The following is a 49,621-nucleotide window of genomic DNA, read 5'->3' as shown; positions in this document are numbered from 1 at the left end:
CCACCTTTATCACCAGTTCAATTGTTTGGGGTGTTATTTACCCCATGATAATCTAGACTCCAATAATTGGAGACCACACGTTATTCTAGATTACCGTATTTTTTTGCTCCTAATTGAAATAATTCAAAACGACGCTGAGTGATTTTATCATCTTCTTCAAGCCAAACTTTAAAGATAATATCTTTCTTTTCATACATTATTCGACATAATGCAAGCGCAGTGTATTGTTCTTTTAAATCCAAATGCAAATAATCTATTAGTCTTTGATCCAATCTCTTGTTATAGTCGTCTTTTTTTATATTTCCTAATGTTTTTGGCAATCCGTTATCACAGATTCCATTGATACATTGAACACAGGGCTGACATATATCATCAGCATCGATTGTTAGAGAAAGTTTAACTTGATGATTTTTAATAATCTCATTGGCTATTTTATAGAAATCATGTTGCATTTTTTCATCAGGAACAAACACTTCTATTCCTGAACCATAAAGCTTAATAATATCCATAAAATGATGTGGCTTTATAATAATCATTAGTTTCTTAATCCTTCTGTTGTTATTCTTTCTTTAATTTTCTGTAAACGTTCAATACTTTCTCTTGTGAATATTTCTTCAGGATCAGCTGATCCTTCCTCAGCTAACATCACAAGAGAAATCCATAATAGAACATTATATATATTAATTGTCTGATTATCCTTATAGTTTTCTACACGTTCCCTTGAAATCCATTCAATTTCTTTCATATGATTTTCTACAAAATCATCTAACTCATTAATATAAGTATAACCCATATAATGAAATCTTTGAATAAGTCTAGATTGAGATATTAATTCTGAGTCTCTTTCAAACTTAAATTGAAATTCACTATGCAATTTTTCTAGTACACCATTAATGCGTGGAGATGTATTGACATATTGAATCAATGAATTCACATTGATATCTGTTTTTAAAACTTTTTCAATATGCACAATTCCTTTATTATATTCATCCACTTCTTTAGCAATTTGAACAAATTCTTCATCTAATAATTCAAGTGACGCTGAAAGTCTTGTCAAACGACGACGAATATCTTTAGGAATTTCATATTGTGACTTATATCCTAACCCATGTTCAATTTCAGCCCATGAATGTTGTAAAGTTGTTCGAATTTGTAATTCAAAAATAATATCTTTATAAGCAGAATATTCAATTAATTGACATCTCTCATCATTAAACTTAATCAATAAATGTAAAGAATTATACCCAAAATCAATACGATCATCATAATTCTTTTTTCTTTTATCATTATACTCAATAATATCAAAATTTTGTTTCACACATTCATAAATACGATCAACATCATTCTCAAACAAAGTAATAATACGACAGGCAACGACATCAGTTATTTCTTTAATATCTTGATACTTATTCTTGTAAGTAATCTTTTTCATCAAAGCATCTTCACTCTTGATGCGAATAGCCATATTAGAAATACGAAAATGATTTGTTTCAATAATACGTGTAAAAATATCATCAATATCATGCTTTAGTGAACGATACATTTCTTGATTATCATGATATTGTTTGATAATTCTTTTTGCAGAATTATGCATGTTATCACCTCATAAAATAATTATAGCGAACTTATATGAAATATTCGTGAACAATTTATATTTATATAAAGCAAAAGAGTAGATTTCTCTACTCTACTTGAAATTCATCAACTCTTTGACCTTTTTGGTGTACATAGATAATTCCAATGACTCCTACAATTAAAAAGACAATTGAGATAAGTTGAGCCATACGAATAGGGCCAAACATCAAACTATCAGTTCTTAATCCTTCAACAAAGAATCTTACAATACCATAAAACACAAAATAACTAAAGAATTGAACCCCAATATGTTTTTGAAGCTTTTTAATGACAAAGATAATCAGTAAAAAAGCAATCACATTCCCAATAGATTCATATAAGAATGTCGGATGATGATATGCTCCATCAATAAACATATTATTGATGATAAAATTAGGTAAATGTAACGATTGTAAAAATTCAAGACTTACATTTCCACCAAATGCTTCATGATTAAAGAAATTACCCCATCTTCCACAAGCTTGAGCAATTAATACCCCCGGCATAATCGCATCACCTGCTACAAGGAAAGGAATATTGTGTTTCTTAAAGAAATAATAGCTATAAATCAAACCAGTAAAAATACCACCTTGAATGGCCAAACCACCATGCCATACAGCAAATATTTCCATTGGATTAGCTGCATACATCTCTTGAAAAGTAAAGATGACATACCAAATTCTTGCCCCTATAATCCCAACAAATAACAACATAAAGAAATAATCAGATAATATTTCTTTATCATAACCAAGCTGTTTAAATCGATACTGTCCTAAAAAATATGCAAAACATGCACCACATAGAATCACAATCGCATACCATTGAATATGGAAAGGTCCTATTGATACAAAGGTTGAAAAATCTTCAAAAAATATCATTTCGTTTTACTCTTGATATTGTCTAATATTCTATTGACAAACTCTTTACTAGAATCAAATCCTGAATCTTTCAATTGCATATTCATAACAGCTGCTTCAATGATTGCAGACATACTTCTACCACCAGTTACTGGCACGACAATTTTTGGTATTTGGACAGTTAAAATTTCTTCTGTAACATCATCTTCTTCTACACCAATACGTGTATATTCACGAGATGGCAACCATCGTTCTAATTGAATAATTAAATCAACATTATCTTTTGGTAAAATAGAAGCAACCCCAAACATCTTAGAAACATCAATAACCCCAATTCCTCTAATTTCTAATAAGTTCTTTAATACCTCTGGTGCTCTCCCAACAATTCCTTGACCAATATGATATAACTCAATCGCATCATCAGCAATCAACAAATGACCTCTTTTAATTAATTCCAAGGCAATTTCTGATTTCCCAATTCCACTATCTCCTCTAATCACAACACCTTTTCCATAGATATTTAAAAAGACTCCATGAATCAATGTTTCAGCAGCAAGTGCTTCATCTAAAGTTCCAGTTAATTCAATTGATACACGACCAGTTGCCTGTTTGGTTTCAAAAATAGGGAAATTACGTTTTATCGCAATATTTTTTAATATTTCAGGACATTCATATCCCTTCGCAATAATAATACAAGGTGTTTCATCATTTGCTAATTTAGAAAAACAAGCAAGTTGTGATTCTTTACTCATTTCCTTAACAAAGGCAATCTCCTTTTCACCAAATAAAATAATTCTTCTAAAATCTGTATGCTTGAAAAAACCTGCTAATTCAAAACCAGGTCGATTCATTTCAGCTACAAAGATTTCTCTTTCCAATGATTCCTCATCACCAGAGACCTGCTTATACGTCGAAGATTTTAATAAATCCTTTAATTTTACTGATTTACCCATATAGTTCCTCCTACTCTAACACTTTCTTAAGAAAACGTCCTGTATGACTTTCTTCACACTTAGCGACTTTTTCAGGTGTTCCTGATACTACAATTGTACCACCATTATCGCCACCTTCCAATCCTAAATCGATAATATGATCAGCAACTTTAATTACATCTAAATTATGTTCAATCACAATAACAGTATCACCTTGATCAACAATACGATTTAAAACCTCAATTAAGCGTGCTACGTCATGACTATGTAAACCAGTTGTTGGTTCATCTAAAATATAAACTGTCTTACCAGTTGCTTTCTTTTGTAATTCGCTAGCTAACTTCACACGTTGAGCTTCACCACCAGATAAAGTTGTCGCACTTTGTCCTAGTTTTACATATCCTAAACCAACATCAGCAATTGTTTGTAGTTTTGATCGAATACGTGGTAAATTATCAAAGAAATCTAATGAATCTTCAATTGTCATTTCTAACACATCATAAATTGTCTTATCTTTATATGTAACTTGTAAAGTTTCTTCATTATAACGTTTACCTCCACATTCTTCACATGGCACATAAACATCAGGTAAGAAATGCATACTAATACGTTTCACTCCATCACCTTGACAAGCTTCACAACGCCCACCTTTCACATTAAATGAGAAACGTCCTTTATCATACCCTCTCATCTTTGCTTCAGGAGTTTTCGCAAATAAATCACGAATATCATCAAAAACCCCAGTATAAGTCACTGGATTAGAACGTGGTGTTCTTCCAATTGGATCTTGCGAAACTTCAATGACCTTATCAACATTATCCAAGCCTAAAATATCTTTATGCTTTCCAGGTTTTTCTTTAGAATGATAAAGTTTAGCACGAACTGCTTTACATAAAATTTCATTCACCAATGTAGATTTACCACTTCCAGAAACTCCCGTTACACAAACAAACTTTCCAAGTGGAAACTTCACATTAATATTTTTTAAGTTATTCTCTTGTGCTCCTTTAATTTCAATAAAGAGTCCATTTCCTTTTCTTCTTTTCTTTGGCACAGGAATCTTATACTCACCAGAAAGATACTTTCCAGTTATAGAATTTGGATTGTGCATAATTTCTTCAGGTGTTCCCGCAGCAACAACTTCTCCACCGTGTACACCAGCACCAGGCCCAATATCAATGATATAATCAGAAGCACGCATTGTATCTTCATCATGTTCAACAACAATGACACTATTTCCTAAATCACGCATATTGCATAATGTTTTTATTAATTTCTCATTATCTCTTTGATGTAATCCAATTGAAGGTTCATCTAATACATAAAGAACACCAGTTAGACGTGAACCAATTTGAGTAGCCAAACGAATACGTTGTGCCTCTCCACCTGATAATCCTCCAGCCCTTCTTGACAAAGTTAAATAACCTAACCCAACATCATTCAAGAATGTTAAACGATCTCTGATTTCTTTAATAATCAATCTTGCAATATTTGTTTCTGTTTCACTTAATTGTAATTGATTGATAAACTCTAAGGCTTTTTCAATCGACATATCAGTAAACTCACTAATATTGATTCCACCAACTTGAACACTTAAAACTTGTTCATTTAAACGTCTACCTTGACAAGTTGGACAAGTATGTTCGGCCATAAATGAAGCATACCATTCCTTAGACCATGCTGAAGTCGTTTCTTCATAACGTCTTTCAATAAGTGTTTTTACACCTTCAATATATTTTGTTGTTTTAGAAACATTTCCTGAACTTGACTCAATAGTATAACTAATAGGACGATCAGATCCTCTTAAGATAACCTTTAATTCTTTCTTTGTAAAATCCTTTAAAGGCTTATCTAAATCAATGTTATACTCACGACATAAAACCAAAAATCTTTGCCATTCAATACGATCTGTACCTACTGATGTCTTAAAATAACGAATTCCACCTTGATTAATACTCAATGACCAATCAGGAATCAATAAATCATCATCAACCTCATTTTTAACACCAATTCCCTTGCAATCAGGACAGGCCCCTAATGGATTATTAAAAGAAAATAACCTTGGTTCTAATTTAGGTACACTAAATCCACAATGAGGACAAGCTAAATGTTGTGAAAAAAGCTTTTCAGTATGAGTATTTAAATTCTCAACAATGGCTTCTCCTCCAGTTAATTTTAAGGCTGTCTCTAAAGAATCAGCCAAACGTGAACGATATCCTTCTTTTTTGACAATTCTATCTACCACAACATCAATATTATGTTTTTTATTCTTATCTAAAACAATATCTTCCTCTAATAGTCTTATTTCACCATCGACCTTTACTCTAACAAATCCCTCTTTCATCAAATCTTCAAACAATTCTTTATGTGTTCCTTTTTGATTTTTACACATTCTCGCAAGAACTTGAAGCTTTGTACGATCTTCATATGTATCAATCGTATCAACCATTTGTTTAATTGTTTGAGATTCTATTAAAACATGATGTTCAGGACAATAAGCATGACCAACACGTGCATATAACAATCTTAAATAATCAAAAATTTCTGTTACTGTTCCAACGGTAGAACGTGGATTGTTAGATGTTGTTTTTTGATCAATCGCGATAGATGGTGACAATCCTTCAATACTATCAACATCAGGTTTTTCAACACCACCTAAAAACTGTCTTGCATAAGCACTTAAAGATTCAACATAACGTCTTTGCCCTTCAGCATAGATCGTATCAAAAGCCAAAGATGTTTTACCACTTCCTGATAAACCTGTCATAATAACAAGCTTATCACGTGGAATCTCAACATCAATATTTTTTAAATTATTGACCCTAGCTCCTTTAATAATAATCTTATCCTTTATCATACTTTTTCTTTAAACTCCTTAATATTCTCTCTCTATCTATTCCTTGAAGCTGTAAATCATAAGCCTCTGCTAAAACCTTCTTCAATTGCTTATCAGCCTTAAATCCAGCTTCCAATAAATCGTTTCCATTAATCATTGGAGGTTTTGCTCGATCACCCAAACGCGCCTTTTTATCAGCAATAAACTCTAAAAAAGCATCATACTGTTCTCTTGCAACTTTCCCCCTACCTAACTTATCACAACAACTTATACAAATCAAATCATTCAATGAAACTTTTCCATCTATCTTCTTTAACAACCTCAAATAAGATAAATCCCTACTATGATTTCTGGCCATATTCATCAAATGCATATGATACATAATCATTGTAGAAATATATTCTCGTTCTTTTTTAGCTGTAATTATATCCACTTGTTTAAAAACCTCAACCCCTGCTTCATTATGCCCATGAGCATGACCTTCTTTTGTAGTTACAACAGGTTTTCCAATATCATGCAATAAACAAGACCACATAAACCATAATGGGTGATCTGTTTTATGTTTCGTTAAAGCAGCCACATCAATCACTAACATCGTATGATTGAAAACATGTCCCTCAGGATGATAATCTAAACGTTGATGAGTAGTTTCTAAAGCTTTAAGATAAGGCGGTAAAGCATCTATCGTTCTTAAAAACTCAAATCCTAATGATGGTTTTTCTGCCATTAAGATTTTTGAATATTCACTATAGACTCTTTCAATTGATAAATGGTCTAACATATGTTGTTTAACCATTTCTTTACACAATTGTAATGTCCTTTTTTCCACCAACATATCAAAACGAGCAACAAATTGAGCAATTCTTAAAACCCTTAAAGGATCTTCAGCAAAGGTTTTCACATTTACACAACGAATCACGCGATTTTTAATATCATCAATACCACCACATAAATCAATAATCTTACCTTGCTGATAATCATACATTAAAGCATTCATGGTTAAATCACGACGCTGAATAGCTTTATCTAAAGATAATTCAGGATCAATCATCACTTGAAAGTCCTGATGTTTCTCACCTGTTTTCTTTTCTTTACGTGGCAAGGCAAAATCATAATGAGGTAAACAATCAAGCTGCATAATAGCAAACGATTGTCCAAAAGTATTCACATGTCCATGACGAGCTAAAACATCATATAATTGTTGATACGTCAAATGATAGACTTCTACATCTATATCATTTTCACCTTGGATTCCCATAACTTCATCACGAACACATCCACCAACAATATAAACATACCCACCTGAATGTAAAATATCTTCAAAGACATCCTCTGCAAGTTTTTTAAACTGCATTATTTTTCACCTTTCAATTCCATAATAATATCACGAAGTTCCATCGCACGTTCAAAATCCAATACCTTCGCAGCTTGTTTCATTTCTTTTTCTAAATCCTCAATTAATTTCTTCTTAGCCTTCTTATCAGCTTTCTTACCTTTTTGAACAAGAGCTGTTGCTTCATCAACTGTCTCTTTACCTTGAATCAAATCTCTAATTTCCTTATGAATTGTTTGTGGAGTAATATGATGTTCTTGATTATAAGCTTCTTGAATTTCACGACGACGTGCTGTTTCATCAAGGGCTTTTCTCATTGAATCAGTGATACGATCACCATACATAATGACTTTTCCATTAGCATTTCTGGCAGCACGACCAATTGTTTGAATCAAAGAACGTTCACTTCTTAAGAACCCTTCTTTATCCGCATCTAAAATACAAACAAGTGAAACTTCTGGTAAGTCAAGACCCTCTCTCAATAAGTTAATACCAACTAAAACATCATACTTCCCAAGTCTTAAATCTCTTAGAATTTCAGTTCTTTCTAAAGTCTTTGTATCAGAATGTAAATATGCAACTTTCAATCCAACTTCTTTTAAATAAGCACTTAAATCCTCAGCCATACGTTTTGTCAAAGTTGTAATCAAAACTCTTTCATTCTTCTCAATACGTTCATTAATCTCACTAATAATATCATCAATTTGATTCTTAGTTGGACGAACTTCTATAATCGGATCCAACAATCCTGTAGGACGAATAATTTGTTCAGCATATTCACCATGTGTTTTTTCTAATTCATAATCACCTGGTGTAGCTGAAACATAAATAACTTGATTAATAATCTTTTCAAATTCTTCAAAACGTAAAGGACGATTATCTAAAGCACTTGGTAATCTAAATCCATATTCAACAAGTGTCTCTTTACGACTTCTATCACCATTAAACATTCCTCTCACTTGTGGTAACATAACATGACTTTCATCTACAATCATTAAGAAATCTTTAGGGAAATAATCAATTAATGTATAAGGACGTTGTCCGGCTTGTCTTCCATCAATATGGCGAGAATAGTTTTCAATTCCTGGACACATTCCTACTTCTCTTAACATTTCCACATCATGACGAGTACGTTGATCAAGACGCTCATACTCTAAAGGTTTCATATTATCTTCAAAATATTTCAAACGATCTTTTAATTCAGCAGATATCGTTTCACATGCCTTTAACATCTGTTCACGTTTCGTTACATATCCATAAGCAGGATAAATCGTATAAGTATGATAACTTCCCAAAACCTTTCCTGTTAAAGGATCAACTTCACTAATACGTTCAACCTCATCACCAAAAAGCTCAATACGGATTAACCAGCTTTCAGTATGACCTGGCACAATTTCAATCACATCACCACGAACTCTAAATGTTCCTTTTGATTGTTCAATATCGTTTCTTTGATATTGACGATCAACCAAATAAGTCAATAATTCTTTACGATCAATCTCTTGACCAACACGTAAAGAAAAAATCATTTCTTTATATTGTTCAGGATTTCCCAATCCATAAATTGAAGCAACAGATGCTACTACAATTGTATCATTTCTTTCTAACAAAGAGTTCATTGCTGCTGAACGCAGCATTTCTATCTCATAATTTGTCTGTGCATTTTTATCAATATAAGTATCACTCTTAGGAATATAGGCTTCTGGTTGATAAAAATCGAAGTTAGAAACAAAATATTCTACTCTATTTTCAGGAAAAAACTCTTTTAATTCTGAATAAAGCTGCCCCGCTAAAGTTTTATTATGTGCTAAAACCAAGGTTGGCTTATTCACTTGAGCTATAACATTAGAAACAGTAAAAGTCTTTCCTGTTCCTGTTCCACCTAATAAAACCTGTTCCTTTTTCCCAGCTTTAATTCCATCTACCAATTGTTGAATAGCTGTTGGCTGATCACCCATTGGAGAATATTCAGAGACAAGCTTAAACTTTTCCATTTCTACCACTCCTTACTTTATTAATTCTTCTACTTTTTGATATCCTTGATCAATTGTTTTTTGATAAATATGATAAGATAAAGCACTCAATAAAATCATTGAATCATTCTTATCATAAATTCCATCTACTTTCAAATGATAATCCTTTTCAAATGTTTCTAAAGCGGTTTTTGTTTTTTGTGAAAAATAGCCATCTTCACGATCGACTGGATATCCTAATTCCTTTAACTTTTCTTGCATAAACAAAACATTATCATCAACTTGATCAAAATGATAAGATTTTTTCATTTCTCCCACATGAAAATCACCAATACTTTTCATCTTCACTTCATAATCAGGTTTAATTCCTTTACCATTTACCCAATCACCTTTTGGCGTTAACCACTTAGCATTCGTATATTTTAACACTGATGAATCAGCAAAAACCTTTTGTGTTTGAGCGGTTCCCTTTCCATATGTTTTTTCACCAACAACTTTATAACCTAAGACTTCTTTTAATGCTGCAGTAACAACCTCAGAAGCACTTGCACTATCACCATTAACTAAAATATAACCATCATCAAATGTATATTTTTCCCTATTTGTTGCCTTATAAACTTGTTCTTTCCCTTGTTTTGGTTCAACTCTAAAAAGCACTTCTCCATCTTTAATAAGCAAATCTAAAATATTATGAGCAGCATCTAAATAGCCACCACTATTATCTCTTAAATCAATAACCAAATGTTTAACATTCTCCTTTTGAAATGATTTTAAGACTCCTTCAACCAAATCACTCGTTCTTTCACCAAAAGTTGTAATTGTTAAATAACCAACCTTTTCTTTTCCAACGGTTTTTATTTGACTAGCCACAGAAGTTTCTACACTCTCTCTTTTTACTTTTAAATCCAATTCTTTTCCATCTCTTAAGATATGCAAACTTACTTCACTACCACTTTCACCTTGAATCGTATTTTTAATCTTTTCAGAAGTATATCCAGCAATTGAAGTTCCTTCTACCTTTGTAATCATATCTCCTGCCAATACTCCCGCTTTAGCAGCAGGTGTATTTTGATACACTTTTAAAATAAGTCCACCCTCATCAACAGTAGTAAAGGTCACACCTATTCCTTGAAAAGACCCATTAACACTTGTTGTAAAAGCAGCTGATTGTTCCTGTGACAAATAAGATGTATGAGGATCTCCTAAACCATAGACCATCCCATTTAATATTCTTTCTTTTAAAGACATTTGACTATCAGTAGTATCTAAAAAATCATTTTCTAATGTTTGACGTATTTCATCATATATATTTGTTTCTTTTGATGTCGCAACTGATGTTTGTGAGCCACGTAAAAAATAACCTGCTCCCATCCCAATAACCAGGCACAAAAGACAACCAATCACATAAAGTGGTCCCTTTTTTAATTTCTTTTTTTTCTTTTGTTCATATTCAAAATTATAATTATCCATATTCACACCTCGTTTTCTTATTTTACCATATATTTCCTCAAAATATAACTAACTAAACTCAATTATTACAAAATCACATCATTTTTATAAAGTTGATTTTCTAATCAATGACAAAGGAAATATATCCATAATATTATGCAACGAAATATTTTATTTTCTACATTATATCACATCTAATTGCATAATTATACACTTTTATGCAACTTTTATAATAAAGAAAAGCAATCCTTAAGACTGCTTCTTTAAAAATTGACGAATACATTGATAACTTTCTTCACTGATAATATGTTCTAAACGACAAGCATCATCCTCAGCTTGTTTTTGACTTACCCCTAAAGTAACTAAAAAATCTGTTAAAGTTGTATGACGATTATAAACCTTTTCAGCAATTTGACGACCCTTATCAGTAAAATCAATATAACCTTTTTGATCAACCGTAATCAATTGTGACTCTTTAAGGATTTTAATAGCACGTGATACACTTGGCTTAGAGAAATTCATCTCATGAGCAATATCAATCGAACGGACATATTCATTTTTATTTTTTAACATGAGAATCGTTTCAAGATACATCTCACCAGATTCATGTAAATCCATTCTTTCATCCTCCCTCATTTTCATCTATTATATCATACTTTTTTATATTCATCATCCTAAAGCAACATCTAAAATCATCATCACTACAAAGCCAATCGCAAAACCAATAGTTGCTATGTTGCTATGATCTCCAGAAGAAGCTTCAGGAACTAATTCTTCTACAACAACATACATCATAGCTCCAGCTGCGAAGGCTAATAAATAAGGTAAAATTGGAATCACAATACGAGATAATAAAATGGTAATAATTGCACCAATTGGTTCAACAATCCCTGATAACATACCATAACCAAAAGCTTTTTTCTTTGAAGCACCTTCACTTCTTAAAGGCATTGAAATAATGGCACCCTCAGGAAAGTTTTGAATCGCAATCCCAATAGCCAATGCCATAGCTCCCATCAAAGACACATCATTATTACCTAATATAACACCTGCAAACACAACACCAACTGCCATACCCTCAGGAATATTATGTAAAGTTACAGCTAAAACCAACATAGTTGTTTTCTTTAACTGAGCTTTTTTCCCTTCTTCTTGATAATCTAAATGCATATGCGGAATTGTTTTATCTAACATCAATAAAAAACCTATTCCCAATAAAAATCCAATCGCAGCTGGCATAAAAGCAAATTTACCTAAATCTTCTGACATATCTATCGCGGGAATCAACAATGACCAGACTGAAGCAGCAACCATGACTCCAGAAGCAAATCCTAATAAAATTTTCTCTACTAAACGATTCATGCTTTGACGCATAAAGAAAACACAGCCTGCACCTAATGTTGTTCCTAAAAAAGGAATCAGTAATCCAATAATAACTGACGAATCCATCTTCCTTCCTCCTTTCTTTTGACATAATCATACTATAAAGGACAATTTTACGCAAAAGATGTGCAAAAAAAAGAACCCGTCAGGGTTCTCTTTCGGCATTATTTAGTTAATTCAGCGAAATATTTAATAGTTCTAACCATGTTAGAAGTATAAGAATTTTCGTTGTCATACCAAGCAACTGTTTGAACTTCAGTAGTTCCGTTGTCTAATGGTTTAACCATAGTTTGAGTTGCATCGAATAATGATCCATAAGAAATTCCGATAATATCAGAAGATACTAATGGTTCTTCAGTATATCCGAATGATGGAGTAGTTGCTGCTTTCATTGCTGCGTTAACTTCTTCAACTGTAACTTCACCTTCAACAACTGAAGTTAAGATAGTTGTAGATCCTGTAGGTACAGGTACACGTTGAGCAGAACCAATTAATTTTCCATTTAATTCAGGAATTACTAATCCGATAGCTTTTGCAGCACCAGTTGAGTTAGGTACGATATTAACTGCAGCAGCACGTGCTCTTCTTAAATCACCTTTTCTATGAGGTCCATCTAATACCATTTGGTCACCAGTGTAAGCATGAACTGTTAACATGATACCAGATTTGATTGGTGCTAAATTGTTTAATGCATTAGCCATAGGTGCTAAGCAGTTAGTTGTACAAGATGCAGCTGAGATGATTGTGTCATCAGCAGTTAAGATGTTTTCATTAACACCGAATACTACTGTTGGTAAATCATTTCCTGCAGGTGCAGAAATTACAACTTTTTTAGCTCCAGCATCGATATGTGCTTGAGATTTAGCTTTAGAAGTATAGAAACCAGTACATTCTAATACTACGTCTACTCCTAATTCTCCCCAAGGTAATTTAGAAGCATCTGCTTCTTTGTAGATTTCGATTTCTTTTCCGTCTACAACAATTGAAGATTCTTTAGCTTCAACTTTATCAGCTAAAGCATAAGTACCTTGTGCTGAATCATATTTTAATAAATGTGCTAACATTTTAGGATCTGTTAAATCGTTGATTGCTACAACTTCATATCCTTCAGCACCAAACATTTGTCTAAATGCTAGACGTCCAATACGTCCGAAACCGTTAATTGCTACTTTTACTGCCATTTCTTTGACATCCTCCTTGATTTATTTTATGACTCTATTATAGTCTACAAACTAAAATAAATCAATAAAAGTTGTAAGTAATATATAAAAAAATTCACAAGTTTCCTAATGTAAACACTTCCAAGCAAGAAAAGACTTTTTCTTACATAACAATTGACGAATTAAACAACTTTTTCCATTTTTAAATCATGAATTTCCATTATTTGAATAAATCAAACATAACATTCTTCAACCTTTATCATTTTATGAATAATCAAGCTAAATCACTCTATAATGAACTATGGAGGTCAAAACTTATGCATTTTATACCAACAGTTATTTTAAAAAAACAATCGAAAGAATATGCTTATGATATTTTCTCTAGATTATTAGAAGATCGTATTATTATGTTATGTGGTGAAATCAATGATGAACTTGCCAGTTCTATTGTAAGTCAGCTCCTTTACTTGGAATCATTGGATAATCAAGCTGATATTTATATGTATATCAACTCACCAGGTGGTAGCGTTTCAGCTGGACTGGCAATATTTGATACAATGAACTTTGTAAAATGTGATGTTTCAACAATTAGTATGGGTTTATCTGCCAGTATGGGAGCCTTTTTACTAGCTGCTGGAGCAAAAGGCAAACGTTGTGCATTAGAAAATACAGAAATCATGATTCATCAGCCCCTCGGTGGGACAAATGGTCAAGCCAGTGATATTGAAATTACAACTAAACACATTTTAAAGCAAAAAGATAAATTAAATCATCTTCTAGCTAAAATGACCAATCAGCCACTTCGAAAGATTAAAAAAGATACTGATCGTGATTATTTTATGAATGCTTATGATGCATTGGAATATGGTTTGATTGATGAAGTTTTAAAGAATAATCAATAAAGTCATGGATAATCGCCATGACTTTATTTTATTCAAGCATGATTGCTTTAATTGAAAGGCTCTTTATTTTTTGTGAATAAACATACATAACAATCTCATAAATCACAATAAAGCTAAACAAAGAAATAAACATTGCTACAAAATCAAAATGATATTGAGGAATCCCTGCAACATCTTTAAATACCACCAATAACATCATCTGAATCAATCCATATTGATAGATTGTTCCTAAAACAAACCCCAAATAAGCCATCGGACGATAACCTCCAAGCAATGCCTTAGCACATTCCTTTTGAGAATAACCAGTCAATCGCATCATAGATATCGTTTTTAAATGACCATTAATCACAGTTGTTATGGCTAGAAAAAGAGTTGTACTAGCAAGAATAATACCTATAACCATCATCATAACTCCCATCATTTCACTTGCTAGTTCATTCATTTTCATTGCCATTTGAGTCATAGAAGAAAAACAAAAAGCTGCAAAAATAACAAAGAATGCTAGTGTCTTTTTACTTTTTACTGTTGATTGACGTAATTCTGTTAAAAAAGGAATATCCTTATTATTGTTATATTTTTTTGATTGAGCTTTTGTAATAGGGGCTTCTTTCAACAATGTTAAAGATGAACCTCTCAGTTTATAATAACTATAAACGATTGCTAGTAAAGAAAATAAGACAGTTGGTAAAACAACCAAAAATATAAATAACAAGAAATGAAAATGAATAGTCATATCTGGTAAAATCTTATCTTGATTTTGTGTTGCATAAAAAGTTGGCATCAACCAAAACGAACCCCCATAACCAAGCAAACACCCAATCAAGACACTAAAACCAAAACGCCAAAAATGACTAGCAATTTTTAAACGTGAATACCCTAAAGCTTTTAATATACCTAATTCTTTTCTATGTATATCAATATAATGCTTAATATAGAAAAACAACATAATAACTGACGTTAATATTAAACATCCCCCACTAATAAAGCTAATCAGCTTCGCAGTTGATAATTGAGCTTCATAAAAAATCATCATTCCACCCATTAAAATATCATCTTTTAAAACAATCAAATCCATATAATAATTTAAAAACAAATGACAAACAAAAACTGCACAAAAAGAAATAATCATTATTCCAACTAATTTCATGACATCTTTCATTCCAACCATAAACTCACCAACCAATCTCAAATGCTGTTTTCATCATAGCATTCGTTGAGATATGTGAAATCTGTCCACTATTGATTTTGATAATGGTATGAGCCATTTGAGCAATATTTTCATTATGTGTCACCATAATAATCGTAAAACCATATTGCTTTTGTAATTTAGAAATATAATCAAGAACTTGTCTCCCAGTTTGTTCATCCAATGCACCTGTAGGTTCATCTAAAAATAAGACTCTTGGTTTTTTCGCTAGTGCTCTTGCTATTGAAACTCTTTGTTGTTCTCCACCGGAAAGTTCACTTGGATAAAGATTCATCTTAGCTTTTAAACCAATTGCTTCAATCATCTTTCGATAATCTTGATTACCAACTAAATCAGCTCCCATTTTTACATTTTTATCCACATTCATATGAGGTAATAAATAATATTGTTGAAATACAAAACCAATATTCTCTTTTCTAAATTGAGTTAATTCACGATCAGAAAATAAAGCAATATTACTTTCATCATAATAAATCTCACCACTATCTGGAACCTCTATTCCAGATACAACATGAAGAAGTGTTGACTTTCCTGAACCTGATGCCCCTAAAATAACAACAAAATCACCTTCATCAATTGTAAAACTTATACCCTTTAGGATTTCATTCATAGCTCCATAAGATTTTTTTACATTTTTAACATTAATCATTAACATTTCCTACTTTCATTTGTTTAATCAGACTCATAAATAATTCAGAAATCATCTGATTGATGTCCTCACTTGTAAAACGACACATCTTCGTTGCACATAAAGTTGCAATTCCATGAGTATATATCCATAAATGTTGATAAAGTTTAATCGATAACACTTCATCAAGATGATAGCTTTCTTGAATGGATTGGACAATTCTTTGATAACTTTCATCAATCATTGGTAAAACTCCTTGAATATCAGGAATATTAACTTGTTCATGCATAAACAATAATTGAAATAACTTTGGTTCCTGCATAGAAAAAGATATGTATTGCTTTCCAACCCCTTTAAAAGGTATGGCTTCTGATAGCCCCTTATCAATATATTCCTTATAAACAGATTTAGCTGCTGCTATAACAGCTTGCTGAACTTCTTCCATATTCTCAAATATCGTAAAAATAGGTCTTGGAGAACTCCCTAATTGCTCTCCTAACGCTCTGGCGGTCAATGCACTAAAGCCTTGACTTCTCACAATTTGTAAGGCCGCTTGAATAATTTCTTCCCTTGTAAACTTTGCTTTTGGTGGCATGATAATCTCTCCTTTTTATTTAAAACATCTGTTTTAAAACATCTGTTTTTATTATATGATGAATACTACAAAAACACAAGAAAAAAAACCAAGATATTTTTCTTGGTCATCTTATCATTCTTTTAATTGTACATACAAATGCTCATCTTCAATAATCAGTTCATCAATTGGTAAATCACAACGATAATAAAGTGCATTTTCTTTAAACATAACATGATCATCATGAATCAATTGTCTTAAAACACTCATCATATTCAGTTGTAAAAAAAGATATTCAATTTTCCCATTAATATTCTCAAATGCTAATTGATGATTTCTATAATCAATTGTAAATGAGGTTGACATATCTAAGATCCGATCTTGATATGTGATAACAGCACTCATATAAATCTTTTCATTTATTTTTAATTGTGATTCTTTAATTTGAATTGAATATTTATTTAACAATGGCTTTAAACCATATTCTAAACATGTTTGTACTTCTTTTTCATTTAAAATCATCTTATCACCCATATATTATATGTATCTTTCTATAATATATGAATATCTTTTATCACTGGATATTTTTCAAAGAGATGATAATATTCAAAATATTGATTTTCTAAAGGAATCCAACGTTCTTGAAATTGTTTGATTTGCTTGAAATTACGTTTTGATAGTCTTTCAATCTGTAATTGTGAATCTATTTTTAAAACTACAACATGACTATAATAAGGTAATAACTGAGGATGTAAAGCATATGTTCCTTCAACAATATTACGACTATGGTAAAGTCTATCAATAACTGGTTGATAAGCCATTTGATGACAATCGAAACGTTGATAATGGACTGTTTGATGTTTTGATAATGGTTTTAAAACTGTTTCTAAAAAACGTTCATAATGAACATTTCCACCAGGCTCAATAAAACGTTCAGGTGTCCTTAACTCAGCCGGTAAAAAGAAATCATCCATATGAAAGACCTGAGCATCTAACTGCTCCTGTAAATAACTTGCTAGCGTTGATTTTCCTGCTGCACACATCCCATCAATCGCCAGGATAAAACTTGACTCCTGTTTTAATAAAGTAATAAACTCATCTATACTCATGTTGTTTCACCTTGTGATTTAACCAAAATAAATGTTGAAAGTAAAACCAAGATACATCCAATAATTTTCATTCCAGTTAAACTTTCACCTAAAAATAAAATGCCGACAAACACACTTGTAATTGGTTCTAAAGTCGAAAGAATCGCAGTTAAAGAAGCCCCTAAACAACAAATTCCTTTTTGAAATAAAACCACTCCAATCAAGGAAGTCAACACTGCCACAATCATAGATAAAAAATATCCTTTCAAAGGCATCAAGACAATACTCTTGGTTATCATTCCTAATAAGAAAATAACAACTGAATTCATCATAACCAAATAGAAATTAAAAACATAAGGACTCATATAACGAATTGAAGAATGATCCATTCCTATCATATAATAAGCAAAGAAAATTCCTGAAGCAACAGCCAAAAAAGCCCCAAACATTGAAGCAGAAGTGCGTTCAATAAAACAAAATACACCCCCAATTGCAAGCATTAAACATAATAACTGTTTCTTACTTAAAGCTTGTTTATAAAACAAGAAATTAATAATACAAACAAATAAAGGATAAAGAAAGTGCAAAACTGTAGCACTTCCAACATCAATATAACTATAAGACGAATAAAGCAAAACAATTGTTAAGGTATTTCCAATCAGACCAACTTTTAAAACATCTTTGATTTGTTGAAAAGTTAACTTTAATGATTGTCCCTGATATAAAACGATAAATAAAAACAAAGGAACAACAAATAAATGTCTTAAAAAAGCCAATTGAATCCCATTACTCCCCATTGAATAAGTTAATTTACCTACTGCTGGAGTAATCCCAAAAATAATTGTCGCAATAACAGTAAATAAAATTCCTTGTTGTTTAGTATTCATTAAAAATCTTCCTTATTTCTTCTTTATCATTTGTTTGTGTCATTGCCAACATTAATAAAACTCTTGCTTTTTGTGGGGTTAAAGTATTCCCCGGAATACAACAATGATGTGGATCAAAGATTTCATCTTCAAAAACAATTCCTTGGGCAACACGTGAACAACGTACAAAAACAATTCCTTGTTTTGTTAAATCCTCAATCGCTGATAACCACTCTTGACTATAATTTCCACTTCCTGAACCTGTCAAGATAATCCCACGATGATTTTTGGCTAAGTCATAAAGTAATTGATTGGAAGCTCCCGCATAAAAATAAGCAATCCCAACAGAAGCTAAATCATCCAATTTTGCTTGTGAAAATCTTGAAGCCAAAGTATGAATCTTAAATGTTCTTGAAAAGAAATAAACTTCATGATCTTGCATATAACCTAGACATCCAAACGCCTTTTGATCAAAAGCATCAATCTTAAAATTATTCACCTTTTGAATATCTCTCCCAGAATAAATGGTATTAGAAAATAATCCCATAACTCCTTGATGACGTGCTTCATCATGAGTAGCTAAACAAACAGCTTGATATAAATTATAAGGTCCATCAGCACTCGTTGCGGTAGCTGGACGCATTGCTCCTGTAATGACAACAGGTTTTTCTGTATTTAAGGTTAAAGTTAAAAAATAAGCTGTTTCATCTAAGGTGTCTGTTCCATGTGTTACAACAACTCCATCAATTTTTTCATCTTGAACAATCTCATTAATCGTATTACTTAATTCAATCCATCTTTGTGGACTCATTTCATTACTATCAATATTCATTAATTGATATTCTTTAATATGTGCAATATTTTTAATCATTGGAATAGATTGAATAATTTCATCAACATCCATTTCACCAGCACGATAAGCAACAGTTTTTCCTTGTTGACCAGTACCAGCAATAGTTCCACCAGTTGCAACAATTGCAATCGTTTTCATTATCTCACCCTTTCATTCCTAGATATTCTATCATTTTGTCCATTTGACTACAACAATAAAAGAACACTTTTTACTTTTCATAATAAAGTGTTCCTTTCATCGATATCTCATTTCCATCTTTCCCCCTATTCCATTTCTTGGATGAGATAGTCTTTCTCTAGGATAGGTTTAAATGTATTACATACCTGATCACTTGTTTCACGCGTAATTTCAAATAATAAGATAGGTTCGTATTCATCATTTAAAACTGGATATGGATTATTTTTAATAATATGAAGTATAATTTTCAAATCTCCATCCGCAATAACAATATCATGACTCTTACAAATACGACGTAAAACTTTTAAAGATAAGTTCTGTATTCGATGATTCATGTGATATAAATTCAACATATGACATCCTCCTTTCGACATATTTTTTATAAAATATGTACCCTTTCTTTTCTACTTGTATTATAATAAATCTAATAAATAATCACAATATGCAATATGTAAGCGTTTATCTAAATTTAGACACTTTCATGAAAATTGTATAGTATTGGAGGTGGCTATTAATGAAAAATGAATATCGCAATGCAGCCCGATCTAAAGCTTTAATCAAGACTGCTTTTATTGAACTCTTAAAAGAAAAACCTGCCAGCAAGATTACTGTAACTGATATTATTCAAAGAGCTAATGTTAGTCGGGGAACTTTTTATGCTCATTATTTAGATGCTCGTGATTTATTAGAAAGTTTTGAAAGAGATTTTATTGATCAGCTGATTCGTTTTACAAGAAAACATAGAGAACCTTTATTAGTTGATAAGATTGAACTTTTATTATATAAAGCTTTGGATATTTTAAAAGAAGATTATGAAACCTACTGCTCCTTAGCCAATCAGGATTTTGATTTTTCTTTTTTTAAGAATGTAAAAGATACTATTATTCATGAATTAGTCATTGAATATTCGGCTGATGAAGAAATTGAACGTAGTTTAAATATTTATATTGGTGGCTATATTATGTTACTGAGAGAATGGCTGGAGAATCCCAATTTTGAATCAATGGAAGAATATGTACGTACGCTTGTACGTTTAGTTCATCAAGGAATCATCATATAAAAAGATGGTTCTTTTTTTGAACCATCTAATCCAATTCTTCACCATTACTTTCAATAACTTTCTTATACCAATCATAAGATTTTTTCTTATATCTCTTTAATGTTCCATGACCATCATTATCTTTATCCACATAAATAAAACCATAACGTTTTTTCATTTCTCCAGTACCAGCACTGACAATATCAATTGGTCCCCAATACGTATAACCAATCAGATTCACACCATCAGCGACTGCTTCTTTCATCGCTTGAATATGTTCACGTAAATAATCAATACGATAATCATCATTTACTGTCTCATTTTCTAAAACATCAACATTTCCCATTCCATTTTCAACAACAAATAATGGCTTCTGATAACGATCATATAACTCATTTAAAACATATCTAAAACCAACTGGATCAATTTGCCAACCCCAAGGAGTTTCTTTTAAATAAGGATTCTTTTCACCAACAATACCACCTGTATGTCCTAAGATAGGCATTCCATCTTTATAAGTCGTAGTACGATAATAAGAGAATCCTAAATAATCACTTGGATATTCTTTAATGATTTCTAAATCACCAGGTTGAATATCTAAATGCACATCATATTCTTCAAACCAGCGTTCCACATAACTTGGATAATATCCACGCATCATCACATCACTAAAAAACAAAGAACGCCTTCTTAATTGATAAGCCCCTAATACATCTTCTGGTTTACATGTATTAGGATAAACACCGCTAAGCGATAACATACATCCAATATGTGCTTCCGGAATCATTTCATGACAAAGCTTATTGACTTTACTACTTGCGACAAACATATTATGAGCAGCTTGGAATTTACATTGCATTGGATGATCAGTTTTATCAGGTTTAATTGCTGCAGCAGCAAAAGGAATCGTATGCACATTATTAATTTCATTAAATGTCATCCAATATTTCACTTGATCTTTGTATCTGGCAAAAATAACTTCACAATATCTCACAAAGAAATCAATTAACTTACGATTTTCCCATCCTCCATATTCATCATATAAATGAAGGGGTGTTTCATAGTGTGAAATAGTAACAACTGGTTCCATCCCTAACTCTAACATTTCATTAAATAAATCATCATAAAATTTTAATCCTGCTTCATTTGGTTCACTTTCATCTCCATTAGGAAAAATTCTTGCCCAGGAAATACTCGTTCTAAAACAATTAAAACCCATTCCACTCATTAATTTCAAATCATCTTTATAAGTATGATAAAAATCAATGGCCTCATGTGATGGATAATATCTCCCTTCAATAACATGATCATCAGCTTCATACATCAAACCTCTTGAAACATCAGTTACATTGACACCTTTTCCATCTTCTAGGTAAGCTCCTTCAGCTTGATTAGCTGCAATCGCTCCACCCCATAAAAAATCTTTTCTTAGTTTCTTCATAATGTCTCTCACCTCAATACAAGTATACTTCACATTTTTTTAGTGAACTTTCTTTTTTCATTTTGTGAAATCCATTTTCAAATTCAGAAACTTTAAAATTCAAGTTATAAGAAAAGACTGTATATACAGCCTTACTTATTTTGATTGGTATTGACATATAACGTAATAAAATCATCTTCCATCAATGGTCTTGAAAAATAATATCCTTGAATAATATAAGCTTGAATTTCATTTAAGAAGTCAACTTCTTGTTTTGTTTCTACTCCCTCAACAACAACCGATAAATCTAAGGAATGAGTTAAATCAATAATAGCCTTCACTATCGCTTTACTTCGATTTGTCTCATTATGTGAATCAAGGAAGTCCATATCTAATTTAATAATATCAACTGGTGCATCTTTCAACATATTGAGTGAAGAATACCCACTTCCAAAATCATCCATTAAAATTGTAAATCCATGCTTTTGTAATTCCTTAATAATAGAATAAATAAATTCTTTATCATCACAATAAACAGTTTCTGTAATTTCTAATTGTAAATTTTTAGGTTCTATTTTATATTTACGAACTAAACCAATAAACAATTCAACCAGATGAGGACGATAGAAATTTAAACGAGAGACATTAACAGAGATATTGATATCAATTCCCATTGTTTTCATCTTTTGAATAAATTGACAAGCTAAATCCCAAACATAATAATCCAATTGAATAATATACCCATTATTTTCAATAATTGGAATGAATTCATTAGGTGGAATAAATCCTTTTTCTGGATGTTCCCATCTGACCAGTGCTTCTCCACCAACAATCAAATGATTTTGAATATCATATTTTGGTTGAATCATAATAAACAATTGATGTTCAAGTATAGCCTGTTGAATATCATCAAAAATTTCTTGTTCATGTAAGATTTCCAAACGTTTTTGATCATCGTAAATTCCCACTTTTCGAAAATAATTATTCTTAACATCCTGTGAAGCCAATACAGCACGATCACACATCAAATTAATTGGCATAGAATAATCACTCATATTAAAAACACCATATCTTATAGAAATTCCCATTTCTAAATTATTATCTTCTAACAAATCAATTTCTAATAATTCTTTCACATATTCTTTAGGCGTAAAGACAAAGAACTTGTCGGCACTTAAATGACAACTTATCACATTAGTATATTGTTGACTAATCTTTTGTAATTGTTCTCCTATATAAATTAATAATTGATTACCAATTTCCATTCCATATAATTCATTAACAATCTTAAAACGATTGACATCAATATAAATCATACAAAAATCAGCTTGTTGACTATCTAAAACTTGTCTTATTTTATCAAAGAAAGTTTCATAATTATAGAGTCCTGTCAAATCATCTATTTCAACTTTTTTTCTTAAAATATCTGCTTCTTTTTTATCAATAAGATGTTGTGTATGACGTTTATTTAATATGATTATAAAAATACTTACTAAAGTAAAAACAATACCAGCAAATAAAATAAAGTAACGATACATATAAACATTATCTAAGAATGAATATTCATAACGATAACCAATTGTATAACCATACACAATTTTATCTAATTCTGCATCATTAAAACTATTAATTGCTTTATTTAAAATAGAAACCAACTGATTATCTATTTGTTTATTTGTAAATAAATATAATGAATAAGGTTCTAAAGCAATACTATGAGCCGTTAAATCATCTACATATTCTGGTTTTTGAATCATATAATTCATCGTATAAGCATTATTTATTGTTAAATCAGCTACTTTATCATGAACAGCATCTAAACATTCTTCAACCGTTGTATAATATTGAATATGCGCATGAGGATACTTCTTTAGAAAGTCTTTACCAATGGATTCAAAACCAAAATTCAATGCCACTACAGCATCATCAAAGGTATCAAAAACACTTTCATTTCTTGTAACAACAACTTGATCAACATTTAATAAAGAATGTGATATCCAATATTTATCATCCGAGATATCATCTAAATTCTTTAAGGCTCCACAATAAATATGATAATCTTCATCTAAAAAGGTTTTCATTTCTTTACGAGAATTCACTGGAACATATTCAAATTTAATATTTGTTTTTTTAGATACTTTTTCTAATATATCAGGTAAAATACCAACTATATTTGTATTTATATTTTCATAAGAAAATGGTAATAAATCATTATTAAAACCAATTTGAACAACCCCAAGTTTTCGGATATATTCAATTTCCTGGCGGGTTAATAAGGGCTGAGTTGAATAAGCACTATCACTATAATATTTATTATAAATGCTCATTTCAAAATAAGGAGCATTCTTTTTGATTTCTGTTAAAGCATCACTAATTTTATCCAGTAAAACCTGATTTCCTTCTTTAACTGTAATATAAAAAGGTTGTGGATCAAACTTAGCAACAACTTTAACCTGACTATGAATTGGTAAACTTCCTACAGCAATCATATCAACTTCATGATTCATTAAAGCTTGATTGATTTCTTCTTCACTACTATAATACTTTTTTTGATAATCAAAGTTATTTTTCATTGCATATTGTTTTAAACTTTGATTTTGATAACTATTTTTTAATAAACCAATGGTTTTATGATTCATCGCTTGATAATCATTAAAATAAATGGGTTCATCTAAACGTGTATAAACAATTGTATATTCATTACCAATAGGATATTTTGAAAAATCAAAATCTTGATCACGTTCTTTAGTATATTGTGCACTACATAAAATATCAATTTCACCTTTTTTTAATTTTTCTAAACATTTTTCCCAGCTATCAAATACATAATGATATTCCCATTGTGTATATTTAGAAATTTCATTTAAATAATCAACTGCATAACCACTATAAGCTCCTGAAGAATCTCTTTCAATAAAGCCTTTATAATCAATAAACCCTACATTAATCGTATCAACAGCCTTAACTGAAACCGGAAAAATCAAAAAAGAAAAAAGCGAAAGAATGATAACCACGGTGACTTTTATATGTTTTTTCATCTTCATCCCCACCTTGCTTATTTCTAATTATAACATTTCACTAATTTCCAAACAAGTCAAGTTGCTCTTAAAGCATCATTTTTTATCATAAAATAATCACAGATATTATCTCCTTTAGAACTATACTCATTTGTAAAAATACAAAAGACTATCCTTTTGATAGTCTTTCATTCATCCATTAATCACTTAAATCTTCACCATTGCTGGCAATAACTTTCTTATACCAATCAAATGATTTTTTCTTACTTCTAGAAAAATCACCTTCATGATTATTATTATAATTAACATAAATAAATCCATAACGTTTATCATATTCACCAGTTGAAGCTGAAACAATATCAATTGGTGACCACATTGTATAACCTAATAAATCAACACCATCATAATCAACAGCATCCTTCATTGCTTCAATATGAGATCTTAAATAATCAATACGATATTGATCATCAACAGTTCCATCAGCTTCTTTCTTATCATAAGCCCCAAAACCATTTTCTACAATCATCATTGGAAGTTCAAAACGATCATAGAACCAGTTTAAACTCCAACGAAGTCCAAGAGGATCAATTTGCCATCCCCAATCAGATGCTTTTAAATAAGTATTTCTTACAAAATCCTCTGGTACATAATCAAATGTCTTTTCATTGCGTCCTTGATATTGTGTTGCAAATGACATGTAATAAGAGAATCCAATATAATCAACTTTACCTTGAGCTAAGATGTCTTTATCTTCTTCAGTAATAAAATCATAACCTTTTCTTTCAAATTTCTTTAAGATATGAGCTGGGTAATGACCTCTGGCATGAACTTCAACATACCAATATTTTTGATGCATTGCACCAAGTGCATTCATTACATCTTCTGGATTAGGTGATGCTGGATAAACTGCATTCATTCCAATCATACATCCGACTTGTAAATCAGGATTGATTTCATGAGCGGCTTTAACAGCTAATGCTGAAGCTACCAATTCATAGTGAGCAGATAGATACATTAAATATTCGGCATCGTCACCTTCTTTTAATAAGACTGCACCTTCTTGAATTAAGTTATGTTGATTGACATCAGCTTGATTATTAATTTCATTAAATGTCATCCAATATTTCACTTTATGTTGATATCTTTCAAAACATACTTTGGCAAATTTTACAAACATATCAATCGCAGCACGATTTGTAAATCCACCATATTCCTTAGCAAGTGCCCAAGGCATTTCAAAGTGTGATAAAGTAATCACTGGTTCAATTCCATATTTATGACATTCATCAAATAAATCATCATAGAATTTCAATCCTTCTTCATTTGGTTCTTCTTCATCACCACGAGGGAAAATTCTTGTCCATGCGATAGATGTTCTAAAACATTTAAATCCCATTTCAGCAAATAAAGCTACATCTTCTTCATAACGATGATAGAAATCAACTCCAACATGGTTAGGATAATCTTCACCTTCAATAACACCATCAGTTAAGCGGCGAGGTTCACCAGTGACATTGTTTCCAGCAGTCTCCACATCTGTACAACTGATTCCTTTTCCACCTTCTTGCCAAGCTCCTTCAGCTTGATGAGCAGCAATTGCGCCACCCCATAAAAAATCTTCTCTAAATCCCATTTTTATCATCCTCCATTCTTTTTTTATTATACTACATTTTTTTAATTTTCGCTGTCACATTTTCATAAAATGAATAGAATGATTTATACTTTTTTTAGAATAGATAATTTAATGACATATTTTTGTTCATACCCAGCAATCTCACTACAGTAATCTTCATGATATAAAGGACCTATTGTTTTTGAATAATCAATCATTTTTAAAAACTCTGGTATACATGTTGAAATATCTTCATTTCTTAAAAGGAAAAAGACTGCATAGTATCTTCCCTTTGGTTTGATATAATTAGCTTCTTGTTTTTCACATCTTTTAAAAGTCCACTTAAAATCATCAAAACAATCTCTTTCAAAGATAATCCCATATTGATAACCATAATTCATATAACCAAAAAAGAACTTTCCTTCTGGTCTTTTTTCTCTTATATAATATTCATCTTCAATATCTTCTTCAAAAAGATTTAAAAACCCATATTGTTGTAAAATTGAAAATCTTTGATTTAAAAACAAAAGATTCTTTTTTATATTTTCAAATTCTTTAATCTTATTTTCAACAATCTGATATTGTCTTTGTAATTCAGTACTTTTTTTCAAAAAATCTTTTTGATCAATAAGCGCCTGAATATCTTTTAAAGACATTCCAATATTTTGAAATAATTGAATAGTTCCCATTTGATCATATTGATACCAGGCATAATAACGATAACCTTTTTCATTCACATAAGCTGGTTTTAAAAGATTGATTTCATCATAATAAAATAAAACTCTTTTACTTACATGACATAATTTTGCAAATTCTCCACAAGTCATTAAATTTTCCATAAATTCTCCTTGACTATCACGTAACGTGATAGTTTATAACTATAGTAACAAAGAAAGGAGTTGAAAACAATGTTTCAATCAAAAAAGATTTATAAAGAAGTTTTCTTCTTTTCTATTCCACTTATTTTAAGTATGTTTACCCAACAATTTTATAATGTTGCTGATACAATGATTGTTGGTCGTTTTTTAGGGGTCAATGAATTAGCTGCAGTTGGAAATGCTGGAACAATGGTCATGTTGTTGATTGTTGTATCAGGAGGATTTGAATTTGCTAGTGAAATTATTTTTTCTCGTTATTATGGTAAAAATGATTTAAAACAGATTGCTAGTGGGGCTGTCAATGTCATGAGTTTTGCGTTTGGTATATCTATTCTTTTTATGATTATTGGCTTTTTATTTTTGCCTACTATCTATCAATGGATTCAACTTCCTCAAGAATTAATACCTCTTACTAATACTTATCTTTTGACTTATATGTTAGGTGTTCCTTTTATTTATATTTATGATATTTCAAGAGCTATTTTAACTGCTTTAGGTGATTCTAAACATTGTTTTTATTTTGTTTTAGGATCAAGCTGTACCAATATTATTTTAGATTTATTACTCATCTGTGTTTGTCATTTAGGTGTCTTTGGAGCTGCCCTTGCAACTATTGTTTCTCAGATGATATTTATGTTTGTTGCATTTTTCTATCTCTACACAAAAATCAAAGACTATCCTGGTTTTACATTAAAACCACATTTTCATAAGGAACAGATTCTTGAGCTTATGCATGTTACAATACCTTCTATTATTCAACAATTTGTTATTACATGTTCATTTATTTTTATTCAATCTATGATTAATCCTTTTGGTAGTGAAATCATTAGTGGATTTGTTGCCGTGAATAAAGTGATTACACTTTCACGCATTGTCTTTTTAGGTTTTACTCAAGCTTTTTCTATTTATGCTGCCCGTTTGATTGTTGCTAAAGACTATCAAATTATTAAAGATATTTATATCTTTTTAGCAAAAATATCTTTAATCTATGTAAGTTTGATTTCTCTTTGTTTTTTAATCATTCCACATTTATTTTGTATGCCTTTCTTTTCTATTGAAACTTATCAAAAAGGTTACCTGTTCTTTAAAGTTTATTTACAATGCTCAATTCCAATGTTATTGATCAGTGTATTTAAATATATGAATGAAAGTTTATTAAGAAGTGCTATGCATATGACATCTTTTCTCATTTCTAATTTAAGTGATTTATTTGTAAAAGTCATTTCAACTTATATCTTACTTTCATTCATTTCTACTAATGCTTTTTGGTTAGGAGAAACTTTAGGTAAAAGTCTATCTTCAATATTATCGTTTATCCTTGTTTTTATAATCATTAAAAAAACACATTTAAAAGAACGCAATTAAAATTTATATAAATTGCGTTCTTTTTATCACTCATAAAATCAAGATAGTGTTCATATTTTAATTTTACCAACGTTTCATATTTTTTTCATGTTTCTTTAAATAAACTTTTTCCAATTCTTCTGGTGATATTCCATAACAAAGCATCACATCATTTAAATACATCAATGTATCACACATTTCTTCAATAAAATGTTCTCTAACCGGCATATCTTGCATGATTGATTCATCACCTTGTTTTTTAATAATATCCGCCATTTCCCCTGCTTCAATAAACATATATAAAAGCTTATCTTTCGCATTAATTTTCATTTATGTTATGAAAAAATAACTACATCTAAAAAGGTGTAGTTATTTAAAAGTCATCTCATCTAAAACAAAACATTACATCTTTAATTATCATCAGTATGATCCATAATCAAAAAACTTTCCCCATCACGTCTAAATGAATGATAAGATACCCATGGTATAGAAGTCTTTTCAAATACTTCTTCTGCCTTATGAAGCAACTCCATTAAATCCCAAGCAATAAAATCTATATATCCATAATAAATACCTGTTGCCCCACCAATCACACTCACAACATCATCACCAATAACTCTTTCAATTTCTTCTTGTACATGATATCTAAATTCAAGCACAGCTTGATTATAATTATCTTCACCAGCAAAAACATATAATGGAAAATAGAAAAATCCTGCAACTGCACCATCTCGATGAAATTCATCTACACAAAACGTACTATTATCAATATAATCAATACTTAAATATGCATGTCTTGTCATTGCCACAAAAATATCTAATCGCAAATCAGCATTTTCATCTTTATTAGGTTCTAATGAATAAAACAAATATTCATTAAGAAATTCATCCGGGTCATTAGATAAATTGACTTCACAGTTACTTATTTCATCTCTTAAATCTTTTAATAAAACAAACTTTTCATTTTTTGGTTGCTTTAGTATTTGGACGTCCTCAATCAATCTCATTGCATTGATTTCACCAAGTGCCTGATCCAAAAGCGTATTGAAAAGCCACCATACTTCCTTTTCATTTTCTTTTTGTAATAAAGCAAGTTTTTCACAATAAAGTTCTAATACAAATTTCTTATTTTCATTCATTGTCAGCCATACTTGCACATCTTCACCTGAAACTTTTTGATCAAAAGCAGCTAACATAAGTTTAGGTGTATTCCCATTTCGACTGCCCTCCACTTGCCTTCCTACAAGTATATTCCAATGTTTAAAAATCGAAGAAGGGGCATGATTTTTAAAATAAACATATTTATATAAACGAGAAATATCACCTTCTGGGGTTAAGATTAATTCATATTTCATCCCATTAAATCCAACTTCAAAAGAAGCATTATCAAATGCAACAGATAAAACTTTTTCAAATTCTGCAATTAAATCTTGATAATTTTTATCATCTATAATTGCTCGCAAATGTGCTTCTTCGCTTTCAAACACATCCCAACATCTTGCAACTCGTTTGGCAAATGGTTTTTGAAAACGTGGAAGTGCTAAGCTTTCCTTACAGGCCTCTATAAAATTCATGGTATCTTGATCATTTGGTCGAGATTCTAAAGCTTTCATAAAATGATGAAGTGCCTTCACATCTTGATCCAAATGAAAATATGCATATGCAATACGGAAATTCCAATTATGCTGTGAACCAAGATCTTCCTCTATTGATTTCAATAATTCAATAGCTTTATAGAAATATTCTTCTGATTCTTGTCCATCACTATTTTTTAGATTACCAATATTATTATAAGCCCGAGCCAATTCACTTATCAGTTCTGCTGTAAGCTTCTCTTTTTCTAAACTCTCAATTGCATCAACAATCAATTGATATTCTCCATTTTCATTCCAAATCGCACACTTATTTATTAAATCCATAACGTTTTCTCCATTTCCATTTTATTTTAAATAAATCCTATAACAATTAAAAACATTTTCATTTTGAATTATCTTTCGCTCATATATTTTATAATTTCATCAGAAGTTAATTTTCTTACTTGCGTATGATCAAATTCCTTATACTCATCCACTGAAAAGACAGGTGCCATTTGCGAGCAAGTCTTATCTTTATTTTTATCTAAATATATTTGTAAATCATGCTTGTCAGCAAATATCTTATAAGAAATTCTTCCTTTGTTGTTTTTGATTTCATAAATACCACAAGCTTTTTTCATGGTATAATCAGCACTGCGTAAATAAAGCTTTGCTATTGATAATGATTGAAAAGGAAAATTCCACCTTTGTAATCCTCTCTTTGGATCACGCTCAATACAAATACAACGACCACAAGTTCCACAAATATATTGTGTATGATTTTTTAAACAATCCAAAGGATTACGCAAGGGTGTTATTCTTTTTTCATCAACATAACATTCTTCACACATTTTTCTCACTCTTTCTATAATGTCATCACATATTCACAATACTTTATTTCATCTAACCAACCATCACGCCACAATGAATATGTATCACCTTCATACATACTTTCTATTTTCTTTTTCCATTCTTTTGGACTTGAATAGTATTGCAAATACACATCATAAGAATCTTGGCAGATATTCTTTAATTTCTGTTCAACTATTCCCATTGACAAATGATTTGTTTTTGTAAAATATGAGAATATACAATGATAATGATGATTTGTTAATACCCAAACACTATTGTGACCAGAAACATTTGGAAAATATTTATCTTTTTTTAGAATATGAAATAACGTTTTATAAGTTGCATTATCTTTTAACTGATAAACCTTTATATGATCAGTCATATCATCAGCCATACAGACACTTTGCCGATTCACTTTTATTTTCACATTCTTCACTTTCTTTCATAAACATTATTTTTTTAAAATTCGTTTTATAGAATCTAAATTAAGTAAATTGACTGTTTCAAATTGTCCTTTATAAAAGACTGCCCAATTGTTAAAAGGACAAGGCAATTCTTTGGCTTTTTCTAATGTATCAACATAAATAAAAGAAACTGGTTGATTTTGACTACGACAATACTCCTTTATCATATTAATATATTGATGAATAAAAGGACATTGATCATCATAATAAATCGTTAATTCCTGATTTTCAATTTTTTCTTTTTTAGCACTTTGACTAAAATGAGGGATTGTTCCATCAAAAGAAAGAGCTAATAATTCATATCCACTTTCTGTTGTTTCAACAACTTCAAAACCATATTTTTTAGCAAAAGATTGATCTGATAACCATGCTTTTTGTCTTTGAGAACCTAACATACAAACTCCAGACTTTCCTTTTGATTTCGCATCAGCCAAACAATATTCCATAAGTTCTTTGGCATAGCCTTTTCCTTTTTCTTCTCCTGTTACCCATAAACAATAAATATAAAGATAATTTTCTCCAACAATAGGAACCCATGCTTTTTCTAATGGTGCATATTCAATAAATACAACTGCTTTTTTATTCAGTTTTCTAAAAACATGTCCTTCTTCAAGACGTTTTAATAACCATGCTCTTTTTGCTTCTACACCAGGATGAGGTTTCCTTGTTCGAATAATGCAACACAGATGTTCACTTGTTAGATTCTCAGTTGTTAAATTTATAAATTCTTCATTCATATAGACTCCTATCCTGCTATATCAGCATCTTCAAAACCACTCTCAATATTTCCACTGACAATAATCACATGTCCATAAAACAAATCACCATCATCATAAAACAATTCAAAATCCCCATCTAAAGAAACACAGACTTCACTAATTGATATACGTTTTATAAAATCTTCTTCACTTATTTCATCATCGCCTTCTTCATCCGCCCAATCATTGGCTAAATCTGTTAAAGACTGGGCAGCATATTGTTTGGCTTTAAGATCCCATTGACAAGAATCATCTAATAAAACTTTTAATGAATGTAAAGCATTATTTGCTGTTTCACTTTCTTCATCTTTATCTAAATGAATTAAACATTCTTGTTGATTGAAGATTCCTGATCCACTAAACAATCCTAAAGATTTATCTAACTTTAATTCACCACATCCATCAGGATGAATCACAACATCTTTTTGATATTCTTTTAATATTTCATCAAGACGTGGTTCATGACAATTTCTTTTTACAACTTCTTCAACTTTCAACCATTTTCCTTTTTCCATTTCTTTTTGATTGTATGGATTGATATATGGCAATGATTCTCTCACTTTTAATTGATAAATTGTTTCCTTTGCTAATCCCAATTTCTTTTTAGACGTACGACATTCTCTTTCCGTTACAAGCCATTGTAATATACTTTTTCTTTCTACCAATTCTTGAGTCGTTAAATCTATATAGGCAAGAGTACGTATACTTACTGTCCATAATTCTTCTTTACCACTTTTGCCAGCTCCCATATCATCTTCAGTAAGAACGAATATGTCTTTGATTTGTTTATCAAATTTAGCATCAAAATCTTTTTCTTCTTGTGTTAATTTTCTTTTAAAAATTCCCATATTTTTCTCCCTCTTTCATTTTATTATATATGAATGATAGCTTCCATTAATAGAAAGATATGATCACATTTTTGACATAGGCCACCAATATAGTATTTCTTTTGATGTTCATTCACTATATAAGTTCCTATATGAACCTTAAATATATCTTGTTTACAATTGGAACATTTCTTTATCCTCAACTTTAATTCTTCTGGTTTTTGATGATGAAACAATTCAATAACATCTCCACAATGTATACATATCAATTGAATAACTTGATTTTGTTGATCAATTTTCACTTGAAATTCATGATGACCACATGAACATTTAGCAACTTCTATATCCAATGGTTGATCTGTTAAACTTGATAAATAAGTGTCAATATCATCTTCACTCACTTCTTTCCAACCTTCTTTATTGCTCATGGTTTCATAACAATATTTTGTGAGATAAGGATATTCATTAGATTGTTTATGATGGCATCTTGCCCATGCACGTGCAGGAATCGATAATAGAGTTTCAAATTCTAAATCTGTTTTTAATTTTTTTCTTCCTGCTATAACTGCATTGTAGAAAGGCTTAGAATTAATCAAAGCAACACAACGTATATATAAAAATTCATCAGCTGAAAAGTTTTCACCTTTATAAATACTTTGCGCTATTTTTCTTGTATCTAATGTATATAATAATTCAGCCATCATTTCATCAAATGAAAAAATAAGTGTATCACCCCATTTAGCAAGCGTTTTTATTAATGGTTCTATAATCGCATTTTCATCTTCTTGACTCCAATCTAACATATCTGTCAAATAGAAAAAATCAAGCGGTGTCATTTTTTTGTTATAAAGAATAGCCTGAATATAAATAGGTGGTTTGCCTGGTCCTGGCATATAATAATGACGTTCTTTTTTGGTCTCATTATCTTTCATTATATTTCTCCCTCATATTATCTATTGTTCTTTACTGTTAAATTATAACATTTCTGCATGTTATACACATTCTTTTTCAAACATCTTATTAAAAAACTATCTCTATGCAAAGAGATAGTCCTTAATATATTTATTAACCTAGTTCTGTTCGTCGAATTATTGTATAAGATCCTACTGCTAAAATAGTTACAAAAACAAGTAATGTTAAAACTGGAAATATATAATTAATTGTCCCATTAGCCATAAAGCCCATGACTTCCATGAATAGTTTCAAGATATCACTTATAACTTCTGCAGTGAAAACGTATCTAAACAAAGCCACAACTAATAAGATAATACCTCCAAAAATAACTCCTAGATAAATTGATATAACCTTTCCTACTTTATTAATTACTAATATAACCAAATACAACAAACTACAAAACGCTACATAAAGAAGAAATAACCACAACCAATTCATAAATATATTTTCATAGCCATATAAACTACTATATAAAGACAGATAGCCACTATTTATATAATGTAACATATTTGCTACTACTGTATCAATAAAAGCCATTGTTCCAGAGATAAAGCAAAACATAGATATTGTTGCAATAAATATATATTTACGGGTAAACCCATTTTGAATCAACATCTTAAAGTCATCATGAAATCCCAATACACCTAAAATTCCAACATAAATAAGGGTATTTATTTCTAAAAAATTTGTTCCTATATCATCAAAATTACCTAACACAAGTCCTATACCAATGCTAATAAATCCTACGCTTAAATATTGTATTGCATAGAACATCCATATATACTTAAACGAAGTCATACATTCATATTGAATAATAGATTTCAATTTTTTCATATCAGTTTCCACCTTTCTCTGTCAATTTGACAAATAGTTTTTGCAAATTCATATTTGCAAATGATAGATGACTTTCCTTAGAAAGCTGTGTCTTTTTTCCTATGATATAAGCAATTTTAAGATTACCTAATTCATCATCCCCTATAACATTTTTATCAATACAATATGCATCTACTTCACTTGCAGGACCAGATACACTGTATCCCATTTCTAATAATGAATCTACATTAGATTGTAATAACACCTTTCCCTTGTCAATTAAGACAACTTCTTCAATGATATTTGCAACTTCCTCAATGAGATGTGTAGCTATTATGATTGTGTTTTCACTTTCTTCATAATCTTTTAAAAGTAAATTATAAAACAACTCTCTATGATTAGCATCCAAACCTAAAACTGGTTCATCAAAAATCACATAAGGTACATCAATCGCTAAAGCAACAGTTAATTTAAAAATAGATTGATAACCTTTTGATAAAGCCTTAAATCTTTTATTTGTATCAAGATTGAATTTTTCAGCTATTTCAAATGCTTTTTCTTTATTAAAACTATTATAAAATTTTTCTATCCATTTAAAATGATCTTTGATTTTCAAACTTGTATCATATAAGTCAACTTCACTCATACAAAAGATTTTCTCATGAACATTCATGTTCTCTTTTGCCAAATCATTATCAATTAGAATTTCTCCACTATCTGCAAAAATACGATTAGCAATGATATTAATAAGTGTTGATTTCCCTGCTCCGTTTCTTCCTAAAAAACCATAAATCTTACCATACTCAAAAGAAAAAGAAACATCATCAAGCGCCATTACATCTTTATATTGTTTACTAACATTCTTAATTTGAATTGCGTTCATCTTCATAACCCCTTTCTATCAAAGAAATAATTTCATTTTTCGTCATATGTAATTTATTAGCTTCCTCAATTAGTGTCGCTATAAATTGATTATAGAATTGTCCCTGTCTTTTCTGTCGTATTTTTTCAACTGCTCCTTCTTTTACAAACATCCCTAATCCCCTTTTTTTATAAATAATTTGTTCATCCACAAGTAAATTCATTCCTTTCAAAACAGTATGTGGATTAATATTCAATAATGCTGATATTTCATTTGTTGAAGGAATTTTTGTTTCCTCTGGATATAGACCTGTAAATATAGAATCCTCTAATTGTTCTGAAATCTGAATAAATATAGGCTTTTCTATATTCGAATTTATGTTCAAGTCAATCACTCCTTTCTGTTTGTATGTTTGTTACTCAAGTAACTAACTACCTTACACTTCTAATATATACGATTTAAAGAACAATGTCAATAACATTTAACAAATCTTTCTTACTATCATTTTCCCAAGCATGATATAATCTAAGAAACAAACAATTATAACCCCAATAATATGAAAGGAACGTCTTATGGATATAAAACTTATAAAAAAAGAACTTATAGAACAAATGAAAACACATTTTAAAGGTAATATTTATCATTGGACTCAAGTATCATTTTCATATAACTCAAATAAAATTGAAGGAAGTCGATTAACTGAGGAACAAACAGAAATGATTTTTGAAACAAATTCATTCATCACAAAAGCAGACGAAGCCATCCAAATGGATGATTTAATAGAATCCATGAATCATTTTAAGTTATTTGATTATATGCTTAAACATATAGATGATCCTATTTCCATACCAATGATTATAGAAATGAATACAATATTAAAAAGAAATACTAGTGATGAAGCAAATCCAAGATATAATATAGGTGGATTTAAAATCATTCCTAATATGATTGGTTTTATCAACGCCATTCATACAACCGCCCCACTCAAATACAATATAGTTAAAAATTCAAAAGAGTAGCTATCGCTACGCGATAACTACTCACTTAATCCTTCACTCTTGACACAGACAGAGCCGTTTACAAATTGTTTTATAATGAGGATTTTTCAATTATCTTTTTCAATTTATTATGTAAATATATAAATCCACTACTCGTCCAAGTATATGCTGGATCACGTAGACCTGTTCCAGTCTGAGCATCAAAGTTTTCAGCAAATCCTTCCCTCTTTATAATATTTAAAAATTTTATAATTATTTCTTTAACAAGTTCATTTTCACCTATTTCATCCAGCGAATCAATTAAAACAATCATTTCAGATGCCCATATTGGACCTCTCCAATAACCATCACTTTCATAGAAAGGACTCGTTGTTTTTTCTGTTGCAAATCCATATTCTGTCATAAACTCTGTTTTTAACTCATTAATCATCTTTGATACAATATTTTCGGGGAGGTATTTTGCAATAACTAAAGATGCATATGGTAAAATAGAATCTGATTTTATTATCTTCTGCGTGACTGTCTCTCTTGCAATAATACAATCATCAACAATAAAATGTTCTTTAAAAAGTTCAATAAGTTTTTTCTTTTGAGATTGAATCTTTAAATAATCTTTATGAAGCAATAAAGCTATCTTTTCTAATGTTTCTAATCCTCTAATGAGATAAGCTGTTAAATCAGGTGAATCCACAACAAAATTATTTATAAACACAGTACTATTATCATATCCAGAATCATTTCCATGATGATACTCAGGTATTCCATCATTATTACAATCGTGATACTCTAACCAATAATTTATTTGTTTATATAATTTATCATAAATATCTTCATACTGATTTTCATCGAAATCAATGTCTTGCATCATTTTGGATATAAATAATCCTTGAATGGGAGGTTTAGCAAAATTCCAGTGAATATTTGAATCATTCATTGAACCAGGTAATTGTCCATATTGATCTTGGAAATCATAAACAATCATCATATTATTATAAGCTAATTCATTATCACTTCCCATTAACCCAATACTGTTAAAACAGTGATCCCAACTCCATATACCTGGAAAAAAAGTATTTGAAATATAAGTTGAATATCTCTTTAATAATCCTTCTGGCTTCACTGTTGCTGACCAGGTAGTGTAAATAGCATCGACATAAGTTTGACTATACTGACTAAGTGGTTTAGGAAATCTTAAACTATATTCTTCAAAATAATTCTTAGCATGTTGAGCATATTTTTCATAGGTAAAAGCTATCTTTTCCCTTTTATTAATATGGGTGGGAATATCCTGAACTATAATATCAAATTCATCACCATTAATCTCAAATTTTGATTCAGAACTACCTTGCATGTCATCAGCATATTGTTGTTTTAAATTCATATCTTTAGAACAACTCACAAAATATTTTGTTTGAGATTTATAACTATTAATAACATAATAATCTTCTGTACCATCATTCAACTTTAATGAATAATCATATTTAGATTGTGGTAAAGTATCAAGCACAAGAGATATATTTTTACCTTTTACATGAAGAATGACATTTGAATCATTAACAAAACATATCTTTATTATAAATTGTTTACCTATTAATTTTATTTCATGATAATCATAAACAATACTATAATCAGCTTCTTTTCCATTACAATATGGTATGAGTTTAAAAACACCTGTACAATCCCTAGACTTACCTTTTACCGATTTGAGATACAAACCATCTCCTTTTGGATTCGTAATAATACCATGATAAGATAAATGATAATCATAAAATGCAATTGCCATATATGAACCATAATAACTGAATGGCGTATCAATTAAATTAAGCATAAATTTCTCCTATCATAATTCTACATTTTCTTCTTTTAATTTGCTCTTATCGAAAGCTTTAACAAATGGTATACAGAGTGCAATATATAAAGCAGCAAGGACAAGTTGCCAAATAAAGCCTGATATATGTCCGCCAGTTGCTAAAAAGCCATAAATACCGGCAGGTGTTGTCCATGGGACCCCTGTTCCATTTAGTCTAGCAACTAACCCTATAGATTGGACAAAATATGTCAGTCCTGCTCCTATCATTGGAAAAACAACATAAGGAATAAAGAAATACAAATTATACATGATTGGTAATCCAAAAACTAATGGTTCATGAATTCCAAAAATAGCAGGGACTAATGCCATTTTACATAATGGCTTTGTTTGTTTATTTTTACAAATAATCAAGCAAGCTATGCAAATATAAAGACCAATTCCACCCGTAAAAGTTTGAAACTCATTTGTAAGAATATTAGGGAGAGCATTTCCAGCTTGAGCAGCCAATCTATTTTGATCCGACATCATTATTAAGAATGGTGCTAAAACTCCACCCATAACAATTGATGAGCCATGAATTCCTAGCATCCATAGAACACCAGTAATAAATAGAGCAAGAATATATCCCCAGACACTACCACTTAATGCAGCTAATGGTTGACCAATAACAGTATTTATGAAGATATGAATATTTCCATATGAAGTCACACCAATAACAAGTTTAATAATTAAAAATAATATAGAGATAATGGTCATTGGAATTAATGAACTAAAAGAATCAGCAACCATTGAAGGAACTTGTGGTGGTAACTTGATTTTTATTTTATTTTTTCCCATTAACCATCTATATAATTCTGGAACAATAAGTGCGACGATAATTCCAACTATGAGACTACCAGTTCCAAAATAATTAGTCATAACAACATTTTTTTCATTAAGCACATCCCATGGCGTTAATAAAAAATACATGCATAAACTAAGTACAGATCCATACATGGGATCAATTTCACCTTTATACTCCTTACATAAATGATAAGAAATAAATAATGTTGAAATAATAGCACCTAGATTCATACTACCATTCATTATTGATGTTATAGCATTCTGCCATACACTGGCATCTTTAAATCCAAATATATTTGTTATAAAGTCGATATAACCTTGATAGGGAAAATATGCTATTAATAATGCAATTGCTCCAATTATAGTGAATGGTACATATGCCATCATTCCTTTTTTAATAGCATTTATATGTTTTTGTTCTGTAATCTTTTCAACAAAATCCAAAACTTTATCTTTAAATTTCATACTCTGTTTCTCCTTTCGTGAAAATCATTGAGTAACTTCTCAGCTTGTTGTAAGACTTTTTGTCCATCGCAACACCCATAAGCAACAGGATCGATAATATCTACTGGTGCCTGATCTTCTAATAAACGTTTTAGTGTTCTTAATTTATATTGAATCTGTGGTCCAATTAATAAGACATCAAAATTTCCTATTTCATCCTCTACAGAATCAATGTCAACAGCCCATATAATATAATTTTTCCCCTGCCTTAGAGCAGATTCTTCCATTTGTGCAACAACCATGCTAGTAGACATACCAGCATTACAGGCTAACATCAGTCTCATTAGTTCACTCCTCCTTTTGTTCTTAATTCTTCAAGTTCTTTATATATATTGACAAATTCTTCTGCTTGTTCTTTCATCATAAGTGCCATTGTTAAATGGTCTTGTGCATGAACAAGAATTACATCCATATTCATATGAATTCCTTGTGCTTCGGTTTGAATCAATTCAAACTGTATGCTATGCGCTTTCTTTAATTCATCTTTAGCTTTGTTTAAATATTCTTTTGCCTTAACAAAATCTTTTTCTCGTGCCGCTTCAATCGCTAACATTGAATAAGATTTAGAATTTCCAGCATTGGTTATAAGCTGATAAGATATTTTTTCATTTTGCATTATTTTCACCATACTCTCTTTCTATAGTTGATAAAATAGTCATTAAATCTTCAAATGTAGGATTTTTAATAAATTGATTCATATACTTTTCTGACATTAATAATTTAGATGTCATTTTATAAAAATCTTGAATATTCTTATTTTTCTTTTGCTCTATCGATATTAAGAATACAACTTTTATTTCTTTCTCTTTCCAGATGATTGCATCTTTTAAAACTGCAACACAAGCAAATGTTCTTTGAGACAATGGTTCTAATGGGTGCGTAAGAGCAACGTGATTTCCAAACTCTGTCGATGTAATTGCTTCTCTTTCTAAAATACTTTTTTCAAAAGTTTGAGGAATATCTTCATACAAAGAAATAGTATGACACATTTCTTTTATAATTTCTTTTCTATCTTTACAATTTAAATTGACTATAAATAATTCTTTTGAATAATATTTATACATATGTTGATTTTCATTTGTTAATATTTTTGAAATAGTTTGGATATCATTTTTATTTAAGAAATAGTCTATTTGTATAATGGGTATATCAACTTTTGAAAGAATTGGAACTGTAGAAAAAATGTAATCAAAATGTTGTATATCTATCTTATTTAATTCTCTTTCTCCACACGCTTCAATTTTATCAATATATTTTCCAAACTCTTCTTTATATTTGTATAGTAAAAATTGTGATGTTCCTAATCCAGATGCACAGACAATTAATATGTTTTTCTTTGTAACAAAAGTTTGTTCCTGTTCGATTGCAAGTGCAAAATGTAGAGCTATATATCCTATTTCATCATCTTCAATGCTTTTACCATAATAACTACTAATAATTGAACAAGCATATTCTCCGATTGTATAAGCATATAAATAATTTTCCTTGATTTTGTTTAATAACGGATTTCTCATATTCATATTTAAATTGATACGAAACTTCATTGGAACTAAATGTTTACATAAACCTAATTTCAATTCTAGGTTATGTCTAAAATCAATATGAAATTTTTCATAAACCCTATTTAATATATTTCCAGTTAACTTCATAATTTCTTGAGTAACAACAAAGTTTTCAGAATCAGTCCACATTTTCTTTCCAGCTAAATGTATGGCTATATATTCGACTTCACATTCTGGAAAAATACAGTCGGTTCTTTCTTTGAGTATAATACATATTTCTTTGGCCATTATATACTCTTTTTCAATATCTATATTCATCTTCCTTAATGAAATACCTTTGGGAACAATTGTCCACCCTTGTTTAATTCTGTTCATTGATATATAAATATGATTAATTAAATTTTGCAATGCAATATCAGACATTTTAAAATGATATTTTTCAAAAATTTCAGTAAGTATTTTTGATATTAAATTCAATTGATCAGCAATTTCACCATCATTTTCATTCTGAAACATCAAACTAGATAAGCATAAACGAAAATTAAATTCAGAACCAATAACTTTAATCCCATAATTTGGTCTTCTTTCTATTCTTAGATCATACTTCTTTATAATTTGTTCTAACTTCTGTATATCATGACTCAATGTTTTTGAAGAAATATATAATATATCACTCAAATCATCTCGTTTATAATATTGATTAGATGATAGTAATAGCCTCAAAAGAAATTCTACTCTTTCTTTTGAATTATTTGGGAGTTTATATAAATCATTTATTTGCTTTATAGATTGATTATAAAGATTTTCATCAATTATCTCTAAACAATATCCATATCTAGGTTTTGAAATAATCTTGGCGCCTTTTAGATTATCATTAATTTCTCTAATTCTAGTTCTAATTGTTTTATCACTACAGCGACATTCAATAGCTAAATTTTTAGCAGAAACAAACCTATTCTCACTAATTATTTTTAGAATATGACTATATATCTCTTCCATAATTTCACTCCCTTCCTATTACACTTTCTATTTTATCATTTATTGACATAAAGACCATCCAAGGATTTTCTACATTTAATATAGAAATTATTTCTACTTATATGAACTAACATTTATCTATATTATAAATATATTATTTTTTACAGTATATAAAAGTAAGTAAAATTTATTGAAATAATAATTACAGTCTTTATTGATAAAGTACACTAGATGTACCATATAAATATATAGTAAATCTAGTGTACTATATTGGAAGGTAAAAATGGATAAAATAATGATAGCATCAAAATAGATTTCTTTATTTTGTAGATTAAACACTCATATAAAACGTAATTTTCCAATTCATCCTAGTGAAAAGGGAATCCTTATTTATCTTGTTAAAACAAACGAAGAAAAAACACCAAATACGGTTGCAAAATTTTTTAATGTTACAAAAGCTATGTCGACAAATATGGTAACTTCCTTATTATCAAAAGGATTTATTCAAAAGAGACAATCAAAAGAAGATAAACATAGTTATATCCTTGTTCATACAAAAAATTCTATCTAACTTGTAGATAGTACTATTAAAGAATATTTTAAGATTGTATCAATATTAGAAAGAGGATTGGGAGAAAAAGCCTTCTAGGAATTAATCATTTTATCAGAAAAAGCAAATCATATTTTATTGGGAAGAAAAAATAATGGATAGAATTTTAATTACTGGTGCATCTGGAAACGTAGGCAAATATGAAGCACAATATGCCTTGAAAAATAGCCAACAAATTAGTGTTGCTGGGACACAGATAGATGGACCTATTCAAATATACAAAAACACCGCAAAGATAGTTCAATTCGATTTTACAGATTCAACAACATTTGATGCTGCTTTAGAAGATGTTGATAGAGTTTTTTATTATGCTTCCACTCATCTTGAAAATCCTGAAGATATAAAACCTTTTATAGATAAATTGAAAAGTATATTGAAGAGACTAGATTCCCATACCGTCATATTCGTCTTAGTTTCTTTATGCAAAAAATAAGTGGCATACATGACTTTAAAATCAAGCATTTCAATACAGTTATTATTCCAGCCAATCAATCATTAACAAGTTTTATAGATACAAAAGATATTGGTTAATTCACTGCAAAAAATCACTTCAACATTTGAAGATATTATGAGAAAAACATAGACATTTCAACAATTTGTAAGAAATAATTTAGCTGTCTGGAAATAACGATATTTATTAACTATATCTAAATTAGATTTGGTTCGACTTTCCCACATCTATATTCAAAATTATTAATGAGGTATCCTGATACTTCTATTTTTATGATTTATTAAATAATATTGATTACTATTTATTAACATTTCTATTTGTCTCTTTTGCTCATATTGACATAATATCCACTGATAATCTTCATTAAAGATTTCAGAAGGAAGGATATCTAATCCAGAAGCCATATTACAAACCAATCAAAATGATGAGTTTCTTTCTCCTTATTCCACTCTCGTATAATTATCTAATTTGATACCTACTGATTTTGCCATCTCTTACGATAGTGCATATTGTGCCTTAACGGGTTTCTTCAGACCTACAAGACTGTCTCATCGTAATTATAAGACTACTCATAAAGTCCTTCCTGAATCGTTTCTTTAAACAATTCATTATATCCCTCACCAAATTCCATACCTAATGCAGTTAAGATATCACTGACAGTCATTACTGATGGATCAGTCGAACCATTTTGAATAGATAAAATGACATTATAATGTTTATCAATTTTCTTAGCTAGAGTCGATACAGTTAATCCAGATGACTCTTATATTTCTTTCAGATGGGTTTCAGTTGCTTTTATACTGGCACGCATATTTTATACTTCATCCAATTTTACTTCATCTTTACAAACAAATTTTAAATCAAATAAAATCGATTTCTGAACATTGTGAGGAATATCATTCTTTTGATTCATCAAACTATTCATGATTTTTTCTTTTAACTGCTTTGATACTTTCTTATAAGGATTACGCTGATTGACTCTTAAATGAATGAGTTGACGCATTTTTTCATAAGGATAATGATAAAGTTCTAATAAATAAGGTAATCTTTCCCAAGAATCTTCCTCCAATAAGATCATCAGCAAATATCTTGAATGATGTTCAATTGATACTTTTTGATAAGTTTCATAAACCACTTGCGCAGTATAATGAACTTTATTTTTCTTAATAGATTGAAAAGCAGCTTTAGACAAAGTCATTCGTTCATCTAATAAAAAACGCCAATAAATATCTTGACCCTTCTCTTTCATTAAACGACTCAAGGCTTGAATTGTTACTTTTACAATTCTTTCCTGTTCACTTTCTAAATAAGGCAATAAAATATCAATGTCTTGACTTGTTCCAACTTCGCTTATCCCTAAAATAGCTATTGGATCAGGTAAATGATCATGATAATACTCTAAAATATTGATTTGCGTATGTTTTTTTAATAAGAAGCGTACATATTCACGAATTGCATGACTTTTATCTAATAAATCATTTTCTATACCCTTCCATATTCTTTGATTTCTTTCATAATAACATAACATGGCTTCTTTTCTGACATAAAAATTTAGATGATGTAAATAAGTGTATAACTTATCTTGATTCATTTCATCACTTTGTAAAAAACTTTTTGTAATCAATAATAAACAAAATGAATTTTTTTCTATATTTAATAATTCTTCAATCAGTTGATAAGATAATAATCCATATTCTAAAGTAATTTGATAAAAAGCTTTACGTATACATTCATCTTTTTGCATGAAGTTATGAATATTCAATTCAATAAGTAACTTTGATAATCGCTTGATATAATGCTTTTCAATATCATCTAATTGTGCTTGTTGACGTCTTTTAGACTTTTTTAATTTTATGAAAACATAAGAGGCATCAATCAACTCATCCAATAAAGATTCAGATATTCGCCAATATGACAAAGCATAAGCTTTGTCACGAACTTCCTCAACCCAATCATTCATTCTTATCATGATAAAAACAAGTGTATTTGGATAATCAACTAGTATGTTTAAACACTTCTCTCTAAAATAACCACTTGAATGAAAACAACCCATAATTAATAAACTTACATACCCATCCTTTTTAAAGAAATAATCACTTATCGTTTGAATATCTATATTTTGCCAATCAATTGACCATAACATTGATGTATAGTTACGCCAACGTTCCCCAGCTTTTATAATTTGAGGAATATTCATTGTAGAAAGATAGTCATTCCCTATGTTTCCTAATCTCACGATCATCTTTTGATTTTGATAGTTTAAAACTTGATAAGCATTCGCATATAAAGATAACCAATCTTGTGGTTTTTCTTCTAATTGTTCGAGTGATAATTGAATATATTCAGGAATAGTTTTTTTAAAAAAGTTCATCTCAAAATGTCCTCCTTTTCATTTCCTTTATTATATCTTATTGCCAATATATTCCAAAGTTAATTTTATGAAAGAAAAATATTTCATTTTCATTTCCCCCATTGACTTTCTTTATTTTTCATCTATCATATCTTTATGGGAGGGAAATTATGGATCATCAATTAACCAAAGGACCTATTACAAAGTCCTTATTACTATTTTCTTTACCTATGATTTTAGGTAATTTATTACAACAATTTTATAATATTGCAGATACTTTTATTGTTGGACAATATATTGGATCAAATGCTTTAGCGGCAGTTGGTTCTTCTTTTACCATTATGACTTTTTTAACTTCTATTATTTTAGGGTTATGTATGGGTAGTGGTATTTTATTTTCTATGTTATTTGGGGCAAAACAAATTGATAAGATGAAAACATCTTTTTGTCTTTCTTTTATCGGTATTGCAGTTTTATCCATTGTGATTGAGATTTTATGTTTATTATGCATTCATCCTATTTTGTCTTTTTTAAATATTCCTAGTGATATTTATCAACAGACTTATGATTATTTATGGATTATCTTTTGGGGGTTCTTTTTTACTTTTCTTTATAATTATTTTTCTTGTGTTTTAAGAGCTTTAGGGAATTCAAGAGTTCCATTAATATTTTTAGCTATTGCGACTATAGTTAATATTATTTTAGATGTCTTTTTTATTGTGAGTCTAAGATTAGGTGTGAGTGGTGCTGCTCTAGCAACGATTATTGCTCAGGCATTAAGTGGCTTTGGGATTATGATTTATGTCTTTTTAACTCAAAAAGATTTACTTCCAACGCGTCAACATTGTCATTATGATATTGAAGTCTTTCAAAAGATTAGAGATTATTCATTATTAACATGTATACAACAATCTGTTATGAACTTTGGTATTTTAATGATACAAGGTTTAGTCAATAGTTTTGGAGTCTTGACTATGTCTGCTTTTGCAGCTGCTGTGAAGATTGATTCTTTTGCTTATATGCCTGTTCAAGATTTTGGAAATGCTTTTTCTACTTTTATTGCACAAAACAAAGGAGCCAACGAAGAAGAAAGAATACAAAAGGGATTAAAATCAGCAATTTGTATTTCTACAATCTTTTGTTTAATGATTTCTTTTGGCGTTGTTTTCTTTGCTAAAGAATTGATGCTGATTTTCATTCATCCTAGTGAAATTGAAATTATTGCTCAGGGTATTCAATATTTACAAATCGAAGGAATGTGTTATTTAGGAATTGGTTGTTTATTCCTACTTTATGGTTATTATCGTGGAGTTGGAAAACCTGGTATTTCTGTTGTATTAACTGTTATTTCTCTAGGAACCAGAGTAGCTTTGGCTTATCTATTTGCCCCAACACTCGGTCAATGTGCGATTTGGTGGGCTATTCCAATCGGTTGGTTCTTAGCAGATTTTACTGGAATCTTTTATGGAATAAAAAAAGAAAATTGGTTGCAATTCAATAAATAGAGTATTTATAAAAGATAATCATATCTTTATATAATTTATTATTTAGTTATGATAAAATAAGGTCATATAACTAATCTAGGAGGAAAACTATATGTTTAATTCATTATTTAAAAATAAGGGTAATAGTATTGAAAATCTTCTTGAAAAAGTCAAAACAGCAGAGACTCAAGACTTTAATCACATGTTTAAAGCTTATTATCAATTAGGAAAAGCATACTTAGAAAAAGGTGATAATGAAAGAGCTATGCATTATTTATCAAGAGCTGATAGTTTAACTATGTCTATTGATGATATCAATGCTAGTGATAAAGAAATGGATGAAGTTTCTGATTTCATTGGACAATTAGAAGATGAAGATTTACTTCATTTATGTATGTTACAAGAAGTAGAAGAAAAGAGTGAGAATTTAAACTATGTTCAAATGTCTTTGTGGAATCTTTTCACACTATGTCGTTTAGAAAAAGTTTTAGTCTCATTCGGAAATAATGAAGATTGTGAAATATTGACAAAGATACCTGATTGTATTGATTTGGTTTTTAAAATATTAACAGAAGGAATTAATGAAGAAGAAATTGAAAATGCTCATGAATTATTAAATGATCTTTATGATTTTTCTGATTCAGAAGCATTCTATGCTCCACAAAATACAATTTCACTTCCTCAATTGAATGAACCCCTTCAATTATTTGATACAACAGGAAGTGATGCTATGAACTCATTACAAATCTTTATTGATCATGAAATTAATAATTTCTTAGAAACTGAAACTTCTGATGATTTCGCAGTTGATTTCGTTGTTGCAGCATTAGGGACTTTAAAAAGTTATTATCTACGTACTCAAGATGGAGACATCACTAATATTCCTCAAATTCAAAAAGAAATTAACAATATTAGAGAGGATTATGAATTGTTATTTAATAAACCATCATTAGAGGACATTGAATCTAAAATGAAACAATATCGTGAAAATGGATTATTTTAAAGAAAAAAGTTAACATCAAAAATCAAATGATGTTAACTTTTTTTCTTTAACTATGTAATATTTCTAAAATATCTTCCTGACTATTTATCATAACAAATTGCTTTGTTAATTGTTCTAACTCTTTTCGATTACAGTTTCTAATTAATTGAATTGTTTCTTTTGATAAATATCCAATCTTTGTCTTTAACAGCTCTATTAACATTGTCTTTTTTCCTTCCCTTTTTCCAATGTCTAATCCTACTTTTTTCCCAACATTCTTTCCTTCATTAAATCCAGCTTTTCTATTCCTTTTCGCAAATAAATCCAATGACGTACACATAATCATTATCTCTCCTAATCTTTGATAATCTTAAAAATCAGTTTAAACAGTTTTTCAATATTTCTAAAATATCTTCCTGATTGTTTATCATAACAAATTGCTTTGTTAATTGTTCTAACTCTTTTCGATTACAGCTTCTAATCAATTGAATTGTTTCTTTTGATAAATATCCAATCTTTGTCTTTAACAATTCTATTAACATTGTCTTTTTCCCTTCATTTCTTCCTTCCCTTTTTCCAATGTCTAATCCTACTTTTTTCCCAACACTCTTTCCTTCATTAAATCCAGCTTTTCTATTCCTTTTCGCAAATAAATCCAATGATGTACACATAACTACTTTCTCTCCTTCCTGTTCTTTGATTATCTTTAAAAACTTTTTACTATTAACTATGCTTGCAATTAAAATGGCAACTTCTTTTTTTACTTCCAACTTGATTTCTTCTTTTCCATTCCACCTATAAAACATCTGTATTCCTTGGATGAGGGCTCTGTTATCTTCATCTTGAAATAAATCAACATCAAT

49 protein-coding genes are annotated in these 49,621 nt (G+C 29.9%); 8 read left to right on the top strand and 41 right to left on the bottom strand.

Going from position 1 to position 49,621, the window contains the following annotated elements; all coding sequences use genetic code 11:
• Window positions 1-80 precede the first annotated feature (80 nt).
• From EDD60_RS12650 to gap, 11 genes are all read right to left on the bottom strand, one after another.
• A complete protein-coding gene (locus EDD60_RS12650; RefSeq protein WP_132226479.1) occupies window positions 81-536 on the bottom strand; it encodes a DUF1284 domain-containing protein in 456 nt (151 codons plus the stop codon).
• Window positions 536-1,594, bottom strand: coding sequence for a GTP pyrophosphokinase (locus tag EDD60_RS12645; protein WP_066447990.1), 1,059 nt, complete (start codon window positions 1,592-1,594; stop codon window positions 536-538). The genes EDD60_RS12650 and EDD60_RS12645 overlap by 1 nt, the downstream gene beginning before the upstream one ends.
• Before the next feature lie 88 nt (window positions 1,595-1,682).
• Window positions 1,683-2,492, bottom strand: a complete 810-nt coding sequence (lgt, locus tag EDD60_RS12640; RefSeq protein ID WP_066447987.1) for a prolipoprotein diacylglyceryl transferase — start codon at window positions 2,490-2,492, stop codon at window positions 1,683-1,685.
• Entirely contained in the window at window positions 2,489-3,424 is a 936-nt protein-coding gene (hprK, locus tag EDD60_RS12635; RefSeq protein WP_066447983.1) for an HPr(Ser) kinase/phosphatase, read from the bottom strand. The genes lgt and hprK overlap by 4 nt, the downstream gene beginning before the upstream one ends.
• 10 nt (window positions 3,425-3,434) lie before the next feature.
• Window positions 3,435-6,260: an excinuclease ABC subunit UvrA gene (gene uvrA, locus EDD60_RS12630; protein WP_132226478.1), complete on the bottom strand. Its 2,826-nt coding sequence runs from the start codon at window positions 6,258-6,260 to the stop codon at window positions 3,435-3,437.
• Window positions 6,247-7,593, bottom strand: coding sequence for a CCA tRNA nucleotidyltransferase (locus EDD60_RS12625; protein WP_066447978.1), 1,347 nt, complete (start codon window positions 7,591-7,593; stop codon window positions 6,247-6,249). Before EDD60_RS12625 ends, uvrA begins: the two co-directional genes overlap by 14 nt.
• Window positions 7,593-9,566, bottom strand: a complete 1,974-nt coding sequence (gene uvrB / locus EDD60_RS12620; protein WP_066447976.1) for an excinuclease ABC subunit UvrB — start codon at window positions 9,564-9,566, stop codon at window positions 7,593-7,595. Before uvrB ends, EDD60_RS12625 begins: the two co-directional genes overlap by 1 nt.
• Before the next feature lie 12 nt (window positions 9,567-9,578).
• A complete protein-coding gene (locus EDD60_RS12615; RefSeq protein WP_066447973.1) occupies window positions 9,579-11,015 on the bottom strand; it encodes a S41 family peptidase in 1,437 nt (478 codons plus the stop codon).
• 228 nt (window positions 11,016-11,243) lie between these two features.
• Window positions 11,244-11,612 (bottom strand): metal-dependent transcriptional regulator, encoded by a 369-nt coding sequence (locus EDD60_RS12610; protein ID WP_066447970.1) that lies wholly within the window; start codon window positions 11,610-11,612, stop codon window positions 11,244-11,246.
• 51 nt (window positions 11,613-11,663) lie between these two features.
• Window positions 11,664-12,443, bottom strand: coding sequence for a ZIP family metal transporter (locus tag EDD60_RS12605; RefSeq protein WP_066447968.1), 780 nt, complete (start codon window positions 12,441-12,443; stop codon window positions 11,664-11,666).
• Between the two features lie 98 nt (window positions 12,444-12,541).
• Window positions 12,542-13,558, bottom strand: coding sequence for a type I glyceraldehyde-3-phosphate dehydrogenase (gene gap, locus EDD60_RS12600; RefSeq protein ID WP_066447967.1), 1,017 nt, complete (start codon window positions 13,556-13,558; stop codon window positions 12,542-12,544).
• Between the two features lie 296 nt (window positions 13,559-13,854).
• Between gap and EDD60_RS12595 the strand changes: the two genes are divergently transcribed.
• On the top strand, window positions 13,855-14,439 hold the full coding sequence (locus EDD60_RS12595) for an ATP-dependent Clp protease proteolytic subunit (protein WP_066447964.1): 585 nt from the start codon (window positions 13,855-13,857) through the stop codon (window positions 14,437-14,439).
• Window positions 14,440-14,467: 28 nt separating this feature from the next.
• Here the strand turns inward: EDD60_RS12595 and EDD60_RS12590 are convergent, their stop codons facing one another.
• The 8 genes from EDD60_RS12590 to EDD60_RS12555 all read right to left on the bottom strand — a co-directional run bounded on the left by EDD60_RS12590 (window position 14,468) and on the right by EDD60_RS12555 (window position 20,185).
• Window positions 14,468-15,607: an FtsX-like permease family protein gene (locus EDD60_RS12590; RefSeq protein WP_066447961.1), complete on the bottom strand. Its 1,140-nt coding sequence runs from the start codon at window positions 15,605-15,607 to the stop codon at window positions 14,468-14,470.
• Window positions 15,608-15,611: 4 nt separating this feature from the next.
• Entirely contained in the window at window positions 15,612-16,295 is a 684-nt protein-coding gene (locus tag EDD60_RS12585) for an ABC transporter ATP-binding protein (RefSeq protein WP_066447959.1), read from the bottom strand.
• Entirely contained in the window at window positions 16,288-16,869 is a 582-nt protein-coding gene (locus EDD60_RS12580; RefSeq protein ID WP_066447956.1) for a TetR/AcrR family transcriptional regulator, read from the bottom strand. The genes EDD60_RS12585 and EDD60_RS12580 overlap by 8 nt, the downstream gene beginning before the upstream one ends.
• A 114-nt stretch (window positions 16,870-16,983) precedes the next feature.
• On the bottom strand, window positions 16,984-17,370 hold the full coding sequence (locus EDD60_RS12575) for a hypothetical protein (RefSeq protein ID WP_229105302.1): 387 nt from the start codon (window positions 17,368-17,370) through the stop codon (window positions 16,984-16,986).
• A gap of 29 nt (window positions 17,371-17,399) precedes the next feature.
• Window positions 17,400-17,957 (bottom strand): nucleoside/nucleotide kinase family protein, encoded by a 558-nt coding sequence (locus tag EDD60_RS12570; protein ID WP_066447951.1) that lies wholly within the window; start codon window positions 17,955-17,957, stop codon window positions 17,400-17,402.
• Window positions 17,954-18,823, bottom strand: coding sequence for a DMT family transporter (locus EDD60_RS12565; protein ID WP_066447944.1), 870 nt, complete (start codon window positions 18,821-18,823; stop codon window positions 17,954-17,956). The genes EDD60_RS12570 and EDD60_RS12565 overlap by 4 nt, the downstream gene beginning before the upstream one ends.
• Window positions 18,813-19,793, bottom strand: a complete 981-nt coding sequence (locus EDD60_RS12560; RefSeq protein WP_066447942.1) for an asparaginase — start codon at window positions 19,791-19,793, stop codon at window positions 18,813-18,815. The genes EDD60_RS12565 and EDD60_RS12560 overlap by 11 nt, the downstream gene beginning before the upstream one ends.
• 125 nt (window positions 19,794-19,918) lie before the next feature.
• Window positions 19,919-20,185, bottom strand: a complete 267-nt coding sequence (locus EDD60_RS12555) for a hypothetical protein (RefSeq protein ID WP_066447940.1) — start codon at window positions 20,183-20,185, stop codon at window positions 19,919-19,921.
• A gap of 161 nt (window positions 20,186-20,346) precedes the next feature.
• Between EDD60_RS12555 and EDD60_RS12550 the strand changes: the two genes are divergently transcribed.
• Window positions 20,347-20,892: a TetR/AcrR family transcriptional regulator gene (locus EDD60_RS12550; RefSeq protein WP_066447937.1), complete on the top strand. Its 546-nt coding sequence runs from the start codon at window positions 20,347-20,349 to the stop codon at window positions 20,890-20,892.
• A gap of 25 nt (window positions 20,893-20,917) precedes the next feature.
• Here the strand turns inward: EDD60_RS12550 and EDD60_RS12545 are convergent, their stop codons facing one another.
• From EDD60_RS12545 to EDD60_RS12530, 4 genes are all read right to left on the bottom strand, one after another.
• A complete protein-coding gene (locus tag EDD60_RS12545; protein ID WP_132226477.1) occupies window positions 20,918-22,312 on the bottom strand; it encodes a glycoside hydrolase family 1 protein in 1,395 nt (464 codons plus the stop codon).
• A 131-nt stretch (window positions 22,313-22,443) separates the two neighbouring features.
• Window positions 22,444-25,329 carry an EAL domain-containing protein gene (locus EDD60_RS12540; protein WP_066447932.1) on the bottom strand — a complete coding sequence of 962 codons (2,886 nt, stop codon included), beginning with the start codon at window positions 25,327-25,329 and terminating at the stop codon, window positions 22,444-22,446.
• A 178-nt stretch (window positions 25,330-25,507) separates the two neighbouring features.
• The gene (locus EDD60_RS12535) at window positions 25,508-26,941 is read right to left on the bottom strand and encodes a 6-phospho-beta-glucosidase (protein WP_132226476.1); all 1,434 of its coding nucleotides are present in this window, start codon (window positions 26,939-26,941) and stop codon (window positions 25,508-25,510) included.
• 83 nt (window positions 26,942-27,024) lie between these two features.
• A complete protein-coding gene (locus tag EDD60_RS12530; RefSeq protein ID WP_066447928.1) occupies window positions 27,025-27,759 on the bottom strand; it encodes a MerR family transcriptional regulator in 735 nt (244 codons plus the stop codon).
• A 69-nt stretch (window positions 27,760-27,828) separates the two neighbouring features.
• Between EDD60_RS12530 and EDD60_RS12525 the strand changes: the two genes are divergently transcribed.
• Entirely contained in the window at window positions 27,829-29,163 is a 1,335-nt protein-coding gene (locus EDD60_RS12525; protein ID WP_066447927.1) for an MATE family efflux transporter, read from the top strand.
• A 63-nt stretch (window positions 29,164-29,226) separates the two neighbouring features.
• Here the strand turns inward: EDD60_RS12525 and EDD60_RS12520 are convergent, their stop codons facing one another.
• The 10 genes from EDD60_RS12520 to EDD60_RS12475 all read right to left on the bottom strand — a co-directional run bounded on the left by EDD60_RS12520 (window position 29,227) and on the right by EDD60_RS12475 (window position 36,640).
• Window positions 29,227-29,418, bottom strand: coding sequence for a nucleoside triphosphate pyrophosphohydrolase family protein (locus tag EDD60_RS12520; protein WP_207905353.1), 192 nt, complete (start codon window positions 29,416-29,418; stop codon window positions 29,227-29,229).
• A gap of 134 nt (window positions 29,419-29,552) precedes the next feature.
• Window positions 29,553-31,061, bottom strand: coding sequence for a tetratricopeptide repeat protein (locus EDD60_RS12515; protein WP_132226475.1), 1,509 nt, complete (start codon window positions 31,059-31,061; stop codon window positions 29,553-29,555).
• Window positions 31,062-31,129: 68 nt separating this feature from the next.
• Entirely contained in the window at window positions 31,130-31,567 is a 438-nt protein-coding gene (locus EDD60_RS12510; RefSeq protein WP_066447918.1) for a hypothetical protein, read from the bottom strand.
• A 14-nt stretch (window positions 31,568-31,581) separates the two neighbouring features.
• A complete protein-coding gene (locus tag EDD60_RS12505) occupies window positions 31,582-31,983 on the bottom strand; it encodes a hypothetical protein (RefSeq protein ID WP_132226474.1) in 402 nt (133 codons plus the stop codon).
• A 36-nt stretch (window positions 31,984-32,019) separates the two neighbouring features.
• Window positions 32,020-32,769, bottom strand: a complete 750-nt coding sequence (locus tag EDD60_RS12500) for a GNAT family N-acetyltransferase (protein WP_066447913.1) — start codon at window positions 32,767-32,769, stop codon at window positions 32,020-32,022.
• A gap of 8 nt (window positions 32,770-32,777) precedes the next feature.
• A complete protein-coding gene (locus EDD60_RS12495) occupies window positions 32,778-33,638 on the bottom strand; it encodes a DUF2262 domain-containing protein (RefSeq protein ID WP_066447909.1) in 861 nt (286 codons plus the stop codon).
• A gap of 23 nt (window positions 33,639-33,661) precedes the next feature.
• On the bottom strand, window positions 33,662-34,549 hold the full coding sequence (locus EDD60_RS12490; protein WP_207905351.1) for a DUF4240 domain-containing protein: 888 nt from the start codon (window positions 34,547-34,549) through the stop codon (window positions 33,662-33,664).
• Between the two features lie 133 nt (window positions 34,550-34,682).
• A complete protein-coding gene (locus EDD60_RS12485) occupies window positions 34,683-35,405 on the bottom strand; it encodes a hypothetical protein (RefSeq protein ID WP_066447905.1) in 723 nt (240 codons plus the stop codon).
• Between the two features lies 1 nt (window position 35,406).
• Complete coding sequence (locus EDD60_RS12480; protein WP_066447904.1) at window positions 35,407-36,267, bottom strand: ABC transporter ATP-binding protein; 861 nt, start codon at window positions 36,265-36,267, stop codon at window positions 35,407-35,409.
• Window positions 36,248-36,640, bottom strand: a complete 393-nt coding sequence (locus EDD60_RS12475) for a GntR family transcriptional regulator (RefSeq protein WP_243646679.1) — start codon at window positions 36,638-36,640, stop codon at window positions 36,248-36,250. The genes EDD60_RS12480 and EDD60_RS12475 overlap by 20 nt, the downstream gene beginning before the upstream one ends.
• A gap of 178 nt (window positions 36,641-36,818) precedes the next feature.
• Here EDD60_RS12475 and EDD60_RS12470 point away from each other — a divergent pair, with 178 nt between their 5' ends.
• On the top strand, window positions 36,819-37,265 hold the full coding sequence (locus EDD60_RS12470; protein WP_066447901.1) for a Fic family protein: 447 nt from the start codon (window positions 36,819-36,821) through the stop codon (window positions 37,263-37,265).
• 70 nt (window positions 37,266-37,335) lie between these two features.
• Here the strand turns inward: EDD60_RS12470 and EDD60_RS12465 are convergent, their stop codons facing one another.
• The 5 genes from EDD60_RS12465 to EDD60_RS12445 are packed head-to-tail and all read right to left on the bottom strand — an operon-like array spanning window position 37,336 to window position 42,902.
• A complete protein-coding gene (locus tag EDD60_RS12465; protein ID WP_066447899.1) occupies window positions 37,336-39,072 on the bottom strand; it encodes an MGH1-like glycoside hydrolase domain-containing protein in 1,737 nt (578 codons plus the stop codon).
• A 12-nt stretch (window positions 39,073-39,084) separates the two neighbouring features.
• Complete coding sequence (locus EDD60_RS12460; RefSeq protein WP_066447897.1) at window positions 39,085-40,362, bottom strand: PTS sugar transporter subunit IIC; 1,278 nt, start codon at window positions 40,360-40,362, stop codon at window positions 39,085-39,087.
• Complete coding sequence (locus EDD60_RS12455) at window positions 40,359-40,685, bottom strand: PTS sugar transporter subunit IIB (RefSeq protein ID WP_066447895.1); 327 nt, start codon at window positions 40,683-40,685, stop codon at window positions 40,359-40,361. The genes EDD60_RS12460 and EDD60_RS12455 overlap by 4 nt, the downstream gene beginning before the upstream one ends.
• On the bottom strand, window positions 40,685-41,017 hold the full coding sequence (locus EDD60_RS12450) for a PTS lactose/cellobiose transporter subunit IIA (RefSeq protein ID WP_207905349.1): 333 nt from the start codon (window positions 41,015-41,017) through the stop codon (window positions 40,685-40,687). The genes EDD60_RS12455 and EDD60_RS12450 overlap by 1 nt, the downstream gene beginning before the upstream one ends.
• The gene (locus tag EDD60_RS12445) at window positions 41,007-42,902 is read right to left on the bottom strand and encodes a BglG family transcription antiterminator (protein ID WP_066447893.1); all 1,896 of its coding nucleotides are present in this window, start codon (window positions 42,900-42,902) and stop codon (window positions 41,007-41,009) included. Before EDD60_RS12445 ends, EDD60_RS12450 begins: the two co-directional genes overlap by 11 nt.
• Before the next feature lie 292 nt (window positions 42,903-43,194).
• On the opposite strand from EDD60_RS12445, the gene EDD60_RS16480 reads away from it, so the two are divergent.
• Together EDD60_RS16480 and EDD60_RS12435 are read left to right on the top strand one after the other, a co-directional pair.
• On the top strand, window positions 43,195-43,452 hold the full coding sequence (locus EDD60_RS16480) for a MarR family transcriptional regulator (protein WP_318026110.1): 258 nt from the start codon (window positions 43,195-43,197) through the stop codon (window positions 43,450-43,452).
• Window positions 43,453-43,585: 133 nt separating this feature from the next.
• The gene (locus EDD60_RS12435) at window positions 43,586-43,924 is read left to right on the top strand and encodes an NAD-dependent epimerase/dehydratase family protein (protein ID WP_066447890.1); all 339 of its coding nucleotides are present in this window, start codon (window positions 43,586-43,588) and stop codon (window positions 43,922-43,924) included.
• 832 nt (window positions 43,925-44,756) lie between these two features.
• Here EDD60_RS12435 and EDD60_RS12430 read toward each other — a convergent pair.
• Complete coding sequence (locus tag EDD60_RS12430; RefSeq protein WP_066447889.1) at window positions 44,757-46,313, bottom strand: hypothetical protein; 1,557 nt, start codon at window positions 46,311-46,313, stop codon at window positions 44,757-44,759.
• 149 nt (window positions 46,314-46,462) lie between these two features.
• Here EDD60_RS12430 and EDD60_RS12425 point away from each other — a divergent pair, with 149 nt between their 5' ends.
• Window positions 46,463-47,797, top strand: a complete 1,335-nt coding sequence (locus tag EDD60_RS12425; RefSeq protein ID WP_066447887.1) for an MATE family efflux transporter — start codon at window positions 46,463-46,465, stop codon at window positions 47,795-47,797.
• A 91-nt stretch (window positions 47,798-47,888) separates the two neighbouring features.
• Window positions 47,889-48,779 (top strand): tetratricopeptide repeat protein, encoded by an 891-nt coding sequence (locus EDD60_RS12420; RefSeq protein ID WP_132226472.1) that lies wholly within the window; start codon window positions 47,889-47,891, stop codon window positions 48,777-48,779.
• Between the two features lie 46 nt (window positions 48,780-48,825).
• Here the strand turns inward: EDD60_RS12420 and EDD60_RS12415 are convergent, their stop codons facing one another.
• Window positions 48,826-49,098 (bottom strand): DUF4351 domain-containing protein, encoded by a 273-nt coding sequence (locus tag EDD60_RS12415; protein WP_132226471.1) that lies wholly within the window; start codon window positions 49,096-49,098, stop codon window positions 48,826-48,828.
• 37 nt (window positions 49,099-49,135) lie between these two features.
• On the bottom strand, window positions 49,136-49,621 hold a 486-nt coding region (locus EDD60_RS12410; protein WP_132226470.1), incomplete at its 5' end, for a DUF4351 domain-containing protein.

The organism is Longibaculum muris (assembly GCF_004343035.1).
GTDB classification, from domain to species: Bacteria; Bacillota_I; Bacilli_A; order Erysipelotrichales; family Coprobacillaceae; genus Longibaculum; species Longibaculum muris.
Note: the sequence above shows the minus strand (reverse complement) of the source record. Positions and strands in the feature narration are given on the sequence as shown.

Excerpts from the sequence above, each read along its gene's own strand:
- lgt (WP_066447987.1), bottom strand. The coding sequence starts at position 2,492 with ATGATATTTTTTGAAGATTTTTCAACCTTTGTATCAATAGGACCTTTC.
- EDD60_RS12510 (WP_066447918.1), bottom strand. The coding sequence starts at position 31,567 with ATGTGTGAAGAATGTTATGTTGATGAAAAAAGAATAACACCCTTGCGT.
- EDD60_RS12450 (WP_207905349.1), bottom strand. The coding sequence starts at position 41,017 with ATGCAAAATGAAAAAATATCTTATCAGCTTATAACCAATGCTGGAAAT.
- EDD60_RS12495 (WP_066447909.1), bottom strand. The coding sequence starts at position 33,638 with ATGGGAATTTTTAAAAGAAAATTAACACAAGAAGAAAAAGATTTTGAT.
- EDD60_RS12625 (WP_066447978.1), bottom strand. The coding sequence starts at position 7,593 with ATGCAGTTTAAAAAACTTGCAGAGGATGTCTTTGAAGATATTTTACAT.
- EDD60_RS12530 (WP_066447928.1), bottom strand. The coding sequence starts at position 27,759 with ATGGAAAATTTAATGACTTGTGGAGAATTTGCAAAATTATGTCATGTA.
- EDD60_RS12480 (WP_066447904.1), bottom strand. The coding sequence starts at position 36,267 with ATGAACGCAATTCAAATTAAGAATGTTAGTAAACAATATAAAGATGTA.
- uvrB (WP_066447976.1), bottom strand. The coding sequence starts at position 9,566 with ATGGAAAAGTTTAAGCTTGTCTCTGAATATTCTCCAATGGGTGATCAG.
- EDD60_RS12535 (WP_132226476.1), bottom strand. The coding sequence starts at position 26,941 with ATGGGATTTAGAGAAGATTTTTTATGGGGTGGCGCAATTGCTGCTCAT.
- EDD60_RS12650 (WP_132226479.1), bottom strand. The coding sequence starts at position 536 with ATGATTATTATAAAGCCACATCATTTTATGGATATTATTAAGCTTTAT.
- EDD60_RS12445 (WP_066447893.1), bottom strand. The coding sequence starts at position 42,902 with ATGGAAGAGATATATAGTCATATTCTAAAAATAATTAGTGAGAATAGG.
- EDD60_RS12645 (WP_066447990.1), bottom strand. The coding sequence starts at position 1,594 with ATGCATAATTCTGCAAAAAGAATTATCAAACAATATCATGATAATCAA.
- EDD60_RS12520 (WP_207905353.1), bottom strand. The coding sequence starts at position 29,418 with ATGGCGGATATTATTAAAAAACAAGGTGATGAATCAATCATGCAAGAT.
- EDD60_RS12560 (WP_066447942.1), bottom strand. The coding sequence starts at position 19,793 with ATGAAAACGATTGCAATTGTTGCAACTGGTGGAACTATTGCTGGTACT.
- EDD60_RS12575 (WP_229105302.1), bottom strand. The coding sequence starts at position 17,370 with ATGATTTTAAATGAAAAAGAAGTACAAACATGTTTAGAATATGGTTTA.
- EDD60_RS12455 (WP_066447895.1), bottom strand. The coding sequence starts at position 40,685 with ATGAGACTGATGTTAGCCTGTAATGCTGGTATGTCTACTAGCATGGTT.
- EDD60_RS12550 (WP_066447937.1), top strand. The coding sequence starts at position 20,347 with ATGAAAAATGAATATCGCAATGCAGCCCGATCTAAAGCTTTAATCAAG.
- EDD60_RS12525 (WP_066447927.1), top strand. The coding sequence starts at position 27,829 with ATGTTTCAATCAAAAAAGATTTATAAAGAAGTTTTCTTCTTTTCTATT.
- EDD60_RS12615 (WP_066447973.1), bottom strand. The coding sequence starts at position 11,015 with ATGGATAATTATAATTTTGAATATGAACAAAAGAAAAAAAAGAAATTA.
- EDD60_RS12490 (WP_207905351.1), bottom strand. The coding sequence starts at position 34,549 with ATGAAAGATAATGAGACCAAAAAAGAACGTCATTATTATATGCCAGGA.
- EDD60_RS12435 (WP_066447890.1), top strand. The coding sequence starts at position 43,586 with ATGGATAGAATTTTAATTACTGGTGCATCTGGAAACGTAGGCAAATAT.
- EDD60_RS12580 (WP_066447956.1), bottom strand. The coding sequence starts at position 16,869 with ATGCCACCAAAAGCAAAGTTTACAAGGGAAGAAATTATTCAAGCGGCC.
- gap (WP_066447967.1), bottom strand. The coding sequence starts at position 13,558 with ATGGCAGTAAAAGTAGCAATTAACGGTTTCGGACGTATTGGACGTCTA.
- EDD60_RS12515 (WP_132226475.1), bottom strand. The coding sequence starts at position 31,061 with ATGGATTTAATAAATAAGTGTGCGATTTGGAATGAAAATGGAGAATAT.
- EDD60_RS12425 (WP_066447887.1), top strand. The coding sequence starts at position 46,463 with ATGGATCATCAATTAACCAAAGGACCTATTACAAAGTCCTTATTACTA.
- EDD60_RS12460 (WP_066447897.1), bottom strand. The coding sequence starts at position 40,362 with ATGAAATTTAAAGATAAAGTTTTGGATTTTGTTGAAAAGATTACAGAA.
- EDD60_RS12470 (WP_066447901.1), top strand. The coding sequence starts at position 36,819 with ATGGATATAAAACTTATAAAAAAAGAACTTATAGAACAAATGAAAACA.
- EDD60_RS12610 (WP_066447970.1), bottom strand. The coding sequence starts at position 11,612 with ATGGATTTACATGAATCTGGTGAGATGTATCTTGAAACGATTCTCATG.
- EDD60_RS12485 (WP_066447905.1), bottom strand. The coding sequence starts at position 35,405 with ATGAAAAAATTGAAATCTATTATTCAATATGAATGTATGACTTCGTTT.
- EDD60_RS12565 (WP_066447944.1), bottom strand. The coding sequence starts at position 18,823 with ATGAATACTAAACAACAAGGAATTTTATTTACTGTTATTGCGACAATT.
- EDD60_RS12555 (WP_066447940.1), bottom strand. The coding sequence starts at position 20,185 with ATGTTGAATTTATATCACATGAATCATCGAATACAGAACTTATCTTTA.
- EDD60_RS12465 (WP_066447899.1), bottom strand. The coding sequence starts at position 39,072 with ATGCTTAATTTAATTGATACGCCATTCAGTTATTATGGTTCATATATG.
- EDD60_RS12585 (WP_066447959.1), bottom strand. The coding sequence starts at position 16,295 with ATGATTAATGTTAAAAATGTAAAAAAATCTTATGGAGCTATGAATGAA.
- EDD60_RS12415 (WP_132226471.1), bottom strand. The coding sequence starts at position 49,098 with ATGTGTACGTCATTGGATTTATTTGCGAAAAGGAATAGAAAAGCTGGA.
- EDD60_RS12500 (WP_066447913.1), bottom strand. The coding sequence starts at position 32,769 with ATGAATGAAGAATTTATAAATTTAACAACTGAGAATCTAACAAGTGAA.
- EDD60_RS12595 (WP_066447964.1), top strand. The coding sequence starts at position 13,855 with ATGCATTTTATACCAACAGTTATTTTAAAAAAACAATCGAAAGAATAT.
- EDD60_RS12420 (WP_132226472.1), top strand. The coding sequence starts at position 47,889 with ATGTTTAATTCATTATTTAAAAATAAGGGTAATAGTATTGAAAATCTT.
- uvrA (WP_132226478.1), bottom strand. The coding sequence starts at position 6,260 with ATGATAAAGGATAAGATTATTATTAAAGGAGCTAGGGTCAATAATTTA.
- EDD60_RS12570 (WP_066447951.1), bottom strand. The coding sequence starts at position 17,957 with ATGAGTATAGATGAGTTTATTACTTTATTAAAACAGGAGTCAAGTTTT.
- EDD60_RS12605 (WP_066447968.1), bottom strand. The coding sequence starts at position 12,443 with ATGGATTCGTCAGTTATTATTGGATTACTGATTCCTTTTTTAGGAACA.
- hprK (WP_066447983.1), bottom strand. The coding sequence starts at position 3,424 with ATGGGTAAATCAGTAAAATTAAAGGATTTATTAAAATCTTCGACGTAT.
- EDD60_RS12545 (WP_132226477.1), bottom strand. The coding sequence starts at position 22,312 with ATGAAGAAACTAAGAAAAGATTTTTTATGGGGTGGAGCGATTGCAGCT.
- EDD60_RS12590 (WP_066447961.1), bottom strand. The coding sequence starts at position 15,607 with ATGGTTGGAATGAAAGATGTCATGAAATTAGTTGGAATAATGATTATT.
- EDD60_RS12540 (WP_066447932.1), bottom strand. The coding sequence starts at position 25,329 with ATGAAAAAACATATAAAAGTCACCGTGGTTATCATTCTTTCGCTTTTT.
- EDD60_RS12430 (WP_066447889.1), bottom strand. The coding sequence starts at position 46,313 with ATGAACTTTTTTAAAAAAACTATTCCTGAATATATTCAATTATCACTC.